The organism is Flavobacterium psychroterrae, assembly GCF_018380615.1.
In the GTDB taxonomy this organism is placed as follows: domain Bacteria; phylum Bacteroidota; class Bacteroidia; order Flavobacteriales; family Flavobacteriaceae; genus Flavobacterium; species Flavobacterium psychroterrae.
Genome location: NZ_JAGYVZ010000029.1, coordinates 1 through 50,634, shown reverse-complemented (window position 1 = coordinate 50,634; position 50,634 = coordinate 1). Strand labels below are relative to the sequence as shown.

Here is a 50,634-nt window from a genome sequence, read left to right as displayed (position 1 = left end):
TTTAAAACAAGAATATTAGCAAAAATAGCAGCACTTACATTGGTTCAATATATTAACAAATTTATATTTGACAGACCAATTAATAATATTAAAAATCAAATAATTTAATTTCACCCAACGGGTTAATTGAATTAAAAGATTCACAACAAATATTATTAAATCAAAACCGTCTTCTCAAAGAAGCTCGAGATATTTTATTGCCGAGATTAATGAGCGGGATGATTGATGCGGAGGGGTTGCAATTAGAAACTTTAAATGTCTAAAATGAAAATATTTTTTGGTAAAATATCTGGTAACTTCGATACAAAACAAATTGACGATGGATATTATCAAGCTACGAAAGGCAGTACATGGTATAATGGTATTGATGTGGGGGATTATGCCTTTATCATTGGAGGCAATCGTATTCAGTTATGGAAAGCAAGAGCTTGGGGTAAAATGACAACTAATGAAAATGATAGACTTGATTTTGATGTTTTAATTTCTGATACAGGTTTAAAAATAAAAGACTTAATCGCTTTTAAATTTTTAAAATTGACAGTCAATCTGATTGTTAAAACTACAAGGTCAACTGGTGGTGAGAAAAAAGCGTTTTTTGAGCTGGAAATTGAACCTGAATTATTAGAAGATGATTTAAGGAATCCTGAAACATACAGAAATAAAGATAACTTTAGAAAAATCAGGACTTTTTTGCCTAAACAAAGTATAGATCTTAATTCATACGATATTCAATTACAATTTAATGAAGGAAAATTGATTCTTCATCCAATTAGAAATTGCGAAGAAATAATTTTTGGTCGTTTCGTCGATAATACTTCACATATTGGTAAAGGACAATCTCAAAAAGACAAGACACTTTCTATTTTAAAAGCAACTATTAATACTATAAAACCTTTAAATATAACAATTAAAGATCTTTATGATGCTTGTATGTGTAAATACAAAGTAGTAAGTCAAGACACAAAGTATTGGGTAGTAAATGGCTACGAACAAAAAAAAATAAACTATGATTTAGAAAATCATAGTTTTGTAATGTATTTTCAATACACAGTTCAAAAGCAAGGAACAGTAACGCAAACTCTTAATACCGCTAAAAAAATAAAACCCGGCGATAAGGTACTTCTATTTAATCAAAATAAATTTTTTGGACACTCAACCTTTATTGAAACAGAAGTTGAAAGTACTTTAGAAACAACTCTAGATGATTTATTAAGAAGTCGATCAAGGAATGATGACGGTGAAATCGTAACTTTTACAGATGCTCCCTGTATTTATGAAGATTTGACAATTGAAAATGGTTTTAAAGGAGAATGGGGCCAACGACTTGCATTAGAAGGCTGGGAAGATATACATGAACGCGGAATTAACATTCCAGGAATTATGGACAACCTGGGGCCAAATAGTATAATTACAAATACAATAATCCAACTTAGTGATAATTCCTTTTTTGATTTTGTAAAAAAAATCCTTTCGGGAGAAGTTCAAAATAGTAAAGAGTATAAAAAGATGAATGAAATAATCGACTTACTTCAATATAAAAAACAAATTATTCTTCAAGGCCCTCCTGGAACTGGGAAAACCTATTCCGCAAAAAAAATAGCATTTGAACTTTTAGGAGGTAATATTCCAGATAGGTACAAACTTATTCAATTTCATCCTTCCTACACCTATGAAGATTTTGTTAGAGGAATTGTTTCTGAAATAGATGAAGATGGAGATATTTTCTATCAAGCAAAAAATAAAATTATTGCCGAATTTGCTGAAACGGCAGCAGCTTCTGAAGAAAATCATGTTTTAATAATTGATGAAATAAATAGAGCTAACCTTGCATCTGTTTTAGGAGAGTTAATTTATGCCTTAGAGTATCGTAATGAACCTGTGCAGAGTATGTACGATATTGATGGGGATAACACCATAATCATACCTGATAATTTATTCATTATAGGTACAATGAATACAGCAGATAGAAGTGTAGGTCATATTGATTATGCAATAAAAAGACGTTTTGCATTTGTAGACGTTTTTCCAAATGCAGAAGTTATCAATACAGTAAAGGGAAAAGAATTATTTAACCGTGTTGCAAATCTTTTTGTAAAAGTAAAAGACGGGATAAATATCAATTCAGATTTTTTAGCTTCGGATTTTAATTTTAAAGAGATTCAGTTAGGGCATAGCTATTTTCTATTGAAAGGAAGGACCCCAGAAGAACAGAAAACTGAACTTGAAATGCGATTAAAGTATGAAATAATTCCAATCTTGAACGAATATGTAAAAGATGGCTTATTACTTGAAACAGCAAAAGAAGAAATTAAAAAAATAGCAGAGTTTGAATGTTAATTTACTAACATATAGGGAGCATGACGAGGAATCATTTCTAGATGATAAGCTTGTAATACCAACAGATCTTTATGAGCCACTTTTTACAAAAAAGCACAGAGGTAAAGATGCTAGTTTACCTTGTTTTTCAATTAGAAAATCTCAAACAGCGCTTAATTCATATAGAATAAAAACAGGTTATTTCATTGGTGTTGATTGGATTCAAATAAACCAATCAGCTTTGCATGTTAGGCCAAAACTGAATGAATTAGACAAAGAAGTTGATTTTATTAAAATGCTTTTTTCATCTCTTCGACATACCGATGTAGCAAAGGAAATCAATGAATTGTTTGAGGTAAAATGGGATTTACCAACTATTGAAATTGGCCAAAAGCAAGATTTGTTAACGCCTTTTTTGGTAGTAGAGTTTTTAAGTTTAATTAAAAAGATTGTTCGGAAAGGATTAAAGAAGTCATATTATAAGGTAGAGCAAAATCTTCATAGTAAAGTAAAAGGAAAGATCTTGGTTGGTAAATCAATTAAACTTAATCTTCAGCAAAATAAAAATTTATATACTTATTGTAGTTATGATGAGTTTGGATTAAATAATAAAGAAAATCGTTTGTTGAAAAAAGCATTAACTTTTGTAAAAAGATATTTGCCGCATTATCCAAACTTCACTAATAATAAAGATTTACAGGATACTTTTAATTACATAAATCCTACATTTTACGAAGTTTCAGATGAAATTGATTTAAACGAAATTAAGCATAGTAAAACAAACGCATTTTATAAAGAGTACGAACCTGCAATTCATTTAGCAAAACAAATTTTGAGACGATTTGGGTATAATATTTCTAATACAGAGAAAGTTACAATTAAAACACCTCCTTTTTGGATTGATATGAGTAAATTGTTTGAACTCTATGCTTTAGGATTGCTAAAAGACCGCTTTCAAAATCAAATAAAATTTCAATTTAAATATTATGGAAATGAACTTGATTTTTTACTAAAAACGCATGATTATCAAATGGTCATAGATGCTAAATATAAAATGATTTATCTAAATGGTAGTCATGATGAAGATATTCGTCAAGTTAGCGGATATGCCCGTTTACGAAAAGTTTATGAAGATTTGGGCAAAAAAGAAGGAGAGGTTATAGATTGTTTAATAATATATCCAGATCAAGAAAATGGTTTAGAAAGTTTAAAAGATGTTGAGTTAAAAAGTAATGAAATAAAACAGTACTTTGGAGTTTATAAGCTAGGTTTAAAATTACCTTATATCAAATAATAATATGAGCTACGAATATTCAGAAGACGCCCTCATAGAACAAGCTACTCAAGATGTATTGCAAGAGTTAGGTTGGAAAGTGGTTACGGCATGGACGAAAGAAACCTTTGGAGAAGAAGGTTTGTTAGGCCGTGAGAACAAGTCAGAAGTTATTTTGAAAAGATATGTCATTAAGGGATTAGTTAAATTAAATCCTGATTTACCTTTTTCAGTTTACGAACAGGCGTATGAAATTCTAGCTCAAAAAATAGCTGATAAAAGATTAGGAAGTATAAATAAAGACAAGTACGAGCTGCTTAAAAACGGTATTCCCGTATCTTATACTAATGATGAAGGGGAACTGATAAAAAAGAAGCTTAAAGTATTTGATTACAATAATTATGTAAATAATGACTTTTTAGCTGTTCGCCAATTAGAAATTGTTGGAGAATTGTATAGTCGTCGTCCAGATGTAATTGGGTTTGTAAACGGAATTCCTTTAGTTTTTTTCGAATTAAAAGCTCATTGCAATGATTTACGTAATTCCTATAATGATAATATCAGAGATTATAAAGATACTATTGAACAGGTATTTCACACCAATGCTTTTATAATATTAAGTAATGGTGTTGACAGCAAAGTAGGAACTGTGACAAGTCCCTACAAATTCTTTTTGGATTGGAAACGAATCGAAGAAGAACAAGAAGGAATAGTCAGTTTAGATACGATGTTACGTGGTACTTGCGCACCACATCGTTTAATGGATTTATTCGAAAACTTTCTATTGTTTGATGAAAATAGTGGAGAAATAGTCAAACTGATGGCTAAAAATCATCAGTATATTGGAGTAAATAAAGTATTAGAAAACGTAAGAAATATTGAAGATCTTCAAGGTAAACTAGGAGTGTATTGGCATACACAAGGTAGTGGAAAGTCTTATTCAATGGTTTTTTTATGTGAAAAAGTACATCGAAAATTTGGTGGCGCTTATACTTTTTTAATTGCTGTCGATAGAACCGAATTAGAAAATCAGTTATACGATACCTTTTCTGGAGTTGGAATTGTCAATGACAAAAATATAGTTGCAGGAAAAAAAACAGGACTAACAGGACGTGATCACCTTCGGGAATTACTGGCAGAAAATCATCGTTATGTTTTTACTTTAATTCATAAATTCTCTATTGATCCTGAAAAGGAATCTGAATATCCCTTAATTACTGATCGTAAAAATATCATTGTAATTTCGGATGAAGCACATCGTACACAAGGAGGAACTTATGCACGAAATATGCGTTTCTTTGGTTTGCCAAATGCTTCTTATCTTGGTTTTACAGGAACTCCAATTATTAAGGATGAAGAAGAATTAACTAAAAATATCTTTGGTGAATATGTTTCAGTTTATGATTTTAAAAGAGCTATCGAAGATGATGCGACATTGCCTTTATTATATATTAACAGAGGGAAAAAATTAGGAATTGAAAATCCTGAGCTTGATGAAAAAATGGCTGAGGTACTCGAAGATGAAAACCTTGATGAAGATAAAAGAAATAAATTGTCTTATTTATTTCAAAAAAATTATCCAATCCTTACCGCAGAGCATCGATTAGATGACATCGCAAAAGATTTGGTCTGGCATTTTAATGAAAGAGGTTATCAAGGAAAAGCAATGTATGTTGCGCTTGATAAACCAACAGCCGTGCGAATGCATCAATTAATCTTGAAATATTGGCCATTATATTTAAGAGAGTTAGAAAGTCGTATTGCAAAAGCGCAAGATCAACAAGAAGCGCAAGAATTACAACGTAAATATGATAAAGTCGCTGAAACAGAAGTTTGTGTTGTAGTTAGTAGTGAGCAGAACGAAGTAGATAAATTCCGAAAGATGAATTTGGATATTGAGCAACATCGTCGTAAAATGGTAGAGCGCAATTTAGAAAAGGAATTTAAGGATGCCGAAAACCCTTTCCGTTTAGCCATTGTTTGTGCGATGTGGATTACCGGTTTTGATGCGCAATGTGTGTCAACAGTTTATTTAGACAAACCTATTAAAGGACACACTCTTATGCAAACCATTGCCAGAGCCAACCGTGTGTATGATGATGAAAAAGAAAATGGTTTGATTGTCGATTATGGAAATGTTTATAAGCAATTAGAGCAGGCTTATTCTGTTTATGGTGAAGGTGGAAAAGGAGACAAAAATGCTGAAGGCGGCAAAGCAGTTGAAGAGATTGCTGATTTGGAAAGTGAATTAAAAAAGGCTATAAAAGAAGCAAAGGATTATCTGCATTCCATAAATTTTAAACTTTCTGATTTGTTTAATGTTAAACCAATGGAGAAAATTGGTTTGCTAAAAAAAGCAGGGGATTGTGTTTGTTTAAATGAAACTACACGTACCAGTTTTGAAATGATGGCTCGTAATGTCTTTAGAAAATATAAAGCCTTATTTCCAGAAGTGGAATCGAAACAATATATTAAAGAATTCAATGCAATTGATGCTATTTATAACTTATTAAATCAAAGTGTGAAATCTGCAGATGTAACTGAGATTATGATGCAGTTGCAAGGTATCGTGAACGAAAGTGTACATTTACAGCAAGATGAAGTAAAGGAACCAAATAATGAAATTTATGTTGATTTAAGTAAGTTAGATTTTGAAAAGTTAAGAGCTGCATTTGCAAAAATACCAAATAAAAATACTTTAGTTTATGATTTGCAGCAAGCTATAGATCAAAAACTGCAACAAATGCTAAAAGAAAATCCATTAAGGTTAGATTTTTATGAAAGATATAAGGAGATCGTAGAGGAATATAATAAAGGAAAATCTTTAGAAGATACCGTTGCAGCGTTTAATAATCTAAATAATTTCTTTAAAGATTTAAGTTTAGAGGAGCAACGTGCAGTTAGAGAAAATCTGAAAGATCAAGAAACTTTAGCCATATTTGATTTGCTAAGGGAAGGCAAAGAGTTGCATGGAGAAGATCTCAAACAGGTAAAAAAAGTAGCTCAGGAAACACTTGGAAAACTGAAGGCAGAAAAATTAAAAATTGATCGTTGGCGAGAGAAAAGAGAAGTTACTGCTCAAGTAAAAAGTGAGATTTACAATCAATTACTTTGGCTTCCTCAAGAAGTTTACACTGATGAAGAAGTTAGTCTCAAAACTGTTACTATTTATCAGCATATTTACTCTAATTATTATGGTGCTGGAAATAGTGTTTATAGTAGATCAGCAGTTTAGATAATATATCAATTTGTCTTATTTAATAATCAAGGAAAGTATTTTATGTGTTTTCCTTTTTTTGTGAAGATTAAATTCTTAATGACCCATATAAAGAAGTCAGTCGGAAATCCCGACAGACCATTTTTTGTCTAGTTAGTATTCTTTAAAACATTACAAACATACTCAGTAATAGGAGATTTTCCTTTACCAAAAGCAACGCAACGATTTATTTTATCCAAAAAAATCTCATAACCTCAAAATCCCTGGCCCTGATGGAAGTGGAAATCCTTTTTGTGCCGGTCCCGAGGCTTCGGGAGCCACAAAAGATTGAAACGGACAGTGGGAAATAGCTCCAAAAAAAGAAATCTCGAAATTTTTTAAATCCCAAATTCCAAAACTCTTCGAATTCGCTCAGAATAACAATAATAAATTCAGGAAAACGTTATACTGAATCTTCGGACACTCAAACCTAAGAAAACTTCAGCCTCAAAAACTCCCAAAAACCTCAACAAAAACTGTATACTGTATCCTGAAAACGTATAATAATTACACACATCAGAAATATATAAAATAGTTAAACTGCTAGAAACCAGTAAAAAATAATAATGGCACAAGGCTTGCAAAATGGGATAATGTAAAATCCTTCACGATAAATGAAAATAAAGAATCGGGAGGAAAGCAAATTAAATAAAAGCCATACAAAGCAATCAAAAAGTAGTGTCATATGAAAAGTGAAACCCTAACAACAGAACAATTTTATACCTCAAATCCGGATCATAATAGTGAAAAAGCTTTAAACAACGCTATTTTTCGTATCAACAATTCAAACATATCTGCCAAAAAAGTAAACGAGCGTACCAAAAGTAAATTTGGATTATTTGTGCTTGTGAGTACATTTATCTTAATGTTTGTTGGAGCTTACTCGGTGTATCATTTACAGCCGGACTTTGATCAGTTTCAAATTGACCGAATGAACTCTAGCTGGGGACTTCCTTTTTTGATCGTGGCAGGTTTATTATTTTTCTTTCAGACAGGAGTTTTTCTTTATAATTTATACTTGTATTTTAAATACAAACCTATCGAATCCGTTTCGGATGAAATGCTGCCAACAGTTACTGTAATTGTTCCTGCATATAACGAAGGAAAACTGGTTTGGGATACTTTATTGAGCCTGGCAGATAGTGATTTTCCTGCACATAAATTAGAAATATTAGCCGTTGATGATGGTAGTAAGGATGATACCTGGTACTGGATGCAACAAGCCAAAATAAAATTAGGAGATCGTTTAACGATTTTTCAACAACCTGCAAACGCTGGAAAGCGTCACGCATTATACCGTGGATTTGAATTGGGAACGGGAGAAATTTTTGTAACAGTTGATAGGGATTCAATTGTGAAAAAAGATACTCTGCGTAATTTGGTTAGTCCGTTTGTGGTAAATGAAAAATGTGGTGCAGTTGCCGGAAATGTTCACGTATTGAACAGTAAAAAGGCAATATTGCCAAAAATGCTTAACGTTAGTTTTGTAATGAGTTTTGAATTCATGCGTTCTGCAGAAAGTCAATTGGGCTCTGTACTTTGTACTCCCGGAGCAGCAGCAGCATATCGTAAAACAGCTGTTTTTGCTTGTCTTGACGAATGGATCAACCAAACTTTTATGGGACAGGCATCTGATATTGGTGAAGATCGTGCCATGACCAATATGATCCTAAAACAAGGTCAACATGTATTGTTTCAAAGAAATGCTTATGTTCTGACAAATGTTCCGGAAGAATACACAGGATTATACAAAATGTTTATTAGATGGAGCAGAAGTAATGTGCGTGAAAATATTGCAATGGCAAAATATGTTTTTACAGATTTTAGAAAAGAATCTAAATTTGGATCCCGACTTTTATGGTTAAATCAGGCATTTAAAATTGTTATGGCATATCCGTTCATGATTTTTATGTTTGTTTTTATCATCATGCATCCGTTATTGTTTTTAAGTTCAACATTATTGGGAATATTGATTGTTTCGAGTTTTCCGGTTTTGTTCTATGCTAAAAGATATAGTTTTTCAGATTCTCTTTGGGCGTATTCATACAGTCTTTTTTACACCTTTAGCTTATTCTGGATTACTCCATATGCTATTGTTACTGCCAATAAAAGTGGTTGGTTAACTCGTGGATTAGCATAATTAAATAGAAAATTTAGATTAGAAATAGAAATTAGATTTGTTTTTGAAACTCCTGTTCATTTTTTGAGCAGGAGTTTTTTTATGCAATAAATTTTTAGTTACTGATTTTAAACCGGACAGGTTTCTAAAAACTGTCTGGTTTATCAATTAAAATAAATTTAAAAAAAAATAATTAATAAAAGAATGTTCATTCATTTATTAATATATCTTTGTAAAAAAATACCATATGAGAATTCGGGATATTGATAAGGAGAAGCTGGTAATTACAACTGCAATTGATCAAATCGTTCGTGACGGATTTCAGGGTTTCAGTATGAATAAGCTGGCGAAAGCCTGTTCTATATCTGTTGGAACATTATACATTTATTATAAAGACAAAGATGATTTAATACAAAAAATAGGTGCCATAATTGCACTTAAATTTTTTACAGGAACAGTAAAAGATTTTTCACCCAAAATGTCGTTTGAAGACGGATTATGGAAGCAATGGGAAAACCGAGCGGCATTTACCATGAAATACCCTAAGGAAGTTGCTTTTTTTGAAATCGTCAAACATTCCCCTCACTCAGAAATTATTTTAGAATCTATTAAGGAGTTTGCAGATTTTAGAAAAATTATGACTGAGTTTATCGATAACGGACATCGTAATAAACAATTGGTCCCAATGACATTTGAAGCCTTTTGGTCTGTGGCTTACGGACCGTTATATACATTGCTGAACTTGCATACTGAGGGTAAGAGTATGGGAGGGAAACCGTTTACACTTACCAAAGAAATTATGAAAGAAGCTTTTAGCCGAACCATAAAAGCCTTAAAACCATGAAAAATTATGGAAACAGATTTAAACTCAATCTACGTTTTTAAAACGAATATTACGAATATTGATCCGGCCTGCGAGATGCGTAAAACGCTGGATGAGCATCAGGAAATAGAGCAATGGAGTATCGATCATGAAGATGTCGATTGCGTACTTCGCGTTGTTTCAAACGTGCTTAAGCCTGAAACAATCATTGGTATGATCAACAAATTTGGTCATGAATGCCAGGAATTAAATTAATAAAAATAAAACCATTTATATGGAAAAAACAATAGGGGACAGCCCCGCTTTTACTTTTCACCAAAAAATTATTATCGCAATTTTAGCTCTTTTGCAGTTTACGGTAATACTTGATTTTATGGTTATTTCTCCCTTAGGAGATATTTTAATGAAAACCCTTGATATGACAACTGCCAACTTTGGTTTTGCCGTTTCAGCTTATGCGTTTAGTGCCGGAATTTCGGGATTACTTGCTGCGGGTTTTGCAGATCGCTTTGATCGAAAAAAACTACTGATTTTCTTTTATACAGGTTTTATTATAGGAACTGTTTTCTGTGCACTTTCGTCCAGTTATATGATGTTGCTAATGGCAAGAATAGTTACCGGACTTTTTGGTGGGGTAATTGGATCTGTTTCATTGGCAATCGTAACTGATTTATTTGTGATTCAACAAAGAGGCCGTGTTATGGGATTTATACAAATGGCGTTTGCAACCAGTCAGATTTTAGGAATTCCGGTAGGGTTATATTTTGCGAATCACTGGGGATGGCATTCGGCTTTTATTATGATTGCGGTATTAGGAGTTTTTATTCTGATTGCCATTATAACTCAAATGCAGCCTATTATTAAACATTTAGAATTACAATCAGATAAAAGTCCGTTTTTACATCTGTGGCATACGCTGAGTAATAAAAATTATCAGATAGGTTTTACCGCTATTGCATTTTTATCGGTTGGAGGTTTTATGTTACAGCCTTTTGGAACCGCTTTTTTGGTCAATAATATTAATATAAGCCATCTCGAATTGCCAATGGTATTTTTCTTCACTGGACTATCGGTACTTTTTATTATGCCTTTGGTTGGAAAATTAAGTGATAAAGTCAGTAAGTTTAAATTGTTTGCCGCAGGATCTGTAATTTCTGTGATTATGATTTTAATTTACACCAATCTTGATCCTATTCCGTTATGGCAAGTCGTAGTAATCAATATGATTTTATTTATGGGAATAATGAGTCGTATGATTCCGGCAACTACCTTAAATACTGCTATTCCTGAAATGAAAGATCGTGGCGCTTATATGTCTATTACCTCATCATTACAACAAATTGCTGGCGGAATCGCAGCTGTTTGCGCAGGGTTTATTGTACATCAGGAAACAAAATCATCTCCGTTAGAAAACTATAATATTTTAGGATATGTTATTGCTGTGATTACGCTTTCGACCATCTTATTAATGTGGAGAGTAAATCAGTTAGCAAAAAAGAAAGACGCCGTTGCGAAAGAATAAAAATCTAAACCAATTTTATTGGTTTAAAATAAAAAGCAAGTGAAATAGTAGTTTTACATGCTTTTTTCTATTTGCAACGATTTTGTTTGAGGAAAATTTTCGTTTTCTTCTATATTGTTTTTGACTATTTTAATAAAATCATTTGCGTTGTCTATATACAGTAATATTCGTTTGGGTTGTTTTGTGATTCCAAAAGGTAAATGAACTTTAATATTATTTTTTAATTCAATCAAAATATTATGAGGTTCTAATTTTCCCAGTAATGCAAATTTTAGAAGCTCGTTGCTTTTATCATAATCTCCTTCAAACTTTTGTATTGTAATAATCGAATCAGTAGGTATTTCTAAAGTGTCAAAAAGCCCGTAACGAATCACTATTTTTTGAGATAAAATAAGATGATTTCTAAAGAAAATAGCTTTTAAGTGACCTGTCAAATTTATAATTAAATAGATATGAAGTATCAGAAAAAGAATTGCAGCAGTTTTACTTCTTAAAATTAAAAACACATGTAAACCAATGGCTTCAAAACCAGAAGCTAACATTAAACCAATATAAAGAGCACTTACGCCACTTTCCCGATATCCTGAAAAATTATTTTGATTGTTTTTATTTCCTTTCCATTTTATAAAACAATAATAGAAAGAGCAAACTTCAAAAGCAATTGTTTTTCCTAATTTCTTAAAAGGGATTGATTTTTTTATATAATCTGAAATAACAGAATATTCGTCTTGTTCAATAGTGTCTTTTTGTTTGATTGCTTTACTGAAATTTCGAATGAATTGAAAAGCTTTCCATATTAAGAAGGTCACAAATGCAATGTTGAAATAAATTTTCCATTGGAAAAATCACTTGAAAAAAGTTGTTTTCCATCTGAAACATATAAGGAGTAATCTTAAAAACAGAATAAAAAACAAACCAAAAAGTAAATTCAATTTCTTTTTTCTTAGTTAGAAAGTAATAAAATGCTGGTATTATGAACAAAAACAAAGCTGTAAAAAAAGATAATAAATTTGAATTATTAGTGATGTAATTGTTTAAACCTATTAATGCGATACCAATTTCGATTGCAGTAAATAGAAGTAAAGGACTGTATTTTTTTAGCATAAGATTTGTGAAATATATTGAAAAATATACTTCTTAAAAGTAGAAATTAAAAAATGAATTGCATTATTTGAAAGTATTTTATTGATTTTTTTGGAATTTATTTTCCATAAAAAAACCTCCAAAGCCTAAACTTTAGAGGTTATACTATTTTTTTGAACCCAATTTTTAGTCTTGCTCAGCAATCGTAGATTTATTAAGCTTTATAACTCGGATAGTTTTATTTGTATTATCAGATAAAAACAAACGATCGTTAAGTTGCGCAATACCTACAATACTTCCAAAAGAATTTTTTCCCATAATATCAGAAACATTTATACTAGCCGTATAATTGCGCGCCATAAATTCAGCTTTAGGATACAGACGAAGGTAATTTACAGTTCCCGAGTTTTCAGCGGTTACAGCAAAATCTTTACTAAAGTTAATAGCGGTGGGTTTAGCAATAAAAGTAGAGCTAACTGGCTTTATAGGTTCTACAAGTGAACCTGCAGCATTCGCTTTAATAGCGGCTATGTCATAATACAAGTAACTTTTTGCATCTCTTCCTGCAACGACAAGATTTCCGGCTTCGACATCCATTGAATAGATTTGATCAAAACCATCTAATGTATTTAGTTTTGCTATGGGATTTAATTTCCAATCGCTGGTTTCTGTGATTTGCGAAGTTTCAAAAACCTTAATCGACGTTTCTTTTTCTTTTACGAAAACCAATCCGTCTTTTACAACAACGTCAAAAACATGCACAAAAGTTTGCCACCATTGTCCGTTTCCAACAGTACTAATGCCGGCATTTGTATTTTCATCAATTACAAAAAGTCGGGATTCACGACTTCCGATGTAAATTCTCCCATTATCAACAGCAACAGAAGTAATTTCGGTTAAAGGAATTGTAGTGGTTCCTTTTTTATATTCTGTAATTGTTTTGATATGTGCCAAAGTTACCGCGTTGAAAATTTCAAGCACATCACCATTTGCCACATATAATTTTTCGTTTGCTATTGCAATTCCTTTAGGATCTAAAGTTCCGGTTCCGGTTCCAATTTGGGCGGCTGTTATGGATGCTTCATCCGTAGGATAGAAATAATCGTAAGTCGTTGGTTCTTCGCTTTCAGCATCTTTACTGCAATTGGTAAAAAGGCAAAGTACTAGTAGTAAAAATGGTATTTTGTTCATGATGGTTTTGTAGGTTAGTTCCATTTTCCTTCTCCTTTATATTTTAATAGAAAAGTGTTTTTAGGATTAATTGTAAAAACAGGCTTTTTATAAGTACCGGTTAAATAAGCTGTCTTTGTATATCCTTTTAATACATCAGGATCTGTAAAAGGGAGATCGTTAAGACTAATTAGGTATTTGTAAAAATCAGTTAACATTTCCTGCTGACCGCCGCCTTCGCCGCTATTAGCTAAATTACTGCTGTGATTATAACCACTATGATGTGAATATTCGTGTGACCAGATAGACATTTCGCCTTTCCAGTGTCCGGTTACATAACCAGATTCCCATTGCGAAGCTAAAGGACCTCCGCCCCAGGCAGAATCTCCACCAACCATTGCCATATTCAAAGTTCGGCTATCGATATAAGTATTGTAAGCTTGCTCAATTTGTGCTTTTGTCAGGTAATCATAGACGCCTTCAACGTCATCAGCATTTCCGTGCCAGTTTAATGCACCATTTATAGCTGTTCCGGCGGTTGCTGCCTGTTCTTTTTTGTATCGGTCAAAATTCATAAAAGTGTCGTAATACAAAGGATGACTTATTGCATACGAAAAGTTGATAATCATTGTAATGGCTTCCTTTGCCAAAACAGGATTCATGGGTAAATATTTACCATATTCGTTTTTATGATATTGATCGCTGAACTGTACTAATCTTGCCGATTTTATTTTTTTGAATTTGGCAAATAAAGGATCATCGGATTCTACCGAAAATTCGATTGCTCCAGAAGAAAAACCCTCAATTTTATCGATGGTAACAGTTTTGCCGTTTTCTAACATATAATCATGTTTTCCGGCAACTAAAGGAATTTGTCATAGTTGGCTATTTTTGCATAAACTTTTACATTACTAAGTCCAACTGGTGAATAAAGTGAAATTTGTACTGAATCTTTTCCTTTCTGGATAATCTGCATTGGTTCATTTACGCGAAACCAACGGTCTTTGTTATCGTACATTTTAGACGAATTTTCATCGTCTTCAAACATAATCATTGGTCGGTTTTCTGGTGGTAAAGCAGTAGCATCAATGCTGGTTAAATAATTGGGTTTGTAACCCTCTCCTTTTGAATCATCGTCACTACAACCAAAAAGGAGGATTGAAAAGATTGCAAAAGGTAAGAGGTAAGAAATGGTTTTTCTCATAAGGTTTTGTAGGTTAAATTTGGGTTTGCTTTAAAAACACAAAACTATTAATATGATTGGTAAAAACAAGAAATTTGAAAGAAAATTGCGATTTAAATTTTTTTATGAAACTATGGTTTTTTTAAATTTAATGTAAATACCAAAGCCAACACTAGACGATTTTCTGGTGTTGGCTTTGGGAAAATTATACTTTTCCATCTTCTTTTAATCTTAATTATTCAATAACTTAGATTATAATATTTCTTGTTGTTTTTTATACGATAATCTATTTTTCTATATGAAGTTTAGGATCTATTGTAATTAAAAGCCTTTTAAAAAGCTGTATTAAACGATCTCTAACCGACTTGAGAATCAATGTCATTGCATCGAAATTTTCTACTTCTTTTTTTGTTTTTATAGCAATAATATTGCTGATAATTGAAATACCATCACTAACAATAAGTAAGTCCATTACTATGGTTACAAACCATTTAAAGTTGTAATTAAGGCCTATACTCATTAATGCCAAAGCAGTGGGGATTAGTAATACGGCTAATTTGGATACAAATCCTAGAGCCAATTTTTTAAAGCTAAATGGGTTATTTAATATTATGGTTTTGATAATGCCTAAAAAAGTATCCATTACCATGAGGTAAAATAACACTTTCACAATTTCTATATCCATTTCTAAGTAAATAAAAAATCCATATAGCAATAGTTTCATTTCGTTTGAGTATTCTGAAATTTTATGCATATCGTTTTTATTTATGTTAATCATTAACTATCGATTTTTTGGCATGGTCAAAATCAATTACTCCAAGTAAGTTGGTAAATCTTTTGCCAAAAATCGATAGCGTGTTGTCTCTTTCATTTTCTCCTAAATTATCGCTTATAGTTTCCTGAACAGCACCAAATTTATTGGTAGAGGAAGCAATAATAAAGTTGTCGTTTAACAATGCACCGGCTACCATGTTTCCGCTAATATCAATACTCAAACTAAGTTTTCTTAAATAGTTTAAAAAGCCGTTCCATTTTATGGCGGCATACACAAAACAAATAGGGTAGATCCCTAAAGAACAAATTAATGCAAATAAAAAAAGGATCCATTCTGAGTAATTTTTTTTTGATATAAATAGGGTAGGTGATAGTAAGGCTGCTATTGGCATCATTGCCAGAATTGTTAATAAAAGCCACAGTAAGGCTGAAGCTGTAAAAATAAATTTTACAATTTTCATGTATTTTTTTTGGGTTTAAGTTTTTTTTGATAAAGTAATCTTTTGGGGATTTTAGGCCCCAAAAGATTGCTATAGATTGTAAATTGCTTTTATAGAGAACTTATCGTTATTGAAGCTTCATTAGTAAAGGCAGACATGTTTCCATTTGAATCTCTTGCTCGAACTTTGTATGAATAAGTTGAGTTTGGTAAACCTGAATCAGATGAATAAGTGTTATTAGTTGTGTCAAAGATGAAATAAGCAAACCCGTCTACTGTACGCCATAGTTCATAAGTTATTGGACCGTTATCATCAGTAGAAGTCCCCCATTCAATACCTATGAGGCCTTTGCCTTGAGTATAGCAATGTAAATAATTAGGTATAGTTGGTGCAGTTAAATCTACCGCAATTGTAGCTTGAGTTAAAGTAGCCGGTGTAGATAAATTTCCGGCTGCATCTCTTGCTATAACAGAAAAACTATATGAGGTACCTGCAATTAATCCTGTAACGGGGAACGAAACGACATTGCTAGCGACAATTTCTAATAAAATACTTTCTTTATAAACAAGATAATTAGTAACACCAACATTATCGGTAGATGCGTTCCAGCTTAAAGTTAAACTTTTAGTACCAATCTTTGAAGCTTCTAAATTTGTTGGTGTTGTTGGTGCTTTTTGATCGCTTGGGTTACCTGTATATTCTATGAAAGAAACTACTCTGTAAGGATTTAGCATTGAAAAAGATTGATTTTTTCCTGCCGGTTTGGTTGTCGATGTGCCGTTAGTTATTCCATTAGGATTTCCTCCTGCTGGAGCACCAATTCCTCCTTCATCAACTAGTGTTATATTATGACTATGCTCAGGCATTTCATCAATAGATAAGCTTTTGGCAACTTTTCCGCCTTCAGTTCCTAATGTATCGAAAGGCCACGTAAAGACTCCGTTGTTATTATAAAATGTTAAATTTTCATAATTATTTCTCTGACCTATTTGTACAGTTCGCTCATTTGCATTTGGATTATATAATCCTACAGGCATTTTTCCTCTCAATGGTACATATTCTTGCCAGCCTTCTGGAAATGGTGCTGGTTTTCCCCAAATAGCCACCATTCCAATAGGTACTGCTGCTGTTGCTGTCGATATTTTACTTTCTAAAACAGTGATGCGATTCAGTAATTCTGGTAGCGAATTGCTTTTCGTTACTTGATGATAATCATCTATAACCAATAAAGAACCAGCTGATTTTGTTGTACTTAAATTCTCTAAATATACTTTTCCTCCAATGGAAGTATTCTGCCAATCAGATTGATAATTAAGAGAAAGACTTGTTTTAGATTCGTCACTGGTGTCTGCTAAAGCTCGTCCAGTAGGATCATTAGGATTTAGTAACCCTTTTCTGGTTATTGATCCCAATCTAAAATCGGCAGCTCTTACAGTTGCGAAACCACCTTCCTTAGTATCTAATTTTGATAATTTATAAATGTCTAAATTTAAATCTCCTGTCATTGCCTTTGAGCCGTTAAGCGGGAGATAAGTTTGATTAATCACAGTAATAGCTGTCTCAACAGAATCAATGTTGCTTTCTATTGTATCAATGTTTGATTGTATTGCATCAATATTTGCATTTATTGCTCCCAGAATTCCTTCAATTGCCTTACGGTCTTTCACAATTTGAAATTGTGCCAAATCATAATAATTTACCGTTGTTGCATCACTACTTTCAGGAGATTCAGGACGATTTGTATAATCTTGTGCGCTAATGTATTCTGCCTCATAATCAAAATAAGCAGTTTGAGAGACTCCTGTTCCATATACTAAATTTGTTCCGGTTCTGGTTGCCTTTAAAAAGCCAGTTGGAGAAGCTTCTTTAATAGGATATAAAATCCCTTGCATTTTTGTTCCTCCAGCAGGATCTTTTGGATCTTTTTCTTTCAGACGAATTACTGCCCAGCCTTTTGTATTGATTGTTGCTGGAGCCAAAATATAATCAGTCTGCGTATCAATGCTTAAATGCGCCTTTAAAGCTCCGAATAACTCAGATCTGTAAGCAGTTTGAAGTTTCTCTAAAGTTTCTTGCTCAAGAGGAAATCCTCCTTCGTGACTAAAATTTATTTGTTTCATTTTTATTTATTTAAATGTCTGTTGTTTTGTTCTATTTATTTCAGTGAGGAACTGCTTTTAGATTATTTTTCCTTTTGAGTACGAATAACTTTCATAGCTTTTACCCGCCAGTTTATAAAAGTTAAGCAGATTATGGTATTCTATATTGGCTATTTTAATCGCCTCTGTTTTTACGGAACCGTCTTTAGTTGGTTCGATAATTATATTACCGTTTGTTATTAAACTTTCCGGAATAAATACCCTGAAATTGGCATATGTTATTTTTGTATAATCTTTACGATGAGCCAGATAAACAGGTTTGTTGTTTCTGTTTGTATATTCCTGATTTGTATATACTTTCAATTGCGGAATCATTAAAGTACCATCCGGTTCATAATATTCTTTATGGAGATATACATATTGTAAAGTAGGCTTGACTGATTCATCGATATAAATTAACTCCTCTAATCGTTTTTGTTCTGTACTTAAATTCGGATTATAAATTTTTGTTGGATTATAAGTATCGTTTAATACTTTCTCAAGATAAATGACCTGACCTGTATGCTGCATTTTATAAAGAATCTCTTCGTAAATAGTATGAAGAGGCGTCAGTAAAACATCGAGCCAGTCAACATGAGTTTTTTTTCGAAGAATAGGAGGGATGAGCCATAACAACAGCTTTTCCCATTTTAAAACGGTGTATTTATTCATTGTATATATATTAGACTATTGTTTATCTCGGTAGAAAGTGTACGGAATGTAGTTTACATCAACCTGAAGCGTATCCATATCAAAATAACCTGCGTTTGGAATGAAATATTCAATATTTGTTACATCTGTAGGACTATCAGGCTCATCACTAGGATTTGTTGCCCAGGCAGTTTCAACTTTTTTCAATATTGGAATCTTAATTCCTTCTGCTTTCTGAATTGCATCAACTAAATATGTTTTGACAAATGCACCATTAAACTCAATATTTTTCAAATGGTCTTTGACAGCATTTAGTACTGGAAATTCCTTATTATTTAATATTAAGGAACCGTTTCTTGTATCTAATGGATCTTCTGCCAGATCTTCTTCGTATTTGGATAGTTTAATTTGTTCCTCTTCATTTAAATCTCTGCTTAAACTTTTTAACTGATAATAACCAATGTCTTTTGGATGGATAAAAATGGTTAAAGGATCGATGTAAACATTCAGGCTTAATTTTAGATTATCTCCCTGATCAGATGTAATGTAAACTTGATTTCCTGCATCTTTAATTTTGGCGATATATTCCTTAAAGGCAAAAAGTTCGTTTGGAACATCAATTCTCGAAATTTTATCATCCCTTACGGTAGCAACTTTTATAAAAACAACTCCAACTTTATTATGGAAATAATCAGAGAAAATTTCTTCAATTTCTTTTTTTGGTTTTAGGACTGTTTCTAAATCAATTTCACTTACTGCGCAATGTTTGATTATTTTAGCATCTTCTATTTGACGTTCGTCAAGATTTGTGGTGTCAAATTGATAAGAGCCATCTTTCCAGACCAGAGAGATTCTATTACTGGAATCGGGATCTACGGGCATTCCGTAATGAAAATTCAAAGCTTGTTCACGATACCAGTTTAAGGTGTGAGGTCTTGATATCAGGGCATTTTTTTCTACTATTTTTTCGTGAATCCAAATCGAAGTAGCAACAATGTTAATCCAAAGTTTCCAAATCGCAGTTTTTGAATCAGTCAAGCCGCTTAGAGACGATTGTTTGTCTTTCTCGCTCAGAATTTCATTCTGTATTTCAGCAATTGTACGTGCCATATTTTAATTTTTTAATATAGTTTAGCCTGTAAGACATGTGTAAAATGCTTATAGATAATTGTTTATGTTTTTTGTAAATACTACAGAGCGTAGTTTATCTTTTAGAGATTTCTAAAAAGAAGAGTGTTTATAACCGAGATTTTTCGGTATTTGTAGCTAAAAATTATAGACTAATAAATGATGAAATCATCTTCAATAATCATATAATCAATTCCGGAGAAGTTATCCAGTAAATATTGTTCTTCATCTGAGATAGAAGTTGCGGGCTTTAAGTTTCTTGAATTGTAATATTCAACAATATCCTTTTTAAAGGCTTCTCTGCCAATTTTTAAATCCTCATAAACAGAAAGATCTTCTGTAAGATTGAATTGATCATTGTCTTCTAGAAGGTCAAATACCTTTTCTATGCTTCCATATTCTTGTAAAGAAATGTCAAATATGTTTTGGTTTTCCTGTGGTTTAATAGTTCCCATCGATTTTAATGTTTTGTAAATCGTTGACATCTAATGTTTTTACATAGAATTTGTCATACGATAGTTGTTTGTCTATTTCGTTTTCTAGTCTAAGCCTGGAAGTTGCATCCGGGCTGTTGATGTATTTTTTAATTCCAACACCAAGAATTGGAAATTCTTTATAACTTCCTTTTTGGGTTAATAGTAAATGTTCTATGTTTTGTTGATCTGCATCATTAATTGCAAAATCCCCTTTTATAATTAACAAGTCATCCTCGATGATAAAATCTTTCATATGTCTTTATTATTCGTTGTTTTTATTAGAAGTTTTTGGCTTAAAATCATCTTTAAATTTGCGCGCCATAATCAAAAGATGATGTTTTATTTGATACTGTAAAAATACGCCCTGATTTCTCCTTAACCAAGATTTTAAAGCTTGCTAATCAGTAGTTTCAGTAAGTTATGTTGTGTTTTAAAGTGCTTTGTAATCAGTTTGTTATGATACACTTTTTCTTGTTTTTTGATCTTTAGAATATCACTTTAAGTAACCGGAATAATAAGTTCAAGAATAATTTTAAAAATGATTTTTAAAATATTATTTTTCAAAGAATTTAGTTTTATTTTTGATATTCCGGTAGTTTGTAATGCCTGCAAAGCGACTAAATCGAGCTGACTTTTTAATAGCCATTCTAATTCTTCTTCGGTTATATCTCCTGTTGATAAAAGAAAAATCCAGCGTTCCAGTTTTTCTCTCGATGTTTCTAAAAATGTATTTAGATCTTTTTCTAATTCGGGTTTGATATCTTTATAACTTTTTGTTAGAATAGTTTTTAATTTGCTTTTTAGCTCTTCTATTAATTGATCGTTATTCATAGTTTTATGTGTTGAGGTTGATTAATTCTAAAAGCGCATCTCTAGATTCGTTATCTTTTTTACTTTCATATTGAATCAATAAATCCAAAGCGTCTAAAACCTGTTTTTTTGATGCATCCAGAAAAACCGGAGATAAAGTTCCTTTTGTTTCCCAGCGTTTGAAAAATGCGGACAAAAGATTTTTTTCTTTGTCATTTAAAACTTTCCACATCTCAAAAGTGATTTCGTTATTGGGTTTGTTTTTTTCATATTCTACTAATTTTTCGATGTTGAGTAATAGAGTTTCAACTTCTTCTTTATGAGAATTATAAGGCGTAGTAGCTTTACTCATTAATTTTGTTGCTTCAACTTTTAACTCAATTGTTTTTTCATAAGAATATTGATCGAATAATGCCGTTCTGGTTGAGGTACAGGAAGAAATAGCAAAAGAAACGGTAATTAATAATGCAAGACTTTTTAATTTTAAATGTTTCATCGGTTTATTTATATAAGATTACATAATTTTTTTTGTCACGTTTTAGTTTGCTTAGAACTTTCCAGTCGCTATATCCTTTTTTATCAAAATGCGGAAGATCCTTAAAAGTTTTCCAGTCGCCGCCCCAGTTCCAGTTGTATTTCTTGAAAATTTTGACACATTCCTGCCAATCCGAAATTTGATCATTATCCCAGTCTTTTGCCGTATCCCAGGAAGCCGTTTTTCCATCTATAATGAGACAAATGTCTACGGCGAATCCGTAATTATGAATTGACTGACTGCCTTTTGCATTAGTTACTTTTTTTCCTGGTTTTGTTCGCCCAAAAGCATAAATATCTTCCTGCTCCTGAAAAGATCTGAGACCTTGGGTAATGCGAACTTTTGCCCTTCCGGTTAAGGCAAGGTCGCATTCCTCGATAATTTTAGTAACTTCTTCCCTAACCGAAGGATGAAGCAAATCAATGTGTTTTTTTGTTGTTTGATCCATATTTGTGTGTATTAAAGATTTCAAATTTTGAGAATAAAAATCCTATAGAATTGTTTGAAGACAATCAGGATTTTTATTATTCAGTAAGATTATTTGTGTTTTGAAATTTATTTATGGTTAAAAGAAGCCTGTAAATAAATCCTGAAAGTTCTTTTTATCATCACATTTAAGAAAGTGATATGTCTTTTAAGAACACTGTAAAAATACACCAAAATAGTGTGTTTTGAAAGTAATATGTATTTGTATATCAGTAGTTTCAGTAAAGTGTATTGCGGTTTTTACTGAATTTATTTTATGGTAAAATCAAGATAAAAGGTAAAAAAATACCCGAATTTATAAATTAGAAAAACGGGTGTTTAAGAGCAAATCTTAAAAAAGCTTTCTTATTTTTTGTCAGCTCTTGGAAAATCATCAATATCTAAGTCATCCATAGTACTTTTGCCATTGATGATAATTTCTCTACCTCCAAATTTATTTAGATATCCTAAATCATTTGGTTTACCATAATCAGATTCAACCTCGTAAAATGGTGTGATTTCCATTCCTACAATACCATTTCCTTCCAATAATTGTTTTGATTTTTCAGAGATCATAAAAAAGGGCGCCATATAAACCCAATCTAATTCTTGATTGATGGACATTGATTTATCATATGGGAAAATATCATCATCGAGTAAACCAAGTAAATTTTCTTCTGATTTAATCTCGCCTTCTTGATAAAATGATAACTCGTCGCTAATTAGGTTTAATCCATAAAAAGTTGATTTGTTATAATCCATGTACGAAGTCATATTGTCATCAATTTGTAGTATATAATATGATAAATCAATTCCATTGTCTATATTAAGCACAATAGGGTAAAATTTATGTTTTGGTAACTTTAATTGTTCAAGCAATGTTTTAAGCTTTGGAGAGACACTGAAAAAATGTAATGTTTTTTCCTGATCGGATTTAATAATAATTGGTCCGTAATAAAAATCAATTGCCTGATATAAGAAATCTGAGGTCATTTTTTTCTCATTTACATCTCTTTCTAAGCGAAATTGTAATTTGTTTATGATTTCTGTAAAATCTTCATGATCATTATATTCTCCTCCGGAAAAAGGTAAATTATCTGATGTATCTATAGATTGAATTCTATTTATATAGGTTCCAAAAGCTGATTTTAATGTATATAACTTCATTTTATAATTTTAAATTATTTGTTCTTTTTTTCATTAGTCAACTACGCGGTTTTAGAAATAAAATCTTTGAAAGTTTCCATAAAATCAGTGAATTCATTAAAGGTCCAACTAAAATCTTATTCTTCCTGAGGAGTACTCCAATCAAAAAAATATACATTTTCTTTATCGACTGAAATGGTTAGTTCAGTTCCATAAACGATATAGTCATATATTTCTTCACCTATCAGCTTTTTGGATGTATCAATAATCACTTGAACTTCTTCTACAGTCCAGCCTTGCCAATTTATATATGAGAGCGCAAAATATCGTTATCTAGTGATTCTCGATCAACTCCCAACTCATAATATATCTCTCCATTTTCTAGAAGGAAATCTTTTTTTTAAAATTATATTTCATGATTATTGCTATAATCGCTTAAAAATCATTGCTTTAATAAGAACCATCAACTTCTATAAATCCATCTTTTTTACTTATGTACATTAACTCTAATGTTTCTGCATCAAAATAGGCAAAACAATACATCCCTTCAAAAAATGAAGTAATTTTACCATTTTCATCATGCTCTATATTAGTACTTTTTGTTTTAAAAGATACTATATAAATTTCCTTTGTCTTTCCATCTCTTAATTCTTTTAATTCTTTGTCCCAACAATTTAATGGAATGCGTTCTTCTAGTGAAATTACGTTTACCTTATTAAACCAATTTTTTAAGTTCTCAATTATTTGTTCTTTTGTGTTCATTAGTCTGTTGGGCGGTGTTTAGAAATAAAATCTTTGAATGCTTCCATAAAATCAATAAATTCATTGAAAGTCCAGCTAAAATCTTCTTCTTCCTGCGGGGGTCTCAAATCAAAAAACACCACATAATTTTTGTTAACGGAAATTCTTAACTCACTTCGCGGAATAATATAGTCGTAAATTTCTTTATTTTTTAGATTCATCATTAACCATTTGAATTTCTTCGACTGTCCATCCTTGCCATGCAATTGGAATAAAGATTTATGCTTTTCATCAAGAGTTTCATAATCTACTCAATATGCATAAATAATTTCCTCCTCACTAAGACAACCATAACTAAAATCTATTTTACTAAATTCAAATTTTTTCATAATATTATTTCTATTATCCTTTTAAATTCTTTACAGATAATTAGATTGAACTTCAGACTTAGTTTAAATTTTAACTATATAACCCCCAGTTCCATTTCTCCAATAGAACTATGCCAAAAATCTGTATAAACATCATCTTTATCTATAGCTACTAATCTGTTTTTTAATTCCAGAGCATATTTTTCATGATGCAAATGGTACTCTCCTAATGTTTGAGGTATTTTTACTTCGTTACTAAATCGTTTGAATGTATATAAATATTCAAGATAGGTTTTTAGATTTTTATTAATAGTATAGGTTCTTACTCCTTCACTATAATGTGTTCTACCAATTATTTGTTGAGTTTCAATATCAATGCATAATCCAAATGGTTCATTCATAAAAGTATTTTTAGTACCAATTTTTAAATACTTTCCATCCAATAATTCCACATTTCCAAAAAACTCATAGTCTCCGCCAAAAGTATTATGATTAGGTAATCCAATTTTGTATAAAATATCTGCTGTGTCTTTTGATAAAGATTGGTTAATTATATCGTTGTTTTCGAATATTACCATACTACTTGAAAAATATTCCTGAATTTCTGTTGAGTTCATTAGTTTTTAATTAATTTATTTAATCTTCATTTCTTTCCCTTTTAAGTTTTTAGATTCATTTAGGATTAATTGAACTTCTTCGACTTTCCAATCCCTATTACAGATTTGTGCTAATGCAATTATATCATTATCTAACGATTCAATTTTTAACACCAATCCTTCTTTCAATATTAAATGCTTTATCAGTAAACTCAATTTTTTTCATATATTAAAATGTATTTGTATATCATTGGTTTAAGTAAAGTGCATTAATTTAACTGAATTTGTTTTATGGTAAAATCAAGATAAAGGTAAAAAATACCCGCTTTTTTAAACTAGAAAAACGGGTTTGTAGCAATTGAAAAAATCATTAGTATGAACCATCAACTTCTATATATCCTGCTTTTTTCATTACATAAAGCAACTCTAATGTTTCTGAATCAAAATAAGCAAAACAATACATTCCTTCTAATAATGAAATAATTTCACCATTTTTATCATATTCTATATCACTTTCAGTTTTAAAAGATACAACATAAACTTCTTTTTCGGTTTTTCCATCTCTTAATTCTTTAATTTCTTTATCTCTGCATCGAAAACCAATATCTTTATCATATGAAATATTTGTTTTCTCCAGCCAGCTTTTTAGGTTTTCAATTATTTGTTCTTTTTTTTTCATTAGTCAACTACGCGGTTTTTAGAAATAAAATTTTTGAAATCTTCCATAAAATCAGTGAATATATTAATTGAACTTCTTCGACTGTCCAATCCCTACTACAGATTTGTGCTAATGCAATTATATCATTATCTAACGATTCAATTTTAACACCAATCATTCTTTCAATATTAAATGCTTTGTCAGTAAACTAATTTTTTTTCATATATTAAAATGGATATGTATATCATTGGTTTAAGTAAAGTGCATCAATTTAACTGAATTTGTTTTATGGTAAAATCAAGATAAAGGTAAAAAAATACCCGAATTTATTATAATAAAAAACGGGTTTATGATGGAGCAAAAATTGTATTAATTTTCTATAAATTTATCAAAATACAAAAACATTTTGCATAAAAATATTAAACTCGTAATAAGAAAAACAAAAGAAAAAATAGGATAACTTTTATTTTTAAAAATTCTGAGAAACACAAAAAAGGAGATTGCAAAAATAGCAGTAGTGGTAAAATATAAAATTTTAAAAAATGCGACAACATCGCTGTCAATGATGATAATTTCTCCGTCATCAACTTTATAGGGAACTATAAAATAACTCAAAAGAAAAAGTGAAATTCCAATAAAAAAGAATATTCGTATTATGATTTTCATAGTATCGACCAGCTGTTATAAAATATAGGTTTTTTTTAGATTTTTGAATTTAAGTGTTTAAAAGTATAGAAAAATCCGTTTTTTCTCAAGCAGAAAAACGGCGTTGTATTGGAGAAATTGTTAATTTGATGTATCATTTTTTTTGGGTAAGATATTCCAATTTAACATTACAGCTTTTCTTTGATATTTTAAATCTTTGACAATGATACTGTCTTTGTAAATCTTTAGAACTAAAAGTCTTTTGTCGCTGATTTGTAAAATACTGTCGCTCTTTGTAAAATTCCACTCCATGCAACCATTGTATTGACTTTCATCAAAAAATAAATTGACACATTCTCCATTGTTATAAAACTTTAAATATGTTAAAAAGCTCATACTATCCTTGTCATATTTTCTATATGAATCAAAATACACCCATCTTTTTGTTGGATTTGTTAGCCCCAAATCGTCTCTTTTTTTGCATGAAATAATAACAAAAATTATCATTAAGAATAAAATTTTACTTTTCATAAACATTTTTTAATGTGGTCCGTCTAATGGTTCGCTTATTTCAATTATACGTTCGACTCCTTTATTATCAAATAATTGTGTTCCACCAGATTCTCGATACTTAATAAAATAACCCCCTAAAATTTTTGATTCATTAAATTCTTTTAATATATTTTCCCATCCAGTTTCCTTTTGTCCTGAAGCATAATCTAAATATTTAATAAAATTAGCAATTTGACCTTCTGAATATTTTATACTTGTTTTTTCAAAAGTATTATGCTTAAATTGCTTTAAATAAACTTTGGCATGCTCAGAATATGTGTATTCTTTTTTTTTCTTTAATTTTTTTTTCGTCTTTAATTCTTGTTGATGATTATATTCATGAATAAGAGTACTCTTTAAATTATATTTATGGTTAAAAGTAGGATCAACTCCTCCCTTTGAACTTGGGTGCAGCCACACTTTACTTTGACTATCTGTATATGCTAAACTTTTATCATTCATGTCATAATTTGCTCCAATTCTGGTAACATTTATTTGCTTACCGTAGTACCTAGCTATGTTTGCCACAATTTGTCTATTAGTATTGTTCCAGCTAAACGTACTTCCTGAAATATCTAAATCTGAAAACAGAACTTTTTTACCATTAGATAAAACTACGTTAATATAACGAGAATTATCAACTTCAACTTTAATAATATTTCCATCACTATTTACGTAAAAAATATCATTATTATAATGTTTTTTTGGTTTATTTTGATCAGACTTTTTGTTTGTTATAGAATTCTTTTTAATAAAACTTTCCATTTCCTCAGCATTCTTATCATCTTCAATCTGCTGACGCCAAATGCTGAGCATAATTTGTCTAAACCTTGCCATTTCAGATTCGCTGGTATCTTTGAGTTGTATGTTGTGTTTTCTAATAATCATTATGATAGAGTTTTAAGGAAAGGCAAAAGGATAGATATTATTAAAGTATTTCTACTTTAACAGGTTTCGGCTGGATATGATCTGAAAATGCTGTGGTAATATTGAGGCGTAAATCGTCTTCCTGTTCAATTTTAGCATCGCCGCCCAAATAACAGTTTTTGAATAATACTTCGAGAGCTTTAAATTCGTCCATTTTTGACGCTTGTAATACTGCAGAACGAATGCTCATATCCGGTTTTTTGAAATAGGCAAACAGAATAGTTTCGTCATCATCTGCAATAGTGAGTTTGACAACTTTTTTATGTTTGTATTTCCATTGATTTAATTGCGCCTGAGTAATGTTTCCGTCCAGAACATCTGCGGTTTTTGAATTTGTTGTTTCCATTTTAAAAGGATGTTTTTTATTTATGATTTGCTAATCGAATTTTGATTGTATGATGGTAAAAAAGAGGCTGCCTGAGTTATTGTTTTTGAGATAAATAAGCTCAAAGCAGCCTCTTGAAGAAGATTCCCTATTTTAAAACGGACTAATAAAGAGCAGATATAAAAGTATGCTTGCAAAAATCATGTTCTTTGAACTCCTTTTTTGCGTAACGCAATTGATAATGGTTATCTCTTTTAAGTCGGTTTTAAAAATAGGGAAGGGGATTGTAGTTTAATTGTTTAAGAAGATTGTTTGCAGATTAGTTCCACTCAACGTGAGAACAGATCAAGTCAAAAGAAACCGCGATTTTAGTATCTCCCTGGCTAATTCCTCTGCTGTTTGAGTTGAATTCACAGTTTCTTACTGTATGCGTAATTACTTCGTTACTGTCATCAAGGTAACTTACAATGATGCTGAAAGGGTTGATATCCTGCAATCTTTGTCCTTTTGGCAAAGCAGCTAAAATAGCTTCAACTTCGTAATTGTATAAAGTAATCGACGCTTTTGCTTCGTATTTTCCTCTACCTCTGTGAACTGGCATATCTCCGGCTCCGTAATGGTTTTCCTTAGATACTGAATCACTATAGTTTACAGCTGTAATTCCGGTAACGATATTACCTGCAATACTTACTTCAATTGATGACCAGCTGTGTTGTTGTCCGTTAATTAATGGTAATTTATTCATATGTAGTTTTATTTTTTTAGAAATCCTGATAACGCTCAGGAACTATCACCTTAATTCATTTGTGTTTGTAACAAATGAATTGTGGCGATATAATTGGTGAATTTTTATTTTATTTGAATTGTAATAGATTCAATAATTATGCTTTGTCGATTCCAAAAGGATTTTTGAATCCTAAATCAACCATAATTTTACGGGCAGTTCCAATAGGAGTAATTTCTGCTTTTACCCTTAATTCTGAAGTAGCTAAAATGTTTTGTTTTGGATCAACATAAACATCAAAATCAGAAACTTCCTGATTTGCAACCATTCCTTCTAAAGCGCTTCTGCATAAACCTTCAAAGTTTTTTGAAACAGATTGCGGCAATTTACCGTCAATATCTACTAAAACCGGAGAAGCTAATTTTGGTAATAGTGCAGTACGTAATAAACGTGTTGCTTTATTGATAGTACGGTTGTTCTCTACATAAGCAAAGTCAGATGTACCAGTTGTGCAAGTATGACTGTCGTTAAAATAAACACCAGGTAAACCAGTATGTGTTTTTGTAAAAACGTATCTTTTTTCGTTTAATTCGCTTAAAGTTCCAAGAGTTTTAATTTTTTGTCCGCCAATAAAACCTGCTTTTGCAAAACCTTCACCGGTAAGATTGAATTTTTCAATCCATGCAATGTTTTCAGAAACTTTAGCTCTTGATACAGCTCCTAATGCTAATCCAACTGCTGCCGTGTTTTTGTATGAATCTCTGGCAACGAATTGAAGAATATCTCCATCTTCTTTTTTGAAACCGTTAGCATCTTTTATGTTATAAAGATCCGGAAAATTCTCGACAGGAACTAATTGCTCATTAGAAGCCAAAGTGTAAAGTTCTGATGTGTTAAATTCAAATAGCTTCTGTTCAAATGCTTTTTCAACATCCATTGCCACTACTACAGATACATTTTCGGCATTTAATTCAGCTAAATTTGTAGCTGTGTCAGCATCAAATCCTTTACCTTCTAAAATTACTTCAAAAGGCATGTAATCTTTATAACCAAGTGCTGCCTGAGTTTGTGCTTTTGTTACTGTGGCTTTCGTTTCTGCAAATGTAGTTGGGCTACTAAAAATCACTGCCATTTGGCGAATATTTCCGTTTGCCTGCTCTTGCATATCAATTGCTTTTCCGGCCACACTTTCATATGTACTTCCTGTAGTTGCCATGATATACAAATCTCCGGAAGGATTCATTCTGAAAAATTGTTGAATTTGATAATATGCCGATTGTCCTTTTACATCATAATCAGCTGTAATTCCTAGCGCTTCAGCATCTTCTAATGAAACCAAACGCTCTATTTTATTTACGGCTAATTTTGTAGTGGCAACTCCGTCAAAAAGTAACCCTGAAACCATGTCCTGTTCCGGATTTCTTCTTCCTAATCCGCCTGATAGTTTGGTAATTACCACATCGTTTAATGTACTCATAATATAAATTGTTTTTAAATGTTTAAAATTTATTTTGCTTAAAAAAAGGCAAAAGATTGGCTGTAACAAGTGGTTAAACTTGTAGCTGTAAATGATTTTTAATGTATTGAAAAAGTATTCTTATTGTAGAATCCAAAAAGTAGATTGGTATTTTTGGACGTTTTTCGTAAGCTGGTTTTTAATTGGATTTTACTCTTGGCCAAGACGTAAATTTGCTTTTCCCATCGTGTACAAATTTAAGTCTTAAAATGGCTTTTTCCAATTTTTTTGATTCTCAAAACCAGTAGTTTCAGTGCTTTAAGCTCTGGCTTCTGTAGCAAGCCCTTCATTAATTATAGTATAAATAGTGCGCTCTGTCAGGAACAAACTATCCGAAAGTTCAGATACTACAACTTTCATTTGTTTAGCTTGATTTCTATTTAGGTAGTTGATCACATAATCTCTCCTTTTGTCTAATAGTGTTCTGCTTCTTCTCATATTTGGGATTTTAAAAAAGTATGGTTTGATTTTATTTATTTAAGATTGTTAATAGTATGCTGCGGTAATTTTATGTCATGTATGAAAGTGTGGTATTTAAGTTTGACATTTTTTTATTTTATTCAGATTATATAATGGTATTTAAATCTATTGCTCCTTCAACCGGATTAGGGTTTATGGCTATAATATCTGATGTTAAATTATATCCAAGTTCTTCAAGAGCTTCATTGCTTAATCCATTGTTAAAAAGAATGTATTTCTTTTTTAAGATATTTTCTATTAAGGTCGTTTTATATGTTATTTCCCAAATGAAGTAATCGTTTTTATCCCAATGAACATCTTCGTTATTACATTGCTTTTCTTTTACTTTAAATGTTGAATTTGTATCTATAAATGAATTACTTGAAGTATTTGACAAGACGGCTTTGTCAATCCTATGTGCAATTTCAAATACATTTTCGTAACTTGTTGACGAAATAGTTCCAACAGGAAGTACAATATATAAGCAAAAAGAGACATCAGCTTTATAGTTTTTTTCTGAAGATGTTTCCCATGATATGTTATCGTATTTAAACATAACTACAGGTGCTGTAATTGAAGTTTTAAAAATAGCATCACTATACAAATGTACGATTGGTGCAGTTTGAGAAAGCTCATTTTCAATCGCAATCTTCTTTTCGGTATAAAAGTCTTTTAGAATCATATGATGGATTATTTTTTTACAAATATACAACATATGTTTTAAAACATACAACATATTACATCAAATAATGCAATAGTTTCAGTAATATGATTTGCTTTATCCAGCCTTATATTAAAGTAATTGAATAAGAAAGTGATTACAAATGCCTTGTAAATCAGTTGTTTTGTAAAATAATTATAAAAGATTGCGATTATTTATTATATATTATTTAATTTTGCAACATATAGTGGAATGTTTTATGTTAATCAAAACATATTACACAATAAAAATATAAGCAATTACAACATGGAAATACATACTAAGATAAAACGTATTATAGATGAGATGAAGTTAAACAATAACTCATTTGCGAAGTTGATAGGAGTAACCAGTACTACAATAGATAGTATCACAATTGGCAGATTGCAGGCGGATGGAGACAGAAAGAGAACTAAACCAGGTTTTGATCTGCTTCAAAGCATCATTACTCATTGTAATGTAAATCCGGATTATTTTTTTGGAGAGAGTGACGAAATTTTTGTTAATGCAACAACAACGACCGAAGTTGGTTTAAAGCTTCCAAAGATTATTACCGTAAATGAAGACGGTGAAGAGAATATTAATTTTGTTGGTGTAAAAGCCCGAGCGGGTTATTTAGACGGATATGCTGATCCGGAATATATGGAGAGTCTTCCATCTTTTAGTATGCCAATGTTGAAAAATGGTACTTTTAGATGTTTTGAAATAAAAGGAAATTCGATGTCAACAACAATACACGACGGCGATTATCTTTTTGGTAAATATGTCGATAATTTTGATGATATCCTCGACGGAAGAATTTATGTTATCATTAGTAAGAATGACGGAGTGGTGGTAAAAAGGGTTTTAAACCGAATTAGGGAAAGTGGAAAATTAATCCTAAAATCAGATAACAGAGACGGAAATTACCCAATGTATTCTATTTATGCCGAGGATATTCTGGAAGTTTGGTACGCAAGTATGTACGCGTCTAAGCAAATGCCCGATCCTATAAATATTTATGAAAAGATTCATGATCTCGAAAGCAAATTCTACGAAATGGAAGAGGCTTTGAGAAAGAAGTTAAATTAAGGTATAAAATAGATTATAGAAAAATCAATATAGTTTAATATAAAAAGAGAAAGTCTTAATAGCAAGACTTTCTCTTTTATATTTATTATATTTTTAGTTGTTTTTTTGAAATAAAAAAGTTTTTAGATTTGATATTAAAATTTTCTATTCTTTTATTTTGCCTTTTAAATTTACTAGTTTAACAGGAACTCTATTTGAATATATTTTGCCATCGAATAAAACATAGCCATTTTCTTTAATTTCCTTTTTTTGGTTTTCTGTTATTATTGATTTAGTGAAGGTAGAATCATTCTTCAAAGAAATTGATCCTTGATTTGGTTTTCGTTTATCTATGTTTGATATCCACTTGTGATCGTCTCTATACGGTAGATTAAGGATTGACGTAAAATATTTTGTTTCTCCCGGATGAAGAACAAAACCTTGTAATAATTCGTCTGGCAAATCAATTTGTTTTAAGACGTAAGTGTTGTTAAGTTTATTTTTTTTTAAAAAGTCATCAATAAGAGAGTCTCTTTGTTTAGTTTCGGAGATTAAAGAAGTGCAGTAAGACATATCTGCTTTTGTAGAGCTGCGGTCTAGTACTGAATCATTTTTGTACAAACTAAAATCTAATGAATTTAATGTAGAAAAGTTCTTTTTTCCCAAAGCTTCACCATACAAATCTCTTTCTAATGTTCCAATTGAATTCTCATTGAACATTATGAAATATTTTTTATAAGAATTGTTTGTTATTCGATAGTGGAGAATGTTTTTTGATAAACTGTCGTACTCTTTATTTGGCTTATAGCGAGTTTCAATAAAATCATACCTATTTAAATTATCCACACAAATTACCTCATTGGTTAACAATTCGATTTTTAAATCCTTTTTGTTTTTATTACAGGAACAGAGAATTAAAAGTAGAAAAATTGGAAAAAATAATTTTTTCATAAACTCAATCTTTTAGCATTTGTATTACTATTTTTAGATCTTTACCTGGTTTAACATGAACGCTATCTTTATCAAAAATTAAACCTACATCACCACTTAACGCTTTTGTAATATTGTCCTTGTTCCAAATTCTTTTTTTCTTTTCTTCTTTATCTGAAATATTTTGCGAAAAGTAACTTGTACGAATTAAAAATGAAAAAACATTCCCTTTTCTTATGGGGGCTTTCCATACTTCGTAAAAAAAATAATTTCTATCTTTTTCTTTGATTGAATATATTCTAAATCCTCTTAGTTGTTTGTTTTCAAGCTTCTTAATAATAGATGAATCATTGACTTTGATATCTATAATTACACCGGACTGTTTTTCGTAATCTAAGTCAATATACTCTATTTTCTCTATAGATGCGAGAGGTTGTGTTTTTTTATCTTTGCTGCACGAAACAGCAAATAAAAATAAAAATAGAAATAATAAATTTTTCATAATATTAGAATTTGTTTGGTAATGTTTTCATCTGGATCAAATCCAACATACTGTTGTCGGTCCCCAAATGCTTTTTTATAATCGTCTTTATACATAGCTGAAAATGCAAAGCCCTGTTTGTCTAAATTTGCTTTCAAGCGAAAGGAAATAAATTTCCAGTTTTTATCAACGAGTGTTTGATGAGTATAAGCTCTTGTTTCAGGAAACATATGTTTATATTTTCCCCCATATTTTATTAGATCTTCTAAATGGTTATGTTCGTGAGAACAAATGCTCATAATATCATATCCGGTGTCTAAATTAAGACCTATGTGACCGTAAACTATCTGTATGTCAGCTTCACCTTTTTTTAAATATTCTGAATTATTAGAAACTCCTCCCAATTTAGTTTCAGCATATCCAGAGTCACCGTCTGTAATTGTTTTATATTTTAATTCATTTAAATTATAACCAGCTTCTGTGTAGTAATGATTATAAACTTTTCCGGCTAGTTTTGAGCGTGTTTCAATTGATAAAACAGTAATTATATTGCCATATTGACCGCCTATTTTACTATTTATTATATTCCCTTTGCCATTAAAAGATACTTTTTTGTCATAAAAATCTTTGGGAAGATTGTTCCTGGAATAGGGATTTTGGATAAAATCCCTTCCCAAGATATAAATTTCTTTTTTACTTTGTTTAGTTGCCCCCAAATAATTTCCTGACATATCAAAAAAATCTCCCTCTACTGGATTACTGATTTTTAATGTAATGTTTTGAAAGTTTGTACTTCCATTGATTTTTTTTAATCGAAGTGTTATATCCATAGTTAATTTTATTTATGAGGTTCAATTTTTATAACTTCTTTTAATTCTGCAAAACCATCTTCATTAACTATTCCACTTAAACTAATTTCTTTTATGCCTTCGTTGACATCTTTACCATCTTTTTCGTCTACAATTATAGTAATTCTTTCTCCGACTTCATAATTAACAGTCTTAACGAGAAGGCTTATTTTTTCATCATAAGAAGCATTTTTTATATTGTTTTTTAAATCTCCAGTCATCCAGGCAGCACTAATAATTTGTTTTGTTTTTATAACTTCCGGGGCTGAATAATTCTCAAATACCACAATTTTAGATCCGGTTTGTTGTGGATCTGTAATACTAATCTCTCCTCCAATAGTACATTTTAAGGTTGAGGTTTGTAAAAGAGCTTTTTTATCTCCTTCGAATACATTACTTGCAGGTTTTTCCCATTTAGGCACTAAAGCAGGACTACATGTTTTTTGAGTTATTGCACAGATTCCAGTAAGAGGAACCGTGAAAGTTATATCACTATCGGTGGCCATCAATTTTTCCTGAATAAAAATGCTGTTTTGAGATTTTACGTCTAAAACGCCTCCTGTACCACCTTGATTGCAGACACATAACGCACCTTTACATACATATTTGGTAGCCATAATTTAATTGATTTTTACTTTTTCTCCGCTTATAATAGTATCTCCTGTGGCATTAATATTGATTTTTTCAGTCGATTTAATATTTATATTTTTTGCTTCGATGTTAATATCTCCTTCAGTTTTTATAGTAATGGCTGTTTTACCTTTCAGTTCAATTAAATTTTTATCATTTTTCTTTAATTGAATGCTGTCATTTTCACTATTTAATTCAAAAACTAATTTTTCCGCTTCTTGATCATCAAATAAAACACAAGAAATTTTACTCTGATCTATTGTGAGAGCACTTTGTTTTTTACCCTCAGGATTATTTAATTTTAAAGTAGCTTCACCTTTTTTTAAGGTTAATGCAAGACATTCTTTTATTTCGTTGTCTTTAATAGCGTTAAAAGTCGTTGTAAGACTTTCAGATGTAAAGTGTGTAATGGCTAATGGTTTTTCATCATCATCAAAATAGCTGACTTTAAAGTTTCTATCTTTATTGAATTCTATTTTGGCAACATCAGTGATTTTTGTTTCATTAGTTTCAGTTATTAAATCTGTTTTTATATAACGTATTTGTAATATTTCACCATCGCTACTATAATCAAAAAGTAATTTTGGTTCACTTGTAGCTTGAATTCTTCCCATCAATCTGTCAACTTCAGAAAACTGCGAAATAAATGCACGAGTTTCTACTCCGTCAATTATTGTGGCTAAAACCCAACTGTCTTTTTTAGGAATTGTTACAATTCCTTGTTCCAAGTCCAGAATTGAAGCTTTTAATCGTACATTTTTAATGATTGCGCCATCAGCTCGCATAATGTTTACGGTATATGCATCTTCCGGATTATGAAGTGATTCTACTTCTTTATTTATTTCGATGACTTTTGCCGCAAAAGTTTCGATAATTTGATTTTTACCGGCAACATCTTTTATTAAATCTGTTATATTTCCCATTTATGTTTTTTTAGATTACTTCTACTCTTCTGCCTATAAAAATCCTTTGTCTGTAGCCGTTTTCGCCGTAGCTTCGTTCAACTTTCTCCACCTGAAATGTTCCGTTTTTTTCTTTATCCTTTGCGTTTTCAAGAATTACTTTGTCTGTCGGTCTTACAAACGGTTCTCCAAATGTGAGAAAAGAGCCTTCAAATCCGCTAGGTTTAGATTCCATTGCCCTTAAAGCGGCATATTGATACAATTCTGAAGCTACTTTAGTGGCTGCATTTTCAAAAGCTTCAAGATCTTTCGGTAAATCGTCAGTATCATTATGCAAGACATGAGTTTTTATTAATTGACCATTTGGATCGCCCAGTTCAATATAAATTGGGGTATTTGAATTTTTAAAATATTTTTCAACTCGTATGCGGGTGTTTTTAGTAGATTCCTTGACAACTACTAATTTATCTTCGATAATATTATACCGAAATCTAAAAGTTGCTTTTCCTAAAAAACCTCCGGTAACGGTTTGAACAATTTTATTCAACTTCGAACTTAACAGACTAAGTCCCTGATTAATTAATTTTTTAACAAGTGCTCCTGCTAGCGGACTTTTAATGAAATTTCGATCAATAAAACCTGCTAATTCAGCTATTGTATGTTCTTGCGGATTGTTGGTAATCGTTAGTACTGGTGCTAGATCTTCTATTTTGAAATAAGTATAAATTCCTTTGTCTTTTAACATCTCAAAAACCTGAGCCAGACTATGATTTCTATTAATCAAGATATTTCCTAACTCTTCGTCAAGCGCGTTTATTTTAAAAGGTAAATTGAGTTCTTTGATTCTTCTTTCGAAGAAAGTTTTCGGATTAAAATTCTCAACATTTGTTGTTGGATTTGTTGACACAATATTCAAAACGTCATTTTTGTCCTGAACATCATCATCCTTTACCGCTTTTACTTTTTTAAAAGCATACATCGCATCTTCACAAGATATCGTTGCGTTTGTATCTGATTGTACTCCGGTGATATAACCTCTAAATGCAGGTTTGTAATTACCATCATAACCTAAAAATATTTCTATAAAATTTTCCAGTTTAAAAAAGTCGTGAATGGTTTTTTGTTCACCGCTTGCATTTGCAAATAAGCTTTGATCAAATCCTTTTGTATCAGTATATACTTTTTGCGGCATTATAATAGTTGCCGTATCGGTAAGGGTTTTGTACGAACTACTTATCGCTACATTTTTTACATACGTAAATTCATAAAACTTTGGCGTAGGGATAAGTCCTATTGTTTCGTGAACTCTAATTTTAGCATTTAGTTTAAGCATTGTCTCTAATTATTAGTTCAACAGTTTCATCTGATGTGGCACTGGCAGTGAATTTTTGAATATTTTTTGTTCCTGAAATAGAAGGGATTGAGTAAGAATCAATAACTAATTCATAAATACCAAAACGGTTCAGGATTGCATGGGTAATTCGTAAAGAATATGGGGCATTTAAGAATTGTTTCAGGAGGAAAAGTTTTTCTTTCGGATATTCATCGCCTGTTTCATTGGCAATTAATCCTTCGATAGAAATACTAAAATCACCATTTGTAATATGTTCCTTGATTGTTGAATCTCTTCCTTCAACTCCTTCTTTCTTAATGGTTTTTGAACGATTTAGATTTACAGTAACAGCATCAATTCGAAGACTTGGTAAATTAAGATCACTTTTTATAAGAGGTTCAAAAACCAAAGGAGCAAAAACTCTCAGATTAAATTCGCCTCCGGTTTTATCAATAATAAAATCTTTTGATTCTGAGTCGTTATAATTAATGCCCATATATTCGGTTTCTTTAGTGTTTAAAATTTCGTTTACGTTAAAATTGAATTTCATAATTATTTATTTTATTTTAATTTGAAAATGTTTGTGCAAATGCAGTCATAAGCGTGTTTTCCATTCTTTTTTCGGTATGTTTTTGTAACCAAAGTGCTTCTTCGAGTAATTTATAAAACTCATCTATGGATAATTGATAGGGATCTACCTGAAAAGCAGCTCTGATAAGTGCAGCCGATTTTTTGAATTCATCTTTTTGTGGCATTGCATCAATTGTAAATTCACTATCCTTTTTGATAAGAGCTACAATAGAATTTCCAGCAGAAAGCATGAATTCGTCGTCATATTTTTCTTGATCCAATACACATTCCTTAAATAAAAATAAGATCGCTTCATGCGGATTATCCTTGTATTTATTTTGGTAGTTTAAAAAGGTATTGAATGATGGTTTTTTGCAATAAGTTGTGATTAATTGATCGTCTGATGTCAATTTTAATATTGTTCCGTATTTTTCTTTTAGTTTTTCTATGGATATTTCGTCTGCCATTTTTATGGTTTTAGAGGTTTTATTTTAAGCTGAAATAAGTTTGATAATTGATTGAATATCTAAATGTTGCTGTCTCTGCTTTCTTTTTTTATAGCATCGGAAAGGCTTTCACTTTTCTCGGAAACATTTAGAGGTGTAATATTGAAACTCTCTATAAAAATGCTCGCTTCAGATGTTTGTCCCAAAGGATTTTTGAAATTACTCATGTCGGGTGTTTTAGGCGTTTCTCCTAAATCTCTTGGTGTATAATCCATGATTGGTTTAGTGTTTAATAGTTGATATGATAATTAAGGATAAGCTCAAAGTTGAGGTTTGGACTTTCTAAATACACTTAAAGTAGGAGGTAATTTGCGTGTATATTAGAGCGACTATTGTAAAAATTACAGTACGTAAAAGTAGGGCAGAAGAGTGTGAAAAACGAAAAATTTAACCTTCGTTTTCAGTAGTTTCAGTAGAAATAAAATGCGTATAAGTATTTGTTTTTTAGGTTATTATGATTTTTTATAATCCGCAATTTACAGGTTGTGAGGAAGTGTGATTTAATTTTGTACTATTTATTATTCTGAATATTTCCGTTTAATAAAAATACACCGAAGTCTAAAGTATTTAAGCGCTTTAGTAAACTTCGATGTATTAATAGAAAAGAATATGATTTATGATAGAAAACGATTTTTATTTTCTTATTTCATATAAAAATTAGTAGGTAATCATTAATATTCCGGTTGATGTGCGATAAACATCTCCGGCAATTAAACCGCCTGCTAAAGCTGCTGAGTTACCTTCGTAAACTGGTGCAGTTCCTAAATTTAGTCTGCCAACCAGAGATATTTTTGATTCTTTTGCAATAAATTTATTTCCGATATTTATGATTCCGGAAGCCTGGGCATCAGATACAACTCCTTCTGAACCAATATAAATATTGCTGTTTCCTGTTGTTACGTATCTTCCTGCAGCTTTTCCAATACCAATATTAGCAGCTCCTGTTGTTATAGCTCCCAAAGAATAGTTGCCAAACGCATTATTTGAATTTCCAGATGTATTCAACCCCAGAGCAGTATGTCCAACAGCTGTATTAGAAAAGCCTGCCGTATTGTAACGCAAAGCGAAGGTGCCAATAGCTGCATTTTTATCAGTACTTGTAGCATCAGACATACAATATGCTCCAATAGCAGTGGATTGCCCTAATCCAGATATCATAGTGGATAGCGAATTACAACCAATTGCTACATTGTATTGAGATGTTTGGTTTTTTGTTAATGCATATCCACCAACTGCGGTGTTAGCATAACCTGAAGTATTATTGCTCAATGCATTTCCTCCAAAGGCATCGTTGTAAGATCCTGTTGTATTTGCGTTTAAGGCAAAATCTCCTAATCCGGTATTTGATTCTCCTGTGGTATTTGTTTCTAGTACTCCAAAGCCAATACCAGTATTACTTGAACCACTGGTGTTTGCAGATAACACATTAACACCAAAGGCTGTATTTGAAATTCCGGTGCCTTCACCCTGACCAATTCTAACGCCATTTATAAGTTTATCAGCGCCCCCAAGTTCTTGCAAAGATGTATTGTCAACTATACCTGACTGTGTTTTAGAAGCCGGTGTTCCTTCGCTTAGATCACTTAATGTGGCTACTTCATAAGTTCCGGCAGGTCTGTTAATGCTATTAAAGGTGTAATTAACTTTATTGTCTCCCAATTTTAAATTTATTGCAGTGTCTTTGCTGAAGTAAGAATATTCACCCTCAACAGCATCAAGATTGGTAATGCCAATTCTACCAGTGTAATCACCATTAATTCCAAAGTTTAATTGCGACCTACTGTTATAATCTTGAAAATAAACTTCATTAAATGACATGCCGCCAGTTTTCTGGAAAGAGATACTGCTATAATTTGCTGATCCTCCCGCCATACCCGTAACCTGATCTTGTCCGTTCCAAAGACTTATTGTTTTGTCAAATCCGTCATTTCCGGATGCTAAAATCTCGTTTAAAGTTGAGGTTTGATTACTAATAACCAGATTTCCAGATCCCAATATTGGTTGTCCGTTAATGGTTTTAAAATCATCTTTGTCAGGCTTTGTTAAAAGCAATTCGCTTAAATTTTCGACGTCTTGTACAGGAACTTTTACATCTTTATGACGAAATGAATCCCAGGTATCCCAAAATTGAGTTTGTGTAGGTTTTAAACCCGTTTTGAACCATTGTTTTATGGTGTCTAATGTTTGTATTGCCATATTTTTTCTTTTAAAATTATGTGATGTTTTTAGCACGGAAAAATTTTACCTTTCCGGATATATACCCAAGAGCTTATAAAAGTTATCTTCTTTAGAATCTTGGGTATATTTTGTTTAATTGTAATAACAGTCATTTAACTGATGAAGATCTTTTTTTTAAGCTTCCTGAACCTGTTTTTACTTTTCTTCGTTCGAAAACAAAGGCGTAATACTTGGTAATACGGCCGATAAAAACAAACCAATTAATTTAATTTTGTTGATGGTTATCAATGAAAAACCTGCTTCTTGTAAAAGATCGAATTTAGTATCAAGAAAGCCAGTTAAGACAATTAATAGACTGGCAATTACTGCAATTTTGGTTTTGTTCATGTAATATTAGGTTTAAGTTTATTTGAATAGTAAAGTTCATGACGTAAGTGTATTTTATTACCAGGTAGATAAAGCGGTACGAACCCAAGTGTTTGCTGCAGTACATACATAAATATGAGTACGGGTTATTCTTACTTCACCTTCAACGCCTTTTTCGATGGCAGATGCAGGAGCAGTAACATCAGAAAAATTAACCTGAAAACTACCTGTGCTATTGATAGAGAATAGATTACTTGAAGGCGAATAGCCTCCGGAACTTGCTTTAGAAACTACAAACGGTGTTGAAGTGCTTGTGGATTGTATGTAAATCGCTGGACCTTTTGAGCTTTTTGCAAGCTCTATCATTGGTCTTGACGAAGCCGAAGTGCCGTAAATTCCAATTGCACCTTCTTGATTGTTAAACGATATTGCGGAGCCTTGTGAGTATTTTATAGCCTGTAGCTGTGCCATTCCTTGAGATCCTTCGGAGTCTAATAAAAGCATACCGTATTGATAATTACCGGAACTCTGGTTGTAAATACCAATATTAGTATTGTTAATCTTCAAACCTACACCATTTGTAGTCATATCGATTAGCTTTTCTATTAATAGATCCGCCTCCATCGTCTTGAAGTATTTTTAAATTATCTCCTTGTGAATTTGTAATAAAGTTTCCCGCATTGATTACAGATTGCAAAGTAGAAGTAGCGGCATTTTGAGACAATGCGATATTTCCATTTATATCAGCAAAATTGCCATTAACAGATATTGGTAAAGTTCTGGTATAGTAGCTGGAAATAGGTTTTGGAAATTTTAATTCGAATCCAATATTAACACTATTGCTTTCTGGTGCTTGTAACGAATATTTTATACTTGAATCTGCATAGGTGGTTTGAATAGATCTTCCTTCATTATCCGGGGATTGTTGTTTATAGTATTGAAAACCTCTGTCAGGATAAATAAAACAGTAAGCCGTAAAAGGATTGTCAGAATAACTTGCCCCATTTGTTGGGTAGCTGGCATTAATAACGTAAGGATTATTTACATCTCCAGATCCATTTACAGTTACATTATAACCAGCCGTAATATTAGCTGATGATTTACTGCCAAAACTACTTTTAGGCATAAACTTCACAACTTTATCTTCGCCCCATACAAGTATGCTATCGTTTGTAAGGCCTTTTTTTACTGTGTTTAATTGTAATGGTTTAGTTGTAATCTGATTTTGTGCGCTTGCCATCATCCCAATGATGAACATGCATAATATAATTGCTTTTTTCATATTGATTATTTTCATATTATTTTTTATAATGTTTTATTTAATTTTTATTTCGTTTGAGATTATAAATTCTTCAGAATCGTCCAGGCCTCCAACAGTATCTGTTAATTTAATAATAGTGCCAGGAGTTAATTCAAGCCATGTTACCCATGATTGTGGGTAGACACCACTAGGCCATGCGCTGGAAAATTCGGTTTCACCTGGTCTTTTATACAGGAGATAAATACCATTGTATACACCACAGCTGTATGATCGTAGTAATACTTCATCATTAAGTTCATAAGTAATAACATCACCGTAATGTTGATCGTCAAATTTAAATGATACAATTCTCCCTACTATATTATTTGATTTAGTAAAACTGCTCATCAAATTTGTATCTCCGCCATAATACGTTGCTTCGCTAAGAAAATTACCTTCACAATATCCTATTACGCTATCGCCTATTTCTAATTCATTACCTGTATTGGGGTGAACTTTAAAAATCATGAACTGTCCGGATGGAATAATTTTATCTCCGGCTAATAATTTTTCAATCCCATCTATGTCTTTCACATGAACTTTTTCATATTTATGTCGGAATGAATCCCAAGTGTCCCAAAATTGTGACTGTGTCGGTTTTAATCCAGTTTTAAACCATTGTTTTATGGTATCTAATTTTTGTATCGCCATTTTTTCTGCTTTTAAATTGTATAATTTAATTATTGATCTGATGCATTTTTTAATCTGGATTTTTTTAATAATTGATCCAAAATAGGAGAATTACCTTTGTCAGGAATTTTAGGCATTTTAGTAATGCCTTTTAAAAATAGATAATCCATAATGGCTATTGTTTTAGTATGATTAATATGAAGTGAGTTGGTATTTTTTGTAAAAATGAGAGGAGAATTTGCATCTTAATACGATATAAAAGCAACTTCACTATTTTATTTTGAGGGTGTAAAAGTAGAACAGAACAATAGAAAAAGAACAAAATAAAACCTTCTCTATTCAGTAGTTTCAGTAAAAGAATAACTTGCTGAAACTACTGAATACAAGTGAGTTGTAATTTTAAAATCACAAACTTGCATAGTACTTTTACACTCAGAAAAACAACTAGCGATGAGTAAAAATTCAATTCATAATTTTAATCTTTCAATAAAAAACAGTGCTGATATAAAAAGCTCAGAACATTTAACTAAAACAATAATAAAAGAGTTAGCCAAAGTTTCAAAAGAAATGGGCGAGCAAAAAGATATTGTACAAATGTGGCAAGAGCAAAAAAATCAAAATGCTGCTCTTGTTGCAAACAATTTCAATTCCTTATCCGGAGAAGGCGCTATCAATACCACTGATAAAACAATCAAATTGATAAGCAATACTTCTTCGGATTCTGAGGAAAAAACCACTAACTATAATAACATGACTTCAAGTACTCTAATCGAAGGTGGCGTTACTGATAACTCCGGGAAAACTACAACGAGTTCTTCTGCATCAGAAAACAATACTCCTTCGAATTTAAGAGTAGAAAACAATACTCTGAATTTTAGCCATGGCGCAACATCTCAAACTTATGCCAGTGTTGCATCACAACAAACTATAACAGTACCTCAAACAGTCGATGCGGATAGTGTTAAGCCAACTATAAAAGCTATTAAAGCGACAATCAGGAAAAAATTAAATGCTGCTATTAAAAAAAATCTTACTGCAGAAATAGCATATTGGAGAAATATTTCTAAAGCTTTTCAACAAGGAGCAAAGGTTCAGGATTTTAATGGCAAAGATGGTCAGGAGCTTTTTACAAAAATGTATTTTGAATTACAAAAATGGCGTCTCGCTATAATTGAGCAGGATACAATTAATAATATAAATTGGACAGAAGTAAGTGACTTCATGGTTTTGAAACTATTGCAATTATCCAAAGAAGAAACAAATGAAAATTTGAAAGGATATTACAACAGAATGATCCGGGAAATTAAAAATCCAGATGTAAACATTCATCAGCTATTTTCAGAGCATGACGAACTCTTCTTATTATTAAAATCAGTGTTTCCTAATTTACCCGGAAAAATAACGATACAAAGTAAAAAAGTAATATATCCTGATTTAAGTCCTCAAAAAATGTATCCTGACATTGGGGTAGAAAATATGTATTTTATCTGGTCACGAACTTTGTTGAATGAGGTAGAGATTAAATATGGTAAAGGTGAAATAAAAAGTGATATATACTTTGTTTATCCCCCATTAAAAACAGGTCAATGGTATGATTATGACAGAATCAAAAATCCAACAAAAGAAGGATCGACTTTTTGGAATGCCTCCTTGTATAATACCATAAATGGGCAGCATTATTTTTATCATACAATTGCACAACGTCACGCTTATTATCAATTCGTTGATGCCTATTTAAAGACGAAAGGTATAATATCTGAATGGTTTGATGCTGCGGCACGAGTAACAATGGGCTCTATTAAAACGGCGATAGATGGAGAAATGGCATTGGGAGCTTCAGAAATGCCTTTAAATCTTTGGTTCTTATCTAATCAAACTGATGAATTCTTAAAAGGAGGAAACAGGTATTTATTTTCTGATAATATGAATAATGTAAAACTACTTTTAGAAGGAAAAGGAAAACTAAGTGGAGAATTTATAGACGCTAAAGGAAATAAACAAAGTTTTAAAAATTTATCTCAACAAGAATTAGACTTCAAATTAGTAGAATTTGAACAATCTGTAGTTCAGGATTTTATAAATTCTTCTTTTGATAATTTAAATAATAGTTTTCTAAAAAAATCATTAGATGAAGTTTCAGAAACTACTGGTAATAGAGATTTTGATGCTATTATAGAACAAATTAATGACAATTTTACACTTTGGATGGCTCCGGATCTGTCGGAAGATATCATGCAAAAACATTTTACTAAAAATGGAAAATCAACTTTTAATTTTGCGAAATACGATGACAGGGTAAAGCTTGGGCAAGTGATGGTTAAAGAATTGTATTATTTAAAATTGAGAGATGCTTTTAAAATGGATACTTTTGATAAAATACTTAAAGATCCTATGAAAAATAGCATAGAGACTTTCAAGTATTTTAGGATTGACCAAAAAACAGCAGTAAAAGAGGAGTCAAAACACCTAAAGGATTACAAATTATTAGAGCGCCTATCAAGAATAAAAAGTAAACTTACTGAAAAATCAATCTATATATTGTCAAATTTAGATGAGGTGGTAATACTTTATTTAAATACCAAAATATCAAAAATTGAAGAAATAATATATTCAATAACTGATATTGGAGAAGAAGTTGTAGATGACTTAACAGAACTTTACTATGAAATTAACGAAGAATTTGAAAAAACAAGAATAAACGATCATTATAGTAAAATATATGTAGATGTAATTGAAAATTTACATGGTGATATAAATGAAATTCATAAAATTAGAGAAAATTTAAGGGGAAAGATAGGTGAAAAAATAATAGAAAAAGGAATTAAAATAGGTGCAAAAATCGCACAAGAAATTACTGATTTACCTAACGAAATAGCAGGAAGTGTCTTGGCTAAAACAGCAGAACGCATTTATTCGGGTGTTAAAAAACTGAATGAAAATGATAAACAACTATTATTTACAAAAAGTTATGAAGCTACAGTTGCTATTTTGCTTTATGAATTTGCAACAGGTGAAGGTTTACAAAATCGTAATTTTGATTTTCATCAACATAAATTTGCGCAAGCAATTTTAGAAAACCGAATGATTAAGGAAATCATGGAGGAAACTTTAAAATTATTGAGGCAAACCAATTACGACTTTGTTAATAAACCTGATAGTCAGGAATTAAAAATTGATTTAGAGTTTAGTCCAACTTTAACTTATGCCATTGAAAGTCTTGACAAACATTTCGATTCTAATTTAGCACAAATATTTATAGGCGGAGCCTTTGCTTTAGTACGAATAAGAAATGCAAAATTAGAAGGATATGTATATAATGAAACATCCAGAGAATCATTATTGCTTCATTTAAGTATTGGAGATCTGAAAAGAAAAGGCGATCAAAGTGAAGAACGCAGGCTGTCTAGTATTGTACAAAGAATTTATTTTACTTTTAATTTGCCAAAAGAAATAGTTAATATCAAATAGATCTTCCCGAAGATGATAAGGAAATATCGAATTTAATAGCTCCTTAAAAGTGAATTATAACAAAAAAATCCTGTAAACAGCGTTTACAGGATTTTTTTTGTGGAGTCGCCGAGGCTACAATCGAACATATTATTCCTATTTTAATTTCCTAGCTCTAATTGATTTTTTACTAAATTAAAATAGCTGGCTCTATTTGAAACTAATTCTTGATGATTACCATTTTCAACAATTTCTCCGTCCTTAAGAACAATTATATTGTCAGCATTTTTTACGGTACTTAAACGATGCGCAATAATTACAACTGTTTTTCCTTTAAAGAATTCTTGAAGATTATCATGAATAATTTTTTCATTTTCGGCATCCAAAGCACTAGTAGCTTCATCAAAGAAAATATAATGAGGATTTTTATAAACTGCACGAGCAATTAAAATTCGCTGTTTTTGACCTCCTGAAATTCCATTACCAGATGCCCCAATTTTAGTATTATATTTTAGTGGCAACGCTTCTATGAAGTTTTCAATATTAGCAATTTTCACTGCCATTTTAAGTTTTTCATCATTTATACTTTCATCACCTGTAGCAATATTTCGCTCTATAGTATCAGAAAAAATGAAGCCATCCTGCATTACGACACCACAGCTTTGTCTTATTGATTTAGGCGAAATATCATGTATGTTATTGGAGTTGTAAAATATGGAACCGGTTGTTGGAGTATAAAATTTTAATAGCAATTTCATCAAGGTAGTTTTACCACTGCCGCTTGATCCAACAATGGCAGTAATTTTGCCTTCGGGAACAAATAAATTGATATTCTTTAAAATATAAGGGGATTTTGGACCTTCATATTGAAAATTAACATGCTCGAACATTATACCAAGAATAGGAGATTTACTATTTACAGTATCTAATTTCATAAGTCTTTCTTCTTCTTCATCAGGATGATTTTGTACTTCATTTAATCTTTCTAAACTTAATTTTGCTTCTTGTAATGAACGAAAAAAAGTAATTAATTGATTTATGGGAGCATTCATTTGACCAATGATATATGACACACTTAACAATTGGCCTAAACTCATAGATCCCTTTACTACATAAGAAGCTGCAAGAAAGGTTACAAGTATGTTTTTTAATTGATTTAAAAACTCAAAACCCGACAGCTGAAATTGATCCAGTTTTAAAATTCTAATATTTGTTCTAAAAAGTTTTTGTTGAATTTTTTCCCATTCATTACGTTTGAAATCTTCAAATTGATTAAGTTTCATTTCTGTTACTCCATTAATGATTTCTAAAATGGATTCTTGATTTTCGCTTCGCTGTTGAAAATGAAAATAATCTAATACTTTTCTTTTACGCAACCAATAAAAAGACCAAGCGATTGAAAGAATAGTTAAAATTAAATAGACCTCCAAGATTTTAAAATCATAATACCAAAGTACACCAAAGAAAACCGAAAAGGTCATCATGGAAAAAAATGTAACCAAACTTTGGGAAGTCAAGAAATGTTCTATTTTCTCGTTATCTTGTATACGCTGTGCAAAATCCCCAGTCATTTTTGAATCAAAAAATTGAACGGATAAATTCAATATTTTTTTGAGATAATCTGAAATAATAGTAATACTGATTTTTGTACCTACAAAAAGCATTATAGAATTTCGAATAATTTCTATAGTGATAGATCCTAAAAAGAGTCCTAACTGAGCTAATAAAATAAGAGTGATAAAGCTCATATTCTTTTTATTAACCCCATTATCAATGAGACTTTGGGTAAGAAATGGAAATATTAAGGTTAAACCACTCCCCAACAAAAGCATAAAAAACAATAATATGAATTTTTTTTTATAAGGGATGAGATAGCTTAAAATATACTTAACGGATAGTTTTTCTATTTTTTGAGGAATTTTTTTGTAAAACTCTTCAGTAGGTTCAAGAAATAAAGCCACTCCTGTATTGGCATCAGAAAACCAAGCTTTGTTAAATTTTTCTTGATTTAATGAAATAAAGCCATGTCCCGGATCGGCTATAGTAAAGAGCTTTTTCTTTGTAAAACTATTGGTAGATATTTTTGATAAAACTACAAAGTGATTTTTATTCCAATGAAGAATACAAGGCAATTGCATTTCTTGGAGTTCTTCGACGGTTAGTTGTGCGGAAACAGTTTCGAATCCTATTCGTTGCGCAGCCTCAGTTATCCCTAATAAAGAAACTCCTTCACGGCTGATGAAGGAGTGATCTCTTAAAAATCGTAGACTGTAGTTTTTCTTGTAAAAACTGGCTATCATTGAAAGGCATGCAGGACCGCAGTCCATTTGATCTTGTTGATGGGTAAAATTCACTTATTCTATACTACTTAATTCAGTCACTAGAGCTATACCATGATTTTTATATATTTCGCTAAGTATATACAAACCAATCTCATCATCCCAGTCCTCATCTAATTTTGATAATAAATCACTAATCTTTATGGGGTCTCCAATATTAATGGCATCAATTAAAAATTTTATACATTCAAAATTATTTAGCTCAATTTTAATTCCTCTTACAAAAACATGTAGTTTTTCATTATCAATAGATGTTTTATAAAGAATTTTATAAGGTTTGTCCAGCTCTATATAATCGTCAAAATTAAATAAATTGTATTTTTATTTAGGAAATGGACTAGTTCTATATCCAGCATTACTGTATAATGAATAACGGAGATCTTTATAGGTTTCTCTCATGACATCTTTAAAACTTAAATTTTCTAAGTCTTTAGGTATGTCAAATAAATCTAAAGTTTTTTCTACAGAACTTGTATCGTCCAGATCGTTTTTATCTGCCTTTAGATTAACATCTGTCACTTTTAAAACTTTTTCTTGAAATAAAGATTGTAGTCGCTTTGCAAAATCAAGATTTGAGCGATTATAACACCAGCAACCAATGGCAATTGACAAATCATCTTGGGTGCCTACATGATATAAATCCTCTGGCATGAAATATAAATCACCTTCATCTATTACATGTTTATTTGCATGAGGTATGTAGTTGGCAATGTCATAATTATTATATATTTTTTCCCCAACGAGATCTAAATATTTTTCTGTATCCCATGTATACATTGTTTTGCTTCCTGGACCAAGATGAAAATGAATCACACTTTTTCCGGGTAAATCTTTGTGTATCCCCAGCGGAGTTTTGTCATAATTACCTACAAATAATGTAAAAATAACTCCCTCTGTTGGCATTCCTATTTTTTTTAGCAATGGACCTAACTTTAGTGCTATGGATTTTGATAAGTCTAAATTAAATCGTTCCGCCTGATTGATTAACATTCCAAATTTTTCATTCCCAAATGTTCTGTTTGTCCAATCTTGAAGGCTTTCATCCTTTTTAGGAGGAGAATTATAAATTTCAACCATTTCATTACTCGTAAGCAAAGTACCTCCTTTGTACACTCTGTATCCATAATCTTGAGTTCTTAATTTAGCCAGATCAGATATAATCTCAAGTATATAAGTTTGCATTAAATTGGTTTCCTCTTTAGAAATACAATTTTTAATGACTTTTGTTTCAGACATATTATTTGTAACCTCTAAAAAATCATCCCACCAGTTTGACTCAAATTTGCCTTGAACTTCTTCTGTTATATTTTTCATGTTTTCTTAATTACTTATTTTTATTTTTTTAATACCATGATTTTTATGGATTTCACTTATTAAATACAACCCTATATCTTCATTCCAGTCGCTATCTAGTTTTTTAAGCAAATCATTTACTCTTAAAGGTTTTTCTGTATTAATTTCATCTATAAATCCTTTAATGGATATTCTGGATAAAGTGAGCACCTAATTCTGGATAAAAGTGAGCAGTATAAATGAACTCAAAAAGGTGTCTAAAAAGTAGTTTAAAAATATAAAATTATTTTATTCTATTAGTTGTTTTTCTAT

Annotated in this window: 51 protein-coding genes and 1 pseudogene; 10 read left to right on the top strand and 42 right to left on the bottom strand. The window is 31.1% G+C overall.

The window, feature by feature from the left end; all coding sequences use genetic code 11:
* The 8 genes and pseudogenes from KHA90_RS21795 to KHA90_RS21760 all read left to right on the top strand — a co-directional run.
* A pseudogene (locus KHA90_RS21795) lies at positions 1–108 on the top strand (IS982 family transposase); the annotation flags it as partial.
* Between the two features lie 156 nt (positions 109–264).
* Positions 265–2,337, top strand: coding sequence for an McrB family protein (locus KHA90_RS21790; protein WP_244860514.1), 2,073 nt, complete (start codon positions 265–267; stop codon positions 2,335–2,337).
* Positions 2,327–3,610 carry an McrC family protein gene (locus tag KHA90_RS21785; protein WP_213306566.1) on the top strand — a complete coding sequence of 428 codons (1,284 nt, stop codon included), beginning with the start codon at positions 2,327–2,329 and terminating at the stop codon, positions 3,608–3,610. Before KHA90_RS21790 ends, KHA90_RS21785 begins: the two co-directional genes overlap by 11 nt.
* 4 nt (positions 3,611–3,614) lie before the next feature.
* The gene (locus KHA90_RS21780) at positions 3,615–6,824 is read left to right on the top strand and encodes a type I restriction endonuclease subunit R (protein WP_213306556.1); all 3,210 of its coding nucleotides are present in this window, start codon (positions 3,615–3,617) and stop codon (positions 6,822–6,824) included.
* 706 nt (positions 6,825–7,530) lie between these two features.
* Positions 7,531–8,985 carry a glycosyltransferase gene (locus KHA90_RS21775; protein WP_213306553.1) on the top strand — a complete coding sequence of 485 codons (1,455 nt, stop codon included), beginning with the start codon at positions 7,531–7,533 and terminating at the stop codon, positions 8,983–8,985.
* A 226-nt stretch (positions 8,986–9,211) separates the two neighbouring features.
* Positions 9,212–9,808 (top strand): TetR/AcrR family transcriptional regulator, encoded by a 597-nt coding sequence (locus KHA90_RS21770; protein WP_213306550.1) that lies wholly within the window; start codon positions 9,212–9,214, stop codon positions 9,806–9,808.
* Between the two features lie 6 nt (positions 9,809–9,814).
* A complete protein-coding gene (locus KHA90_RS21765) occupies positions 9,815–10,042 on the top strand; it encodes a hypothetical protein (protein ID WP_213306547.1) in 228 nt (75 codons plus the stop codon).
* Positions 10,043–10,061: 19 nt separating this feature from the next.
* Complete coding sequence (locus KHA90_RS21760; RefSeq protein WP_213306544.1) at positions 10,062–11,309, top strand: MFS transporter; 1,248 nt, start codon at positions 10,062–10,064, stop codon at positions 11,307–11,309.
* 53 nt (positions 11,310–11,362) lie between these two features.
* On the opposite strand, the gene KHA90_RS21755 is transcribed toward KHA90_RS21760, so the two are convergent.
* The 26 genes from KHA90_RS21755 to KHA90_RS21635 all read right to left on the bottom strand — a co-directional run bounded on the left by KHA90_RS21755 (position 11,363) and on the right by KHA90_RS21635 (position 31,501).
* The gene (locus tag KHA90_RS21755) at positions 11,363–12,118 is read right to left on the bottom strand and encodes a hypothetical protein (RefSeq protein WP_213306541.1); all 756 of its coding nucleotides are present in this window, start codon (positions 12,116–12,118) and stop codon (positions 11,363–11,365) included.
* A 460-nt stretch (positions 12,119–12,578) separates the two neighbouring features.
* On the bottom strand, positions 12,579–13,607 hold the full coding sequence (locus tag KHA90_RS21750; RefSeq protein ID WP_213306538.1) for a hypothetical protein: 1,029 nt from the start codon (positions 13,605–13,607) through the stop codon (positions 12,579–12,581).
* Positions 13,598–14,404 carry a hypothetical protein gene (locus KHA90_RS21745; protein WP_244860512.1) on the bottom strand — a complete coding sequence of 269 codons (807 nt, stop codon included), beginning with the start codon at positions 14,402–14,404 and terminating at the stop codon, positions 13,598–13,600. The genes KHA90_RS21750 and KHA90_RS21745 overlap by 10 nt, the downstream gene beginning before the upstream one ends.
* 20 nt (positions 14,405–14,424) lie before the next feature.
* Complete coding sequence (locus KHA90_RS25520; RefSeq protein WP_244860510.1) at positions 14,425–14,766, bottom strand: hypothetical protein; 342 nt, start codon at positions 14,764–14,766, stop codon at positions 14,425–14,427.
* A gap of 265 nt (positions 14,767–15,031) precedes the next feature.
* The gene (locus KHA90_RS21740) at positions 15,032–15,523 is read right to left on the bottom strand and encodes a phage holin family protein (protein WP_244860508.1); all 492 of its coding nucleotides are present in this window, start codon (positions 15,521–15,523) and stop codon (positions 15,032–15,034) included.
* Complete coding sequence (locus KHA90_RS21735) at positions 15,516–15,980, bottom strand: hypothetical protein (protein WP_213306535.1); 465 nt, start codon at positions 15,978–15,980, stop codon at positions 15,516–15,518. Before KHA90_RS21735 ends, KHA90_RS21740 begins: the two co-directional genes overlap by 8 nt.
* An 89-nt stretch (positions 15,981–16,069) precedes the next feature.
* Entirely contained in the window at positions 16,070–18,079 is a 2,010-nt protein-coding gene (locus KHA90_RS21730; protein WP_213306531.1) for a fibronectin type III domain-containing protein, read from the bottom strand.
* 57 nt (positions 18,080–18,136) lie between these two features.
* Positions 18,137–18,769 (bottom strand): hypothetical protein, encoded by a 633-nt coding sequence (locus KHA90_RS21725; protein WP_213306527.1) that lies wholly within the window; start codon positions 18,767–18,769, stop codon positions 18,137–18,139.
* A gap of 15 nt (positions 18,770–18,784) precedes the next feature.
* Complete coding sequence (locus KHA90_RS21720) at positions 18,785–19,858, bottom strand: hypothetical protein (protein WP_213306524.1); 1,074 nt, start codon at positions 19,856–19,858, stop codon at positions 18,785–18,787.
* Positions 19,859–20,028: 170 nt separating this feature from the next.
* Complete coding sequence (locus KHA90_RS21715) at positions 20,029–20,331, bottom strand: hypothetical protein (protein WP_213306522.1); 303 nt, start codon at positions 20,329–20,331, stop codon at positions 20,029–20,031.
* The gene (locus KHA90_RS21710) at positions 20,318–20,605 is read right to left on the bottom strand and encodes a hypothetical protein (RefSeq protein WP_213306519.1); all 288 of its coding nucleotides are present in this window, start codon (positions 20,603–20,605) and stop codon (positions 20,318–20,320) included. Before KHA90_RS21710 ends, KHA90_RS21715 begins: the two co-directional genes overlap by 14 nt.
* Before the next feature lie 245 nt (positions 20,606–20,850).
* Positions 20,851–21,183 (bottom strand): hypothetical protein, encoded by a 333-nt coding sequence (locus tag KHA90_RS21705; protein ID WP_213306516.1) that lies wholly within the window; start codon positions 21,181–21,183, stop codon positions 20,851–20,853.
* A 4-nt stretch (positions 21,184–21,187) separates the two neighbouring features.
* Positions 21,188–21,658 carry a hypothetical protein gene (locus KHA90_RS21700; RefSeq protein ID WP_213306514.1) on the bottom strand — a complete coding sequence of 157 codons (471 nt, stop codon included), beginning with the start codon at positions 21,656–21,658 and terminating at the stop codon, positions 21,188–21,190.
* Between the two features lie 4 nt (positions 21,659–21,662).
* Positions 21,663–22,145, bottom strand: coding sequence for a M15 family metallopeptidase (locus KHA90_RS21695; RefSeq protein ID WP_213306511.1), 483 nt, complete (start codon positions 22,143–22,145; stop codon positions 21,663–21,665).
* Positions 22,146–22,528: 383 nt separating this feature from the next.
* On the bottom strand, positions 22,529–23,329 hold the full coding sequence (locus KHA90_RS21690; protein ID WP_213306508.1) for a hypothetical protein: 801 nt from the start codon (positions 23,327–23,329) through the stop codon (positions 22,529–22,531).
* 429 nt (positions 23,330–23,758) lie between these two features.
* Positions 23,759–24,070, bottom strand: coding sequence for a hypothetical protein (locus KHA90_RS21685; protein ID WP_213306505.1), 312 nt, complete (start codon positions 24,068–24,070; stop codon positions 23,759–23,761).
* Complete coding sequence (locus KHA90_RS21680) at positions 24,070–24,273, bottom strand: hypothetical protein (protein WP_213306502.1); 204 nt, start codon at positions 24,271–24,273, stop codon at positions 24,070–24,072. The genes KHA90_RS21685 and KHA90_RS21680 overlap by 1 nt, the downstream gene beginning before the upstream one ends.
* Before the next feature lie 239 nt (positions 24,274–24,512).
* Positions 24,513–25,034: a hypothetical protein gene (locus KHA90_RS21675; protein ID WP_213306499.1), complete on the bottom strand. Its 522-nt coding sequence runs from the start codon at positions 25,032–25,034 to the stop codon at positions 24,513–24,515.
* Between the two features lie 349 nt (positions 25,035–25,383).
* Positions 25,384–25,692, bottom strand: coding sequence for a class II glutamine amidotransferase domain-containing protein (locus tag KHA90_RS21670; RefSeq protein ID WP_213306496.1), 309 nt, complete (start codon positions 25,690–25,692; stop codon positions 25,384–25,386).
* Positions 25,693–26,457: 765 nt separating this feature from the next.
* Positions 26,458–26,847, bottom strand: a complete 390-nt coding sequence (locus tag KHA90_RS21665; RefSeq protein ID WP_213306493.1) for a hypothetical protein — start codon at positions 26,845–26,847, stop codon at positions 26,458–26,460.
* Between the two features lie 9 nt (positions 26,848–26,856).
* The gene (locus tag KHA90_RS21660; RefSeq protein ID WP_213306490.1) at positions 26,857–27,756 is read right to left on the bottom strand and encodes a hypothetical protein; all 900 of its coding nucleotides are present in this window, start codon (positions 27,754–27,756) and stop codon (positions 26,857–26,859) included.
* Between the two features lie 40 nt (positions 27,757–27,796).
* Complete coding sequence (locus tag KHA90_RS21655; protein WP_213306487.1) at positions 27,797–28,141, bottom strand: hypothetical protein; 345 nt, start codon at positions 28,139–28,141, stop codon at positions 27,797–27,799.
* Positions 28,142–28,439: 298 nt separating this feature from the next.
* Positions 28,440–28,865: a hypothetical protein gene (locus KHA90_RS21650; RefSeq protein WP_035684757.1), complete on the bottom strand. Its 426-nt coding sequence runs from the start codon at positions 28,863–28,865 to the stop codon at positions 28,440–28,442.
* A gap of 136 nt (positions 28,866–29,001) precedes the next feature.
* On the bottom strand, positions 29,002–30,321 hold the full coding sequence (locus KHA90_RS21645) for a DUF2586 domain-containing protein (RefSeq protein ID WP_213306484.1): 1,320 nt from the start codon (positions 30,319–30,321) through the stop codon (positions 29,002–29,004).
* 297 nt (positions 30,322–30,618) lie between these two features.
* The gene (locus KHA90_RS21640; RefSeq protein WP_213306481.1) at positions 30,619–30,798 is read right to left on the bottom strand and encodes a hypothetical protein; all 180 of its coding nucleotides are present in this window, start codon (positions 30,796–30,798) and stop codon (positions 30,619–30,621) included.
* A 127-nt stretch (positions 30,799–30,925) separates the two neighbouring features.
* Positions 30,926–31,501, bottom strand: coding sequence for a hypothetical protein (locus KHA90_RS21635; protein ID WP_213306478.1), 576 nt, complete (start codon positions 31,499–31,501; stop codon positions 30,926–30,928).
* A gap of 285 nt (positions 31,502–31,786) precedes the next feature.
* Here KHA90_RS21635 and KHA90_RS21630 point away from each other — a divergent pair, with 285 nt between their 5' ends.
* Positions 31,787–32,590: an XRE family transcriptional regulator gene (locus KHA90_RS21630; RefSeq protein WP_213306475.1), complete on the top strand. Its 804-nt coding sequence runs from the start codon at positions 31,787–31,789 to the stop codon at positions 32,588–32,590.
* Between the two features lie 144 nt (positions 32,591–32,734).
* On the opposite strand, the gene KHA90_RS21625 is transcribed toward KHA90_RS21630, so the two are convergent.
* The 14 genes from KHA90_RS21625 to KHA90_RS21560 all read right to left on the bottom strand — a co-directional run bounded on the left by KHA90_RS21625 (position 32,735) and on the right by KHA90_RS21560 (position 43,264).
* The gene (locus KHA90_RS21625) at positions 32,735–33,520 is read right to left on the bottom strand and encodes a hypothetical protein (protein ID WP_213306472.1); all 786 of its coding nucleotides are present in this window, start codon (positions 33,518–33,520) and stop codon (positions 32,735–32,737) included.
* 4 nt (positions 33,521–33,524) lie between these two features.
* Complete coding sequence (locus KHA90_RS21620; protein WP_213306470.1) at positions 33,525–34,001, bottom strand: hypothetical protein; 477 nt, start codon at positions 33,999–34,001, stop codon at positions 33,525–33,527.
* Positions 33,998–34,810 (bottom strand): hypothetical protein, encoded by an 813-nt coding sequence (locus KHA90_RS21615; RefSeq protein ID WP_213306467.1) that lies wholly within the window; start codon positions 34,808–34,810, stop codon positions 33,998–34,000. The genes KHA90_RS21620 and KHA90_RS21615 overlap by 4 nt, the downstream gene beginning before the upstream one ends.
* A gap of 8 nt (positions 34,811–34,818) precedes the next feature.
* On the bottom strand, positions 34,819–35,445 hold the full coding sequence (locus KHA90_RS21610) for a DUF4280 domain-containing protein (RefSeq protein ID WP_213306465.1): 627 nt from the start codon (positions 35,443–35,445) through the stop codon (positions 34,819–34,821).
* 3 nt (positions 35,446–35,448) lie between these two features.
* Positions 35,449–36,381, bottom strand: coding sequence for a hypothetical protein (locus KHA90_RS21605; protein ID WP_213306462.1), 933 nt, complete (start codon positions 36,379–36,381; stop codon positions 35,449–35,451).
* Between the two features lie 10 nt (positions 36,382–36,391).
* Positions 36,392–37,693 (bottom strand): hypothetical protein, encoded by a 1,302-nt coding sequence (locus tag KHA90_RS21600; protein WP_213306459.1) that lies wholly within the window; start codon positions 37,691–37,693, stop codon positions 36,392–36,394.
* Complete coding sequence (locus tag KHA90_RS21595) at positions 37,686–38,243, bottom strand: DUF6046 domain-containing protein (RefSeq protein ID WP_213306456.1); 558 nt, start codon at positions 38,241–38,243, stop codon at positions 37,686–37,688. The genes KHA90_RS21600 and KHA90_RS21595 overlap by 8 nt, the downstream gene beginning before the upstream one ends.
* Before the next feature lie 16 nt (positions 38,244–38,259).
* The gene (locus KHA90_RS21590; protein WP_213306453.1) at positions 38,260–38,730 is read right to left on the bottom strand and encodes a hypothetical protein; all 471 of its coding nucleotides are present in this window, start codon (positions 38,728–38,730) and stop codon (positions 38,260–38,262) included.
* 59 nt (positions 38,731–38,789) lie between these two features.
* The gene (locus KHA90_RS21585; protein WP_213306452.1) at positions 38,790–38,984 is read right to left on the bottom strand and encodes a hypothetical protein; all 195 of its coding nucleotides are present in this window, start codon (positions 38,982–38,984) and stop codon (positions 38,790–38,792) included.
* Positions 38,985–39,426: 442 nt separating this feature from the next.
* Positions 39,427–40,965 (bottom strand): hypothetical protein, encoded by a 1,539-nt coding sequence (locus KHA90_RS21580; protein WP_213306450.1) that lies wholly within the window; start codon positions 40,963–40,965, stop codon positions 39,427–39,429.
* A 177-nt stretch (positions 40,966–41,142) separates the two neighbouring features.
* Positions 41,143–41,334 (bottom strand): hypothetical protein, encoded by a 192-nt coding sequence (locus KHA90_RS21575; RefSeq protein ID WP_213306448.1) that lies wholly within the window; start codon positions 41,332–41,334, stop codon positions 41,143–41,145.
* A 57-nt stretch (positions 41,335–41,391) separates the two neighbouring features.
* The gene (locus tag KHA90_RS21570; RefSeq protein WP_213306446.1) at positions 41,392–41,901 is read right to left on the bottom strand and encodes a hypothetical protein; all 510 of its coding nucleotides are present in this window, start codon (positions 41,899–41,901) and stop codon (positions 41,392–41,394) included.
* On the bottom strand, positions 41,870–42,595 hold the full coding sequence (locus tag KHA90_RS21565) for a hypothetical protein (protein ID WP_213306444.1): 726 nt from the start codon (positions 42,593–42,595) through the stop codon (positions 41,870–41,872). The genes KHA90_RS21570 and KHA90_RS21565 overlap by 32 nt, the downstream gene beginning before the upstream one ends.
* A 33-nt stretch (positions 42,596–42,628) precedes the next feature.
* Positions 42,629–43,264 carry a hypothetical protein gene (locus tag KHA90_RS21560; protein WP_213306442.1) on the bottom strand — a complete coding sequence of 212 codons (636 nt, stop codon included), beginning with the start codon at positions 43,262–43,264 and terminating at the stop codon, positions 42,629–42,631.
* Positions 43,265–43,693: 429 nt separating this feature from the next.
* Between KHA90_RS21560 and KHA90_RS21555 the strand changes: the two genes are divergently transcribed.
* Positions 43,694–46,711, top strand: a complete 3,018-nt coding sequence (locus KHA90_RS21555) for a V-type ATP synthase subunit I domain-containing protein (RefSeq protein ID WP_213306438.1) — start codon at positions 43,694–43,696, stop codon at positions 46,709–46,711.
* A gap of 140 nt (positions 46,712–46,851) precedes the next feature.
* Here KHA90_RS21555 and KHA90_RS21550 read toward each other — a convergent pair whose 3' ends face one another.
* Both KHA90_RS21550 and KHA90_RS21545 read right to left on the bottom strand, forming a co-directional pair.
* The gene (locus KHA90_RS21550) at positions 46,852–49,017 is read right to left on the bottom strand and encodes a peptidase domain-containing ABC transporter (RefSeq protein ID WP_244860516.1); all 2,166 of its coding nucleotides are present in this window, start codon (positions 49,015–49,017) and stop codon (positions 46,852–46,854) included.
* A gap of 333 nt (positions 49,018–49,350) precedes the next feature.
* Entirely contained in the window at positions 49,351–50,343 is a 993-nt protein-coding gene (locus KHA90_RS21545) for a hypothetical protein (protein WP_213306432.1), read from the bottom strand.
* Positions 50,344–50,634 lie beyond the last annotated feature (291 nt).

What these genes read in the sequence shown, in the direction of transcription:
- KHA90_RS21715 (WP_213306522.1), bottom strand. Translation starts at nt 20,331, where the DNA reads ATGGGAACTATTAAACCACAGGAAAACCAAAACATATTTGACATTTCT.
- KHA90_RS21705 (WP_213306516.1), bottom strand. Translation starts at nt 21,183, where the DNA reads ATGAATAACGATCAATTAATAGAAGAGCTAAAAAGCAAATTAAAAACT.
- KHA90_RS21775 (WP_213306553.1), top strand. Translation starts at nt 7,531, where the DNA reads ATGAAAAGTGAAACCCTAACAACAGAACAATTTTATACCTCAAATCCG.
- KHA90_RS21615 (WP_213306467.1), bottom strand. Translation starts at nt 34,810, where the DNA reads ATGGATATAACACTTCGATTAAAAAAAATCAATGGAAGTACAAACTTT.
- KHA90_RS21770 (WP_213306550.1), top strand. Translation starts at nt 9,212, where the DNA reads ATGAGAATTCGGGATATTGATAAGGAGAAGCTGGTAATTACAACTGCA.
- KHA90_RS21670 (WP_213306496.1), bottom strand. Translation starts at nt 25,692, where the DNA reads ATGAAAAAAAAAGAACAAATAATTGAAAACCTAAAAAGCTGGCTGGAG.
- KHA90_RS21570 (WP_213306446.1), bottom strand. Translation starts at nt 41,901, where the DNA reads ATGACTACAAATGGTGTAGGTTTGAAGATTAACAATACTAATATTGGT.
- KHA90_RS21700 (WP_213306514.1), bottom strand. Translation starts at nt 21,658, where the DNA reads ATGAAACATTTAAAATTAAAAAGTCTTGCATTATTAATTACCGTTTCT.
- KHA90_RS21760 (WP_213306544.1), top strand. Translation starts at nt 10,062, where the DNA reads ATGGAAAAAACAATAGGGGACAGCCCCGCTTTTACTTTTCACCAAAAA.
- KHA90_RS21550 (WP_244860516.1), bottom strand. Translation starts at nt 49,017, where the DNA reads ATGGACTGCGGTCCTGCATGCCTTTCAATGATAGCCAGTTTTTACAAG.
- KHA90_RS21685 (WP_213306505.1), bottom strand. Translation starts at nt 24,070, where the DNA reads ATGAACACAAAAGAACAAATAATTGAGAACTTAAAAAATTGGTTTAAT.
- KHA90_RS21585 (WP_213306452.1), bottom strand. Translation starts at nt 38,984, where the DNA reads ATGGATTATACACCAAGAGATTTAGGAGAAACGCCTAAAACACCCGAC.
- KHA90_RS21630 (WP_213306475.1), top strand. Translation starts at nt 31,787, where the DNA reads ATGGAAATACATACTAAGATAAAACGTATTATAGATGAGATGAAGTTA.
- KHA90_RS21740 (WP_244860508.1), bottom strand. Translation starts at nt 15,523, where the DNA reads ATGATTAACATAAATAAAAACGATATGCATAAAATTTCAGAATACTCA.
- KHA90_RS21640 (WP_213306481.1), bottom strand. Translation starts at nt 30,798, where the DNA reads ATGAGAAGAAGCAGAACACTATTAGACAAAAGGAGAGATTATGTGATC.
- KHA90_RS21790 (WP_244860514.1), top strand. Translation starts at nt 265, where the DNA reads ATGAAAATATTTTTTGGTAAAATATCTGGTAACTTCGATACAAAACAA.
- KHA90_RS21620 (WP_213306470.1), bottom strand. Translation starts at nt 34,001, where the DNA reads ATGAAAAATTTATTATTTCTATTTTTATTTTTATTTGCTGTTTCGTGC.
- KHA90_RS21565 (WP_213306444.1), bottom strand. Translation starts at nt 42,595, where the DNA reads ATGAAAAAAGCAATTATATTATGCATGTTCATCATTGGGATGATGGCA.
- KHA90_RS21545 (WP_213306432.1), bottom strand. Translation starts at nt 50,343, where the DNA reads ATGAAAAATATAACAGAAGAAGTTCAAGGCAAATTTGAGTCAAACTGG.
- KHA90_RS21595 (WP_213306456.1), bottom strand. Translation starts at nt 38,243, where the DNA reads ATGAAATTCAATTTTAACGTAAACGAAATTTTAAACACTAAAGAAACC.
- KHA90_RS21560 (WP_213306442.1), bottom strand. Translation starts at nt 43,264, where the DNA reads ATGGCGATACAAAAATTAGATACCATAAAACAATGGTTTAAAACTGGA.
- KHA90_RS21665 (WP_213306493.1), bottom strand. Translation starts at nt 26,847, where the DNA reads ATGAAAAGTAAAATTTTATTCTTAATGATAATTTTTGTTATTATTTCA.
- KHA90_RS21580 (WP_213306450.1), bottom strand. Translation starts at nt 40,965, where the DNA reads ATGGCAATACAAACATTAGACACCATAAAACAATGGTTCAAAACGGGT.
- KHA90_RS21675 (WP_213306499.1), bottom strand. Translation starts at nt 25,034, where the DNA reads ATGAACTCAACAGAAATTCAGGAATATTTTTCAAGTAGTATGGTAATA.
- KHA90_RS21690 (WP_213306508.1), bottom strand. Translation starts at nt 23,329, where the DNA reads ATGAAGTTATATACATTAAAATCAGCTTTTGGAACCTATATAAATAGA.
- KHA90_RS21745 (WP_244860512.1), bottom strand. Translation starts at nt 14,404, where the DNA reads ATGTTAGAAAACGGCAAAACTGTTACCATCGATAAAATTGAGGGTTTT.
- KHA90_RS21780 (WP_213306556.1), top strand. Translation starts at nt 3,615, where the DNA reads ATGAGCTACGAATATTCAGAAGACGCCCTCATAGAACAAGCTACTCAA.
- KHA90_RS21710 (WP_213306519.1), bottom strand. Translation starts at nt 20,605, where the DNA reads ATGAAAGATTTTATCATCGAGGATGACTTGTTAATTATAAAAGGGGAT.
- KHA90_RS21590 (WP_213306453.1), bottom strand. Translation starts at nt 38,730, where the DNA reads ATGGCAGACGAAATATCCATAGAAAAACTAAAAGAAAAATACGGAACA.
- KHA90_RS21645 (WP_213306484.1), bottom strand. Translation starts at nt 30,321, where the DNA reads ATGAGTACATTAAACGATGTGGTAATTACCAAACTATCAGGCGGATTA.
- KHA90_RS21720 (WP_213306524.1), bottom strand. Translation starts at nt 19,858, where the DNA reads ATGGCACGTACAATTGCTGAAATACAGAATGAAATTCTGAGCGAGAAA.
- KHA90_RS21680 (WP_213306502.1), bottom strand. Translation starts at nt 24,273, where the DNA reads ATGATGAATCTAAAAAATAAAGAAATTTACGACTATATTATTCCGCGA.
- KHA90_RS21735 (WP_213306535.1), bottom strand. Translation starts at nt 15,980, where the DNA reads ATGAAAATTGTAAAATTTATTTTTACAGCTTCAGCCTTACTGTGGCTT.
- KHA90_RS21725 (WP_213306527.1), bottom strand. Translation starts at nt 18,769, where the DNA reads ATGAATAAATACACCGTTTTAAAATGGGAAAAGCTGTTGTTATGGCTC.
- KHA90_RS21655 (WP_213306487.1), bottom strand. Translation starts at nt 28,141, where the DNA reads ATGGAAACAACAAATTCAAAAACCGCAGATGTTCTGGACGGAAACATT.
- KHA90_RS21765 (WP_213306547.1), top strand. Translation starts at nt 9,815, where the DNA reads ATGGAAACAGATTTAAACTCAATCTACGTTTTTAAAACGAATATTACG.
- KHA90_RS21750 (WP_213306538.1), bottom strand. Translation starts at nt 13,607, where the DNA reads ATGGAACTAACCTACAAAACCATCATGAACAAAATACCATTTTTACTA.
- KHA90_RS21695 (WP_213306511.1), bottom strand. Translation starts at nt 22,145, where the DNA reads ATGGATCAAACAACAAAAAAACACATTGATTTGCTTCATCCTTCGGTT.
- KHA90_RS21610 (WP_213306465.1), bottom strand. Translation starts at nt 35,445, where the DNA reads ATGGCTACCAAATATGTATGTAAAGGTGCGTTATGTGTCTGCAATCAA.
- KHA90_RS21600 (WP_213306459.1), bottom strand. Translation starts at nt 37,693, where the DNA reads ATGCTTAAACTAAATGCTAAAATTAGAGTTCACGAAACAATAGGACTT.
- KHA90_RS21575 (WP_213306448.1), bottom strand. Translation starts at nt 41,334, where the DNA reads ATGAACAAAACCAAAATTGCAGTAATTGCCAGTCTATTAATTGTCTTA.
- KHA90_RS21660 (WP_213306490.1), bottom strand. Translation starts at nt 27,756, where the DNA reads ATGATTATTAGAAAACACAACATACAACTCAAAGATACCAGCGAATCT.
- KHA90_RS21635 (WP_213306478.1), bottom strand. Translation starts at nt 31,501, where the DNA reads ATGATTCTAAAAGACTTTTATACCGAAAAGAAGATTGCGATTGAAAAT.
- KHA90_RS21555 (WP_213306438.1), top strand. Translation starts at nt 43,694, where the DNA reads ATGAGTAAAAATTCAATTCATAATTTTAATCTTTCAATAAAAAACAGT.
- KHA90_RS25520 (WP_244860510.1), bottom strand. Translation starts at nt 14,766, where the DNA reads ATGAGAAAAACCATTTCTTACCTCTTACCTTTTGCAATCTTTTCAATC.
- KHA90_RS21605 (WP_213306462.1), bottom strand. Translation starts at nt 36,381, where the DNA reads ATGGGAAATATAACAGATTTAATAAAAGATGTTGCCGGTAAAAATCAA.
- KHA90_RS21650 (WP_035684757.1), bottom strand. Translation starts at nt 28,865, where the DNA reads ATGAATAAATTACCATTAATTAACGGACAACAACACAGCTGGTCATCA.
- KHA90_RS21730 (WP_213306531.1), bottom strand. Translation starts at nt 18,079, where the DNA reads ATGAAACAAATAAATTTTAGTCACGAAGGAGGATTTCCTCTTGAGCAA.
- KHA90_RS21625 (WP_213306472.1), bottom strand. Translation starts at nt 33,520, where the DNA reads ATGAAAAAATTATTTTTTCCAATTTTTCTACTTTTAATTCTCTGTTCC.